This window comes from Kordia sp. (genome assembly GCF_050633145.1).
In the GTDB taxonomy this organism is placed as follows: Bacteria; Bacteroidota; Bacteroidia; order Flavobacteriales; family Flavobacteriaceae; genus Kordia.
This window is the reverse complement of record NZ_JBOEFY010000024.1, coordinates 115,343-167,828: the sequence shown is the minus strand read 5'-3', so window position 1 is coordinate 167,828 and position 52,486 is coordinate 115,343. Positions and strand designations below refer to the sequence as shown.

Sequence of the window (52,486 nt, the reverse complement as noted above, 5' to 3'; positions counted from 1 at the left end):
ATTTCACGGAAAAAAATTAGGTGCAGCACTCTTTAATTACACCATTGCATTTTCTAAAGAACAACAGCAACAAGGAATCTGGTTGTATGTATTGATTCAAAATGAACGCGCTTTGCATTTTTACACAAAAAACAACTTTCAAATTATTGGCGAATACGATTTTAAAATTTCTGAAACGCGCTATAATCCAAATTATGTGATGTATTTAGCTTTTTAAAAAAGAATTTCACTCATTGAAAAATTAGGTAATGAAATCATTTGAACAGAATAAAATACGTGTTCATATTCTTTTAGCTACCTTTAGAATACATAACAAAACTAAAAAGAAAAACGTTGAAACAATTCCTAACTTGTATTATTGTACTGTATAGTATCTATGGAAATAGTCAAACAGTTACTAATAAAACTATACAAATTGATCCATATTTAACAGTTGAACACTATGAACATTTTAAAAGGTTGATATTGAATTCACCTGATGCGCCTGTTGTATCTATAGAAAATTTCAATTTTGAATGGGGATTTCAATACAAACTACGCGTTAAGGAAACAAAACTAGAAGATGAATTATCTGATGGAACTCAATATGAATATGCGTTAGTACATATTATTTCAAAAAAGGAAGTATCTAAAACGACAGAGTTCAAATTATTTTTAGATTCAAAGCGAACGTATCATTCAGAAAAAGGAGCGGTGAATCATTCCTTAAAAAAACTAAATGATGCTACGTATCTGTATTTTGACAAAGTAGAAATTGAAGTACCAGAAAATTTGCGTGAACAATTTAAGTTAATCTTTACGGGGAAATTAACTGTGTTTGGAACATTTCGTTACATCCATAAAAAACGGATCAAGCTTATTCAATTGTAATTTTGAGTAGTTATTAGGAGCTTACTTTCATCTCTAGCATTCCAAAAAAAATTGTTCTGTTTGTAATCTTTGTCTTATTTTTATCTGCACAATCACATGTTGTGGAAACTACCAACCAAAAAATTAAAAGATGAACCAATTCTCAAAACTACTTCTAGTTTTTATAGTACACCTATCATTTTATACCGTACATAGTCAGGAAGTCAACAATTCCTATGTTGTGCAAAATGGTGATTGGCTGAGTAAAATTTCTCAAAAAGCATATGGAAATCCACATTTGTATTATCGAATTATTGAAAGCACCAACGAGAAGCATTTGGTAGATAATAGTTTTCAAAGAATTTCAGATGTACGAAAGATTCGTGTCGGACAGAAATTATGGATTCCTAAGAAAACAACATCCGACAAAAAGAAAGATGCTGTACTTGTTGCAATTCCTGTAACGGATTGTGAAATACGAATTTGGTATAATTATCAAATAGTGGCTATTTCTGAGTTAAATAAAAATTGGATACAGCAAAAAATCGATCTTAAAACCAGAGCAATAAAAGCATATACATTACGACACAATGCGCGTATAAATGCACGATTTATGATGCAAAACAAGGATTCTGTTAGAAGTATACAAAATAGGGATCGTAAAAAATATGGAAATCCCGATGGCCCTACTTTTGAGTATCTTATAAAAAAATGTACCGACAAAGGAAGTACAACGAACGATTGTTACAAAGACATTATCGTTTCTTCAAGTAGAGTAAGTACTGTTTATAATAATCGATGTAAAGATTAAATCAGTTTTCACTTTTAAAGAAATTCCTCTTTGGTGTAATTTTTGTAGCTCTATTTACTAGAACTAATCACTAGAATTCATCAATATGAAATATTCTGTATTCGCAATCGTTTTGGCTTTGTTGGTAAGTGCTTGTCATACGAACCAAGAAAAGAAAGCCACTGTAAAGCCACAAACTCTAGAAGCTTCAAACGAAACAAAGAAAAGTGAGTATCCGTATGCAAATGTAAATTTGTACGATCGTTTTAAGAATGAATTAGTTCTTGACACGCTAAAATACGATCGTGAAGGACAATATTCTCCTATGTATATTGGCAAAATAAAAGACTCTATCAAACTTATCTATAAAACTTCTAAACTTGAGTATGGAACTGATTATGAACATAGTTCTGTATTTCCAAATGTCTCAGATATAAGCATTTTTATTGATACTACAAGAACTATTGGTTTTCCAAAACTCATGTCCGAATCTTATAAAAAATTTGAGCATCGTACGAATAAGAAATCTTATCCTGTATTTATTAAAAATAGGTCTACTAAGAACTTACAAATCGGAATTGGGGATATTCTATACATGAATACAGAAGCTAAGGATTCTACAGGTAATTGGCGCGAAATTGAAAGCAATTACATGTATTTTTGTGGCACAGGATTGCGACGGTTACAACTTAAACCAAATGAAATTGCAGTGACTGCATTACGCCAAAACTACGGACGTTATAAAACCAAATTTCGTATACGATTTGGTGGAACTCAACACAAAATATATTCCAACGAAATTGATGGTTATTTGGATTTTGAGTTGTGAAAAATATTATAATTCTATTACAATATCATTTATACTTTTAAATTACTTTTCAGCAAAAAAACAACAGTTCAAACACAAAAAACATGCTTCATCAATTAAAACTCAATTCTTTTAAAGAACTAGAAAATCATTTAAGAACTTGTATTCATTGGAATTCTACAGAAAATGTTGGACAATATGATACTGTCGGAATTACGACTCTACTTGTTGCATTATTAGATAATCTAGAGATGAATACTCATGAATCTCAATACGAAGATTTAAAAGAGATGCTTTCCAAACAAAACATTGAGTTTTTAAAACAACTTATACAATAGTGAGTCGTTTTTAAAGAGACTAGAATACAAATTGAGATGCTAAAAATATTTCTAGCATCTCAAAATACTTTACATCAAACAAAGCGAAACCTACAACGTATCCAACTGATTGCTCTTGTTATCATCACTAATCGTCCAAAAGAACCCGACAAAGAAAAACTGATCTGCAGCAGGACGACGCACCATTCGTTGAAATGTTCCGTTTACATCTGCCTGATTTGCATATTCATAGCCAAATACATTTCTCACGCCAAGTGCATTTGAAACTGAGAAGTATAAAATTTTCTGTGGCGAAAGTAAATATGCCCAATTCACACTTAAACTGTGATAATCTTTGGTTCTTTCACTTAAGAAAGATGTTGTGTTTGGGTTTGTATATGGTCTTCCTGTAGAAAAATTGTAACTAAATCCAATCTGACTTTTTAAACTTTCAATCCAATGTTTTGTTACGAGTGAAAAATTGTGTTTTGTTGCAAAATTTGGCATTGCTTCTACAGGAAAGTTTTCAAATTTTCGCGAGGTATCTAAGTATGAATACGAAACCCAATAATCTACATTTTTGATACTTTTATTATCTCTCCAAAAAATATCCAATCCTGTTGCGTGTCCAAATCCATCATTGGCAAAATTGGCATTCGGATCTATAAAATCGCCTGAGAACGTAACTAAATTGTTGTATTCTTTGTGGTACGCTTCTGCGCGAAATGTTCTTCCATCATGCACATATTGATAATTTAAAATATAATGAGTCGCATTTTCTGGTTTGAATGCTGTATTGAATTTTAAATAGTTATTATTTGGATTCTGATAAAACTGCCCAAACGCAAATGATACTTGGTCTTTTTCTGAAGTTTTATACGCTACAGACAATCGTGGAGAAATTGTAGTTTCATCCAATAGAGAACTGTGATCTAAGCGAATTCCGGCTTTAGCGGCAAAGTTTTTAGAGAAAAATATGTCCGTTTCCGCGAAAGCACCAATTAGCTTACTCTTGAAACCATACTCGATCTTTGGTACAAAAGGGTTTTCAAATTCTTCGTCGAAATCGGTTGTGAAATATTCAGCTCCAAAACTCAATTTGATACGGTTACTAAAGTTCTTTTTCAGCTTTGTTTTAAAGTGAAATGAATTTTCTAAGCTGTTAATTTTATCGTCAATGATTTTAATTTTCGAATTGTCACGCGTGTAACTCAATCCAGAAGTAATAGACCAACTTTCACCAAAAACACCTTTGTATGAACCGTTCATATATAGATTATTATTATTCAACTTGAAACGAACCAATTCGTCAAAATTGATACTTTCCTGATCCAGTTCAAAATCTGTAATATCAAACGCTGTATAAAATTTTAAGGTTCCGTTTTCAAAATGATGACGAAATACACTTTCTCCTTGTCCGCCTTGAAACGGTTTGATCCAATCATTACGATCTGGAAACAACTCTAAATACGGTGCTAAATTGATGTACGACGTACTAAAACTAACTGAACCTTTCTCCCATTTTTCTGTATGTCCGAGCGCTCCACCTACAGTCATTACAGAAATATCTGTTTTTTCTTGATCGGGTTCGTTAATGGTATTCAATTCCAGTACTCCTGACAATGCTTGTCCAAATTCAGCCGAATAACCACCTGTAGAAAAGGTAACTCCTTTAAATAAAAATGGTGAATAACGTCCACGTGCAGGAATATTATTGGTCGTATTACTATAAGGTGTAAACACACGAATTCCATCAATAAAAATTTGTGTTTCTTCAGCACGTCCACCGCGTACAAATAAACGTCCATCTTCCGCTACCGTACTTGTTCCTGGCAAGGTCTGTAAAGCACCTACAACATCGCCCAATGCACTTGCAGTTGTTACAATATCAAGTGGTTTTAAAGCGGTTACTTTTGCATTTTCGCCTGCTTCAAAAGATCCTGCGCTTAAAATTACTGCATTTAACGCATCTACATTTTCACGAAGTTGGATGGTTATGTTTTCCATTTTAGAAACATCTAAAGAGATTTCTTTCGTTTCAAATGATAAAAAAGAAATGACTAATACCTGTGTTCCTGTTTCTTCCGTAGTAAAGTTAAATGCACCTTTTTCATTGGTAGAAGCGCCATCATAAGTTCCTTTTAAATACACATTTGCACCAAAAATAGGTTCATTTGATTGATCGGTAATAATTCCTGAAACCGTCGTTTGTGCAGCTACAATATTGTAAAAACAAAAACAGATGAGTAGTAGTATTCTTTTCATGAGATTAATTAATTATTGATTTAGTATTGATTGATGATGGGACAAATCTCCGTCAAATTGAAAAAATCAGAAAAAAGGAAATGCTCAATTGTCGTAATTTAAGGATGAATTGTATTTCAACAGAAATATTGTAAATTTGAATTCTAAAATTGCTACAAGTACGATACACTTATGAGTTTAATGCCTTACATTTCTGTTGCTGTTATTGTAATTTTCATTTACATTGTTTTTTTTAAACCTAAAAAAGGAGACTCAATTTTCCCTAAGAATTCGAAGCAAAAATATCAAACGATTGATGATGAGTTTAATGCAAAACGCAAAGAGAAACAACAGAATATTGATCGCATTTTAGAGAAAATCAACGAAAAAGGTGTAGCTAGCTTAACTCCGCAAGAAAAAGCTTTGTTAGACGAATATTCTAACACACAATAATGGCTTCAATTTTCGGGCATGCGTTGGCTGCTTACACTATAAGAAAAGTGGCGAATGTTAAGTTGAATCCTGTAAAACTATCATTGTTAGCTATTTTCTGTGCCGTCATTCCAGATGCAGATGTGATTATGTTTAATTTTGGATATCCATACATGCATCCGTTAGGACATCGTGGATTTACACATAGCATTTTGTTTGCTTTTATTTTGGCGTTTTTGATACGTGCTATCTTTTACAGAAAGGTGACGTATTTTTCTAAACTTGGAATTATCCTTTTTGTGATTTTTTTAGTATCAACTTTATCACACAGTTTGTTAGATGCTTGTACCAATGGCGGAAAAGGTGTTGGCTTTTTTATTCCTTTTGAAAATTCTCGTTATTTTTTTCCTTGGCGACCGATTATGGTTTCACCACTTGGTGCTAGTAAGTTTTTCAGTGAATGGGGATTACGAGTGCTACAAAATGAATTTATGTATATTGGAATTCCAGCTATAAGCATATTAATTTTAAATTATTTTTTTAGAAAGAAATCCTTATGAAAACGAAACTCTTTATCGTATTTTTTGCCATTATTGTAATACTTGAACTTATTTTTGGAAGCCTCGAGAACTATACTTTCTTACATTATTTTACAAAGCCTGCAATCGTAACCTCTTTACTTCTTTTCTTTATTACAAATGCTAAACATTTGAAGGCTTCCGTAAAGCTTACAACGATACTTGCTTTACTTTTTTCTTTATTGGGCGATGTTTTACTAATGTTCGTTTCTAACTCAGAACACTTTTTCATTGCTGGTTTGGTTTCTTTCTTATTAGCGCATGTCATGTATATTTTAGTTTTTCTACGTGATAGAAATAGTAAAAAGAAAAGTACCATCTTATTTATAGGATTGCTTTTGGTATATGCTACAGGTCTATTTTGGTTAATAAAAGACGGATTAGGCGATTTATTGCTCCCAGTATTAGTGTACATGACTATTATTTTAGGAATGGCAACAACAGCATTTATGAGAAAAGGAATGGTTTTACATCATGGCTATGTATATGTGTTTATAGGAGCAATATTCTTTATGATATCTGATAGTTTACTGGCTATCAATAAATTTCATGACGCACTACCTCTTTCTAATATAAGCATCATGTCAACGTATGCATTAGCTCAGTTTTTAATTGTTCTAGGAATTATCAAAAGTTATCCTGAATAAAAAGTACTATTTTTTTTACTAAATTGCACTGCTTTTATAGAAAGCCTTGGACTATATGAAATTTTTTAAAGTATTTATTATAATATTCATATTGAATCTCTCTTTAGACATTTATTTAAATAATGTTAAGGAGTTCTCTCAATTTAGGCTTTTTTCTAAACCTTTAATTACCATCTTATTAGCTGTTTTTTTCTATATAAATAGTTATACAATGCAATCTCGTCATCGACTATTGATTCTAGGTGCATTGCTATCATTGTGTATTGGTGACACTATTTTATTAGAAGGTATGCCTTTTTATTCTTTTATTTTAGGGCTTGCGTTGTTTTTGGTTGCCATGTTATGTTACTCTTTATATTTTTATAAACAAGTTAGGTATGATATTGATCGATTGATTCCGTTTTTAGCGGCTTCTTTGTTAATTTCACTTTCAATGATTTACCTAATATTTGATAGTTTGAATAACTTACTAATCCCTGTCATTCTTTATATGGCGACTGTATTAAACTTTTTAAAACTAGCTTATTTACGCTATAAAAATGTAAATTCATTAAGTTATCGATTGGTCTTTATAGGCGTTATCCTTTTTACAGCAGCACAAATTTTGATTGCATTGAATAGATTTCATCAAACGTTACCATACAAAGACACTGCTATTATGTCTTTATATGGGATATCTCAATTATTGATTATTCTTGGAATTTTATCATTCAAAGCTCAAAAAGAAAGTAATCCGCAAGAAGATTCTTTTTTAATGCAATGACGATTGTTTTCTTTTTTTATACGGTCGGATGATTAAACGTGCTTCACGATCAAATCGAATATAATTATACACCCAATTGATAAAAACTACCATTCGATTTCGGAAACCTATCAAAAAGAATAGGTGTACAAACATCCATACAAACCACGCAAATACTCCTTGAAATTTGAATTTTGGCATATCGACCACAGCTTTGTTTCTTCCAACTGTTGCCATTGAACCTTTATCGTAGTAACTAAACGGTTTCATTTCTTTCCCTTTTAGTTGACGCGCTAAGTTTTTCCCTAAATGTTTTCCTTGTTGAATAGCAGGTTGTGCCATCATTGGATGTCCATACGGATAGTCTTCGCTTTGCATAGCTGCAATATCACCTAATGCATATATATTGTCAAATCCTTTTACTTGACTGAATTCATTAACTAAAACACGATTGCCTCTAGTAATGAGTTTTTCACCATCTAAGCCAGGAATGGTTGCTCCTTTTACGCCTGCCGACCATACTACAGTAGCCGATTTAAAGTTTACGGTGTCGTTGGTTTGTACCCAATCGCCATCATAATTAGTTACGCGTAAATTTTTCCAAACATCTACACCAAGTCCTTGCAAATAATCTTCTGCTTTTTCGGATGCTTTCTCGCTCATTGCGGGTAAGATACGATCAGAACCTTGCACCAAGTTGATTTTCATCTGACGAATGTCTAAATCAGGATAATCTTTAGGAAGAATTCCTTTTTTTATTTCTGCTAAAGCACCAGCCAATTCCACACCAGTTGGTCCTGCGCCAACAATCACAAAATTCATGAGTGCATTGCGTTCTTCCAAATCGGACGTCAAAATAGCTTGTTCAAAATTTTCAAGAATTAAACTACGTAGATTTAACGATTGCGGAATCGTTTTCATGACCATACTGTGCTTTTCAATCTCACTATTGCCAAAAAAATTGGTTGTAGAACCTGTGGCAATTACCAAATGGTCGTAATTAAGTTCTCCAATATCAGTACATACACAGCTATTTTCAGTATCTATAGCTTCTACATTTGCCAAACGAAAGTAAAAATTTGAATAATCTTTGACAATTTTCCGAATTGGATATGCAATCGAATCTGGTTCTAATCCACCTGTAGAAACCTGATATAGTAAAGGTTGAAACGTATGATAATTATGTTTATCAATTAATACAGCTTGTACTTCTTGTTTTCCCAATTGTTTTGCCAGCGAAATTCCTGCAAATCCGCCACCAATAATGACTACTCTTGGGTAGCTTGTTCTTGGTATATTCATAAAAAAAGTTCCTTTACAGCACAAAAATACGGCTTTCTAAAAGTTTTTTAAAAAATATGTAACATATTTGTGAAAAGAAACACTGATAAGCAAATAACCATCAAGAATTGAACAAAAAACTCGAACATAGTTTTGTTACCGAATTAGAACGCCATCAGAATATCGTTCATAAAGTATGTCGTATATATACCTCAAATAAAGATCAGCACAACGATCTTTTTCAGGAGATTACGATACAATTATGGAAGGCATACCCAAAATTCAGAGGTGATTCTAAGTTTAGTACTTGGATGTATAGAGTAGCACTGAATACTGCTATTACATTGTACAGAAAATCTAAACGTAAGGTAAAAACACAAGATTATGAAAGTGTTGTTTTTAAAATAACATCTGAGGATTATGATAATACTGAAGAAGAACAGTTAAAAATCATGTATAAAGCGATCAAGCAATTATCAGATATTGAAAAAGCATTGATTTTCTTATACCTAGAAGATAAAAATTATAAAGAAATAGCCGAAACAATTGGGATTACTGAAGTGAATGCACGTGTGAAGATGAACAGAATTAAGACCAAATTGAAGAAGATTTTAAATCCATAACTTATGGAAGAATTAGATTTATTAAAGAAAGATTGGAAAAAGCAAGAGGCAAATCAGCCTAAGCTATCCTACGACGATATTGATAATATGATGTTGAAGAAATCCTCTTCACTTGTAAAGTGGGTTTTTTATGTCAGTTTGTTAGAACTTGGTTTTGGAATTGTCATTGTACTCCTAGCCTTATTAATTCAACCTGATTTACTGAACGACTCCAGTATGCCTTCTTGGCTCAATTGGTTCTTTTATGCTACCTCAGCTGTTGTATTTTATTTTATTTACAAGTTTTTCATCAATTATAAAAAGATCTCTACAACAAGTTCTATTAAAGATTTAATGAAAAATATTATGACTACACGTAAAACTGTAAAGCATTATATAATGTATAGTTTGAGTGTAATTGCTTTTACTGTTTGTATTGCTGTCCCTACAGGATATATTGAAGGTGCTGGCGGTATGGAGAAATTCTCTGCAGAAGCAAATCTTTCTCAGTATTTATTCCTTGCTATAGGAACAATTATTGCTGCGTGTTTAGTCGTTGCCGTATTTTATGGTGTATATTATTTATTATACGGACTCTTAACAAAGAAGCTTAAAAAGAATTATTCGGAGTTACAACAATTAAAATCATAAACATTATACCAATTAAATAAATACCAATATCATCATGAAAAAAATCATTTTTTTAGTTCTCGCTGCAATGTTTTGTATTTCAGTAAGTGCACATGAGCAAACTAAGAGTTTTCAACAACAGTTTGGAACCTCGTTAGTTCAAAACACAACCTCACATACATCAATGTATACTGCAAATAATGGTGGTTTGATGCAGTTTATTTTTAAAGTATTTCGTAAAGTTGGACAAGTTTTACACTCAACTGTAAACGATACTCCGAGCGAAGAAGAGAACACTGAAAATTAATAGTTCAGTCAATTTATCATATAAAAAAAGGACTCAAATTGAATTTGAGTCCTTTTTCTGCTATACTTTTATTTCGAAATAAATTAATATTTACGTTTTTCATTAAGCTTTTCCATAGCTTCCAATTCTGATTGCGGAATTACTTTAAGGAATGATGGATGTTGTTCAATTGCATATTCTATTTTTTCTATGATTTCAGCTACACTTTCGTTTTCATAATCAATTTCCAGTGGTTCTTTGATTTCCATAGATTGTAAAATCCCTTTCTTTTTGATACGAAGTCCTTTTCGATCAAATGAACGTCTAAAACCATCAATAACAATAGGTACTACAATAGGTTTGTAACGTTTTATAATAAACGCTGTTCCTTTTCTAATAGGTTTCCAAGGTCTAGTTGTTCCTTGCGGAAACGTAATTACCCAACCATCATCAAGTGCAATTCCGATATTAGAAATATCACTCATTTTCACTTGCCTGTTTACATCTTCTCCATTAGCACGCCATGTACGTTCAATACTTACAGAACCTGCATAGGCTAATACTTTTGGTAAGAATCCTGATTTCATAGTCTCCTTTGCTGCAACATAGTATAAGTTTAGCTTCGGATTCCACAGATACCCCACATTTTTAATAGAATCTCCTCTACCCTTTAAACTAGCATTAAACACGTGAAACATTGCTACCACATCGGCAAAGTAAGTTTGGTGATTGGACACAAATAATACATTCTTATCTGGTAATGATCGTAATATTTCAGAACCTTCAATTTGCAATTGATTGAATCCGCGATAACGTCTATGCGTCATTGTACCCGCAATTCTAATCAACCATTTTTTTAAAAAAAGTATATGTCCGAAAGGATTTCTTTTGAATAATCCCATGTATTTTTAAATTTTGAACGAATTACAAATCTACGAAAACTAATTTGAAATGGCTTTAGAAATGATGTCTTTAACTTCACTTAACATCATTGCTGTTGCGCCCCAAACGACATATTCGTTTAAATAAAATGCAGGGACTTGTATTTTTTTCATGTACGAATTTGTCAATTCTTTTTCTATAACCGATTTTTCAGAAAGAAAATCTACAAGTGAAACTTCAATAACAGCTTCTACTTCTGATGGTTGCGCTACAAAGCTTGGTGTTTCTTCTACAATTCCAATAAATGGCTGTACCAGAAAATTACTGGGTGGAATGTATGTCGCTGTAATTTCGCGAATAACTTTAATTGTGTTTAAATCTACACCAACTTCTTCCTCCGTTTCACGCAGTGCAGTAGTTTCATAATTTATATCTTCTGGTTCTGCCTTTCCGCCTGGAAACCCAACTTGATTGGAATGCACACCACTATAAGTTTTACGTAAAATTAAAACGAAATTTGTTTCTCCTTTCGTATTCGGATAAAATAACGCCATTACTGCTGACTTTCGCGCATTTTTCATACGGTCTTCCATAGCATTTAACTCTTGTTCTCGCATAAAAGGCGCCATTTTCAGTTGAGAAGAAATGCCTGGAAGCGGGATTTTTGCTATTTTTGGAAGGATTTTTTTAAAATTATCAAAATTCATCTATGAAAAAGATTTGCTTTGTATTGATTGCTACATGCGTTTTATTCGGTTGCGAAGATACTAAAAGTTCTACACCCGATTTGAAAGAATCTCAAAAAACTGAAACGTCAAAAGCTCCTAAAGAGGTTGTAAAAAAAGCTAAAAAGAAGGAGAAAAAAGAAGTCACAATTACCAGCAAAAATGTGTTGGATTATATGATTGCGTATGGAGAAAAAAACAAAGAACGTAAAGTACGTATTGTAACCGATTTCGGAAATATAGATCTTGAACTATATAATGAAACTCCATACCACAGAGCTAATTTTATCATGCTTGCCAAGCGCAAATATTTTGACGGTACTCAGTTTCATCGTGTGGTGAAAGACTTTGTGATTCAAGGTGGAAATTCCGACGGTTGGAATATTGCAAAAAGACGTCGTAAGATTGGCAAATATTTACTTCCGCCAGATACTCGAAAAGGTTTCAAACATGATAGAGGTGTTATTTCAATGCCTAGTGGCGATATTGATCGTGCGTATAAATATGCTTCACCTTATGAGTTTTTTATCGTACAAAAAAAGGGCGGCACGCATCACTTAAATGGTGAATACACTGCATTTGGAAAAGTAATTTCGGGTATGGATGTTGTAGATGAAATTGCCAACCAGCCAACAGATAAGGGTGAATGGCCACAGCAAAATATTATGATTCGTAGTGTAGAAGTTCTGGACTAATTAAAACTCATTCTTTATTATAAAAACGCTTATGTATTTTTTGGCTAATTTTTACAGTAATTGATTAGTTTCGCATGGAATTAACAATTTAACTTATGAAAAAAATTACAGGTGCATTACTCATTTTCTTGATGGCTACTTCAGGAATTATTGCGCAAATTAACTTTGAAAAAGGATCTTTCACGCTTGAAAATGGGCAGAAAACAGAGTGTTTTATTAAAAATGGAGATTGGGTTAACAATCCGTCTAAGTTTGAATATAAACTTTCTCTAAATGGTGAGACCAAAATATTACGAATGACCAATTTGAAAACTGTGGTTATCAACAATAAATTCAAGTTTGAAAAACATACCGTTCCTTATGATGATGCCGATCGTTCTATAAAACAATTAACCTATGAGAGAAGTCCAGATCTTAAAGAGACTCCATTGATGCTTAACGTAATTTTGGAAGGGAAAGCAAGTTTATATTCATATAGAGATCAAGATAAAAGAGCATACTATTTTAAGAAGGATAATGGAACAATTGAACCATTAATTTACAAAGTATACACTAACAAAAATCGTGATATATTATACAATAAACGTTACCAACAACAGTTGTTGACTGAATTTCCATGTACAGGAATTACCGAAAAAAGAGTGATCCGAGTGGATTATAAAACCAGTGATTTAAAATCTATCTTTAAAGATTATAATGAATGCAAAGGAGAAAAGAGTGTAGAATTTAGCAAAGCTAAGAAAGGAGTTTTCCATATAAAAGGATTTGTAGGTGTATACAATGGTAATGCTATAAGTGATTTAGGAGTCTCCGCTTTTTTTGCCAAAGGTGTTGAAACTGGTGCGGCTTGGTCTCCTACTTTTGGAGTAGAACTAGAATATATTTTTCCTTTTAATAAAAATAAATGGTCAGCATTCATAGCACCAAACTATAGTTCATATGAAGGTGAAAGCGAGTTTTTGGATTTATCGATAAGAAGAAAATACAAGCTTGAATACAGTGCAATTCAAATTCCTATTGGGGCCCGCCATTATATGTTTATAAACGATATGTCAAAAATATTTATAAGTGGTGCTGTAGTTGTTGATTTTTTCCTTGATGGAAAAGGAAGTGGAAATATTACGATCGACAAAGAAAGATTTAAAACTTCGGTTGGATTTTCAATGGGACTTGGTTATAGTTATGATAAATATTCTTTAGAAGCCAGGTTTATCCCTAATAGGGACCTTTTAGAAAATAGTTCATTATCAATAATTGATTTGCAACAATTTTCAATTACAATTGGCTACACTATTTTTTAAGAAACTTTTAGAATAAAATGTACAAAAGGAACTAACTCTTGTTGGTTCCTTTTTATTTATGATAGATGGTGGGCAATTGAATTCTGAATTTCACCACAATCAAACGAATTGCAATGACCACAAGCACCGTGAACACATAAATTAAGTTTTCTGCAAGACCAAGATATTTCAATGCAAAAAAGATAAATCCTCCAATAATACAGGCTGTAGCATAAATTTCTTTTCGAAAAATTACTGGTATTTCATTACACAGAATATCTCTAATGACACCACCAAAACTAGCGCTCATTGTACCAAGAGCTATACAAATAATAGGATGTAAATTGGCAGAAATTCCTTTCTCCACACCAATAATGGTAAAAACTCCTAATCCGATAGTATCAAACAAAAATAAAGACGTTCTAAGTCGGTTCAGCTTTTTTCGTAATATTATTGAAAAGATTACGGCTGCACCAATAACGTACACATAATTTAAATCGTTCATCCAGCCAACTGGCGTTCTTCCAATAAGTACATCACGCAAAGTTCCGCCTCCAACAGCAGTAACAAAAGCAATGATGAAAATTCCAAACGGATCCATACGTTTTTGCATCGCAATTAATACGCCCGAAATTGCAAAAGCAAACGTTCCAATAATATCAAGAGTATAAAATAGCATTACATGTTTTGTGTATAGAAGTTGTAATCTTTAATAACAAGATCAATAAAAGGAATTGTAGCTTCTTCAGATTTTGTTTCCATTACTGCCTCAATTTTTGTTCGTAATTTATTGAGTGTATCAAAATCTTTTCCTTTTTTAGCTATGACAAAGGTTTCTTTTACAATACGCATATCGTTATCAGAAAGTTTAATAACTGAAGGAAATTTTGGTTTATAATCTTCTCCAATATCTTCCATAATGGTATGTGAGATGCGAACTTTATTTTTCTGAGAAATTACAGCAGTCCCAGCAGTCATATCGCCTAATCGTTGCCCTTTATCGCTCATAATAATACTAATTAAAGCAACAAAACCACTTAGCATATTCAAATCTACAATTCTAAAAAACCAGCGAATCAAATAATCGACAAATGAAGCTTGGTAGCCATCGATTTTCACGACTTTTATCTTCATTACTTTTTTCCCTAAGGTTTGTCCTTCCCACAAAGACTCTAATACCAACGTATAAATAATGGCGGGAAATACTGCAATGATATAAATTGCTATTCTCGACCAACCATCTAAAGTATAAAACCATACACTATCTTGAAAAAGTGAATCCAGAAATAAGAGCATCGGAATAATAAAGGCAAGCTTTATGATCCAATCAACTATATGTGCAACGACGCGTTCTCCAATAGCGGCTTGTGTGAATTTGATATTCACATTTTGCGTAGTATTAATTTGTATCTCTGACATATTATGTTTTATTTTAGCGTATCTATGAGAGAAGTTGCATTTATCAAGCAAAATAAGGAAAAATGGTTAAACTTTGAAAAAACCATTTATAATAATCATTTTAAAAATCCAGATGAACTTTCGTCCTTATACATTCAGTTAATGAATGACTTGTCGTATGCGCAAACTTATTATCCTAAGAGTAAAACCATTAGCTATTTAAATCAGCTCGCTTCTGCCGCTTTTCAACGAATTTATAGAACAAAACGCACCAAAACCAATCGCTTTGTTTCTTTTTGGAAAACGGAAGTTCCGCTAATTATGTTCGATTATCGTCGGTATGTATTGTATGCATTTGTCGTATTTGGTCTTTTTGTAGCCATTGGAGCGCTTTCTGCTGCGTATGACGATTCGTTTGTACGTTTAATTTTAGGCGATCATTATGTGAATACTACTTTAGAAAACATAGAAAAAGGAGATCCTGTAGCCATTTATAAAAGTGGAAGTAATTGGGGAAGTTTTATAGGAATTACAATTAACAACTTATACGTTGGTATAAAATCATTTTTATTTGGTGTTTTTGGCGGAATCGGAACAGGGTATGTACTTATGGTTAACGGTATTATGCTAGGTTCTTTTCAGTATTTCTTTTATGAACAAGGTGTGCTGTGGGAAAGCGTTCGTGGAATTTGGATTCACGGAGCTATGGAAATATTTGCTATTGTTATTGAAGGTGCGGCAGGTTTATTATTAGGTGCTAGTATTTTGTTTCCTAAAACCTATTCGCGCATGACTTCTTTTAAAATAGGACTCAAAACCGGAATTAAAATATTAATAAGTACGTTTCCTTTTACCTTTTTAGCAGGCTTTTTGGAAGGATTCGTTACACGATACTCGAATATTATGCCAAATTGGCTTTCAGTTGGTATCATTATCCTTACCTTAGGAATGATATCATTTTACTATTTAATTTACCCTCATATCGTTTATAAAAAACTAAGAACTCATGTTGCAGCTGTATAAATCGCGAGATTTTGGATTATTTTTTAAAGACACCTTTGCTTTTTTAAAAACGCATGGTGCACATTTTTTCAAAAATTACCTGTTGGTGAATGGACTCTTTTTAGCCCTTTTAATTGCTATGAGTTATCTATTCTATATAGAAGTTGCTGAGATGCAAGCACTAGGACTCTTGGAAGAAGAAAATTATAGAGAACTCTTTAAATACCTTGAAAGATATTCTGGTACGTTTTCTACCTATGGAATATTCTATATTTTATTAGGTGCTTTTGTAGGAATATTAAATTACTCGTATGTCGCTTTCTATTTTAAATTGTATGAAAGACATCAAGGAGCTAATTTTTCATATAAAGAAATATCAAATGAATTATTTGCCAACTTCGGAAAACTAGTCAAGTTTATTCTAGCTACAATTCTAATTTCAATTCCAGTAATGATTGCTACATTGATCGTTATGGCAATTATGGCAATTACTATTATCGGAATTCCATTTATTCTATTTGTAATTGCATTGCTTTCACTGTTTTATCATTCAGCTTTACTAGAATATATAAAGTCAGATGATAAGAGTGTTTTTGATTGTTACGGATATAGCTTACAGCTTTGCCTTCAAAGCTTTTTTCCAGCCATTGGAGCCGTTGGTGTGTTTATGCTAATTGCAGGAATATTTCAAGGTGTTTTTGGCTTGATTCAGGCTGGAATTCTATACTTTTTAGGAATTTCTATATATACAGATCCTACGTATTTGAATGATTTAGAAAAAGGTTCTAGTATTTTTATCATCGCATTTACACTACAAATTGCAATATATCTCATCAATTTTATCGTTTCGGCTATTGTACAAATACACCAAGCAATTGTGTATTATGGCTTAAAAGAAGATCGAGAAAATATTCACGCACAACAAACTATTGAAACTATCGGAAGAGATTAACATTCATGCCTAAATTTTTAAAACACATATTTTTCACTTTTCTCATTGCTGGATTTTTTTCTACAGCACTTTGGGCTGGAAATAGTATGGACGATGATGAAACTTTCATTGTACAACAAATTCCTGTAAAAGAAGATGCTTCGTACGTAAAACCCAAAAAATACGATGAAGGCTTTAAAGAAAAATATAAAGGCAACGAATACATTTATGACAAAGAGCAAGCGAACGACACTTGGCTTTCAAGGCTAATTGATTGGATTGAAGAAACTGCTCAGGAATGGTTTAATTTAGGTTCGCGTGAAGAAGCATCTGATTTTGTAAAAGACACGCTCAATATCGTCTATGTAATTGTCATCCTTTTAGTCGTTTTCTTTATTGTTAGATCGCTTATGAATGGTGAAGGACGCTGGATTTTTGGAAAACAATCAAAGAACCGCGTAATCAATTATGAAGATGTAAATACCAATATTCACATCACAGATTTTAATACATTAATAAACGAAGCTACAACTAAAGCAGATTACCGACTAGCCATAAGATATCAATACCTGAATATGCTGAAAAAATTGGACGCTTCAGCAATCATTGCATTCGATCCAGAAAAAACAAATCTTGATTATACCTATGAAATCACTGATGAAGGATTGCGTGAGCAATTTCAGTATACTTCATATCTCTATAACTATGTTTGGTATGGCGAATTTGATATTAATGAAACTCAATACCAGAAAGCCCAAGAATCATTTAATGTCTTACTTAAAAATGTTGCCGCATGAGTAAAAGACTAAAAATATATCTTGGAATTTTAATCGCAATTATTGTTGCAGTTGCTTTCGTTGAAGTATCTAGGCCTACTCCAATTGACTGGCAAGAAACCTATAATGAACGACAAACCAAACCCTACGATTTACAAATATTTCACAAGGAAATAGATGCCATTATGTATAGTGGTAAAATTAAAAACGTATATAGAACTCCTTTTGAATTTTTTAAGGATCAATATGATTGGAAACGTTACGAATATAAAGTTCAAGGAACGTACATGTGTATTACACCCGATTTATTAATAGATCCAAGTTCTATTCATGAAATGCTCGATTTTGCCGCAGAAGGAAATACAATTTTTCTTTCTGCAAATGAAATGCCTCGTTATCTAAGAGATTCCTTAGGGTTTTCAATTGAGTACGATTATCGATTTGCAAGTAAAGCAACATTAAAATTTACGAACAATCGATTGAAAAACAATCAAATGACATACGACAGAGGAATTAAAAACAACTATTTCTCATATATAGATACTTTAAACACTACAGTTTTAGGATACCAACAATTTGAAAATGATTCTACCCAAACGAATTATACCAATTTCATTAAAATTCCTATTGGCAAAGGTTCATTCTTATTGCATACGCAACCTGTAACGTTTACAAATTATCACTTACTAAAAGATGATTATCACAAATATTCGGAAGGAGTTTTAGCATACATTCCAAATGAAGATGTCTTTTTTGATTCGCCAAATAAAATAACTAGCGCCGATGGCACAAATAATGATTCTGACTTACGATTTATTCTTGCACAACCTGCATTGCGTTGGGCTTGGTATTTAGGATTGCTTTTTTTGTTGATATTTATACTATTTAATATAAAACGAAAACAACGCATTGTAAAAGTTATAAAACCACTAGAAAACACAACAGTAGATTTCACCAGAACTATTGGAAATTTATTCTATGAAACAAAAGATCATCAAAATGTAGCACATAAAAAGATTACATATTTCTTAGAATATATACGTACCGAATACTTTATGGATACACAAGTACTCGATGAGAAGTTTTGCAAACGTTTGCACCAAAAATCAGGAAATTCATTAGAAGAAACTGAACAACTCGTGAAGCTGATCAAAATTTTAAAGAAAAAATTATTCTTTGATGAAAATGATGTATTAAAAATTACGGAAGCTATTGAAAAATTCCGCAGAAAAGACAATTAAATTATTAATTTACAATACTAAACGCATACTATGGATTTTACAGGAGAACATAACGAACATGAGGAAAAGCCAATGCAAAATGATTCGTTATCATTCACGAATAGAATTGATTTGACCGAATTGCAAGATGGAATTCAGAAAATAAAACAAGAGCTTTCAAAAGTAATCGTTGGGCAAAAAAGTATGATCGACATGCTAATTACTGCCTTGCTTGCTAAAGGACATGTACTTATTGAAGGTGTTCCTGGAGTTGCCAAAACCATTACTGCAAAACTACTTGCCAAATCCTTAACTGTCGATTTTGGTCGTATCCAATTCACACCAGATTTAATGCCTAGTGATATTTTAGGAACGTCCATTTTTGACATGAAAAAGTCTGAATTTGAGTTTAAAAAAGGACCAGTATTCACCAACATGTTATTAATTGATGAGATAAATCGTGCTCCAGCAAAAACACAAGCAGCATTGTTTGAAGTAATGGAAGAACGCCAAATTACAATGGACGGTACAAAGTATTCTTTAGCTGCTCCATTCATGGTATTGGCAACACAAAACCCAATTGAACAAGAAGGAACCTATCGTTTGCCAGAAGCACAATTAGACCGTTTTCTATTTAAAATCAATGTAGAATATCCAAACCTTGAAGAAGAAATAGAAATCATTGCACGTGAGCATGATTTGAAAGAAACTAAAAAAGTAGATAAAATCACTTCGTTTTTAAGTCGCGAACAAATCACCAAATATCAAGCCTTAGTAAACGATATTGTAGTAGAGCCGCATTTACTAAAATACATTGCAGAAATCATTATCAATACACGAAGCAATCAATTTTTATACATGGGCGCATCTCCAAGAGCTTCCATTGCAATCTTAAAAGCTTCTAAAGCGTATGCAGCTATGAACGGACGTGATTTTGTTACACCAGAAGACATTAAGCAAGTGGCTGTTTCAGTATTACAACATCGTATCATTGTAACGCCAGAGCGCGAAATGGAAGGAATGACTTCAAAACAAATTATCAATCAAATTATACAAACTATTGAGATTCCTCGATAATTAAATCGTTTTAAAAACAGCTAACTAGTGCAAGTCATAAAAGATTTTTTTAAGTCCTTATATATCCAAGATCGCTTCTTTTACGTGTGTTTGGGAATCGTTTCGTGTTTTATTTTGAGCTTTATATTTCCGAAACTCTTTTATATTTCTAAATTATTATTATTGATTTTTTCCGCCTTTGCCCTACTCGATATTTTTATCTTGTACAGAACGAAAACAGGCTTTTTAGGAACACGACAAGTACCCGATAAATTCTCTAACGGTGATGATAACGAAGTTTTTTTACGATTAGAAAACCATTACACGTTTCCTGTATTCACGAAAATCATTGACGAAATTCCAGAACAATTTCAAGTGCGCGATTTTTCTATTGAAAAGAAAGTAAAAGCTTCGAGTGTTATCGAATTAAAATATAAATTAAGACCAACCGCGCGTGGCGAATACACTTTTGGGAAACTCAATGTATTTGTATCTACCTTATTAGGATTGGTTTCGCGTCGTTTTCACTTCGATAATAAAACAATGGTTCCAACGTATCCTGCCTTTTTACAGTTGAAAAAATATGACTTATTGGCGATAGGAAACAACTTGACCATGTACGGAATTAAAAAAATTCGTCGCATCGGACATACGATGGAGTTTGAACAAATTAAAGAATATGTCATCGGAGACGATTTGCGCACCATTAACTGGAAAGCAACGGCAAAACAGCGTCAATTAATGGTAAATCAGTACCAAGATGAGAAATCGCAACCTGTGTATTCTGTGATTGATAAAGGACGCATGATGAAAATGCCTTTTGATGAATTGAGTCTGCTCGATTATGCCATCAATGCCACCTTGGTCATGAGTAATGTAGTCTTAAAAAAGCAAGACAAAGCAGGAATGTTTAGTTTTTCTAAAAAGGTTGAAAACATTGTGATTGCGGAAAAGCGCAGTTCACAAATGAACTTAATTTTAGAAGCGTTATACAATGTAAAAACGGATTTCTACGAATCTGATTATGGAAGATTATACGCAAACATTAAACAAAACATAAAGCATCGTAGTTTGCTATTGTTGTACACAAACTTTGAAACAGTAGAAGCGCTTAACAGGCAACTTCCCTATTTAAAAGGAATTGCAAAAAGTCATTTATTAGTTGTTATCTTCTTCAAAAACACAGAATTAGACCAACTAATTAACAATGATGCAAAAAACATTCAAGAAGCATACGATAAGGTAATTGCTGAAAAGTTCTCATTTGAAAAACGCTTGATTGTCAACCAACTAAAAAAATACGGAATTCACTCTATCTTAACGACTCCAGAAAATTTAACCATTGATGCTATTAATAAGTATTTGGAGATGAAGTCTCGTGGGTTGGTGTAATAAATTGTAATTTAATTTTCTTTAAATTCTACAATTGTTTTAAAAAGAAAAAGTTCGTTTTTGATAATCCGATTTTATTAATGAAAACATTGTTATATCATGAAAATTATCATTCCAATACATCCATTCTTTTAAAATTCCTTCTTTTTGAAATTGTAGTTTGGCAAGTAATTTTTCTGAGCCAACATTCCCTTGCATAACTTCAGCTTCAATTCTGTTTAGTTCGAGTTTGTCAAATCCATAATCTATTATTACTTCCAAAGCTTCCGTCATAATTCCTTTTCCCCAGTATTTAGATTGTAAATCATAACCAATTCTACCTTTGTGACTCTTAATTATTTTATTATACCCTAATGTCCCTATTATTTCTGTTTGGTTTTTTAGTGCAATTCCCCAACGGATTCCAATATTATCTTTGAATCGTTTTCTATAAAAGTCAATTTCTTTTTTTGCTTCCTCTCTGCTTTTCAAAGGAATTAAATCAAAAAATTCTGTAACCTTTGGATCTCTATATAATTCAAAAATATTTTCTAGGTGAGATTCATTAATTTCAACTAAATCAAATCTATTTGTCTTTAAGCTAGGAAAATAATCAACATTTATCATTTCTATTTATATCATTTTTAATGAAAACTAACGAGTAATTTATTATAGTCAGTAATTATTCATTTTCTTATTCTATTTCACGCAGTTTATTCCGTTTAATAAAAAAGAATAACATATCTGTCGATGGCGCTTTTGAAAATCCTAACTGATGTCCCATTGTAATTATTTGTCCGCGATGAAAAGTACTGTGATTCATACAATGCTGAATCAATTCAAACTGAGTAAAAGTGCCTTCCAAGGTTTTTGTTTTCAAAAATCGGAAGTCATTCAATGATTTCTGATGCTTCACATAGTCTACAAAAGCTTCTGATTGCTCAATAAATCCTTTGAGAATTTCTTCAATAGAATTTCCCCATAATCGTTCAGTCGGTTGTTCTTTTAACACACTATAATAAAAGATTTCACCATCCAATATATGACTTACTGTTTGTATAATATCAGGAAAACTTGATCTACATTCTTTAGTCAGCAATTCTTTGTCATTAGCGGTAAGCCAATGCAACAATCGTTTGTTAGCCCATAAATTATAAGCAACTAACTCTTTTATTTTATCTGCTTCTTCCATAACTATTGAGCTTCGTGAGTTATTATATGTAATCTAACTTTTCAAAAACTCCCCAACTTTTCCTTGAAACAACGCTTCATCTGCTAAAAATGCAACTTGAATCGGTAAATAAAATAAGTGTTCCAAACTGCCTTGTAAACGCATAAAATCTTTTTCAGTTGTCAAAATACGTTTGTTTCCTGCTTTTTGTTTGATGGTATTGATATCGCTTTCGCTGAAATGATAATGATCCGCATACTTTAAGTGTGTATACTGCAATTGTTGATCGTTTAAATGCTGCAACAATGGTTTCGGATTGGCAATTCCTGTGATCAATACAAATTCGGAATCTTTCAAAGAAGACAACAATACTTCTTCTGTTGAGTTATGAATTGTTTCTGAATAAGCAATCGTTGTAAAAAATACTTCTTGATGCGTTTTTGGACGCAATTTCTTTGTAATTTTTGCTTGCTGTTCAGCAGAAACTTCTTGTGGACATTTGGTAACAATAATTACATCTGCGCGTTTTGCTCCCGAAACTGGTTCACGCAAATTTCCTGCGGGCAACATAAAATCATTCGCATATAAATCGTAAAAAGGCGTTAACAACACATGAAATCCAGCCGTCACTTTTCGATGCTGAAATGCATCATCCAACAAAATAACTTCGGGCGAATGTTCTAAATTTCGTAAAGTTTCAATTCCGACAGTGCGTTCTGCTTCTACTGCAACTTGAATATCATTTTTGAATTTACTGTAAAATTGCAACGGTTCGTCTCCAATATCTGCAGCAGTTGTTTGTTCATTCGCAAGCAAAAAACCTTTGGTCTTTCGTTTATAACCTCTACTCAGTGTAGCAACTTTATAATCATCTTTCAACAAGCGAATCAAATATTCTATCATTGGAGATTTCCCTGTGCCGCCAACACTTAGATTTCCAACACAAATTACAGGGAAGTTATACGAAGTAGATTTTAAATAGCCTTTATCAAACATCCAATTGCGTACAAACACAATGGTGCCGTACACGAAAGAAAATGGTAATAATAACAGTCGAAGTCTTCGCATAAAAGCGAAAATATAATTTTTTAGGATAGTAAGGATACTGAAATGGTAAATATTCTCTTCAATTCAAGGTAAAGATGTATTAGATACTATATAAAATAACCTCTACAAACTAAAACCCACGACTTGATTTTGACTTTGGTTAAGAATATCGTAGCTTGTAAAAAGCTAGCAACGCATGCTAATAATTGCTTGTTCTCACATATTTTAAAAACTGAAACCTGATATGATTAAAGGACTCTACGAAACACATTTATATGTTGAAGATCTTGAACGTTCCATGGAATTCTATTCAAAAACACTCGGATTAAAACAATGTCGTTTTGGAGCAGAACGTAGAACTGCCTTTTTTTGGATTGGAGAAGAAAAGCAGTCTATGCTAGGCTTATGGGAAAAACCAAAAGAAGAAATTGATCTTCGTCATTTTGCTTTTCAATGTGAGCCTGAATGGATTTTAAATGAATCCGTTGATTTTCTAAAATCTCGGAATTTAACGTTTTGGAATTTTTTAAACGACGAAAAAGAACAACCTATGGTGTTTTGTTGGATGCCAGCCATATCAATATATTTTTGCGATCCAGACGGACACTATCTTGAGTTTATTGGAATCTTGCCAGGAGAAACAAAATCTGATGACGAAAAACGAGTTGTTACGTATGCGGAATGGCTTTTAATAAAGGATGAATAAAAATTTTCACTCCTTTTTCACATACAATTTTTCATTAGAAGCAAACAATACCAATTGATTTTCCTGTTGTTTTCCATGTGTGATTAAGATTTTAAAAAACTTATAACTGTCTGGAAAGACGGAAATTTGTGGTGAAATCATATTCGCTGTTTTATAAAGTTTTCCGTGTGGCGATTCTTCATAATCCGCAATAACGATATAATAAAAACTTTTAAATGCTTGAATTTCTTCGTCATCCGTTGCGCGTTCTTCACTCACAACTTTAATGGCTTGCATTCTAAAATGTTCGTTACTTCTAGATAAGACATTGTTTTCATTAATCTCTAGCACTACTTTAAACAAACGATCATCTTCAATAGGTATAATTTCATTCCGCAACTGCGAAAACAGGAAAAAAGGTGTTAAAAGAAGTAGCATTGTGCTTAAAAATTTATTCATGATATCTGTACTTATTTTAGTTTGAATTCCTAAGATACAGGATATGAGCGTTTAAGCAGGAAATTAATGTGTAAGCGTCGTGTTGAATTCGTAAGCGTTATAAATTGAGGTGTTTTTCATTTAATTTACGGTTTTTTTACTGCTAATTTCTATATTTGAAAAAAAGCACAAAAGATGAAAGTTCAAGATATTATTTCACATATAGAAGAATTGTGTCCGCTCGCCTACGCGGAAGATTTTGACAATGTGGGTTTGTTGGTTGGAAATAGCCAACAAGAAGTTTCTGGCGTATTAATTTCGTTAGATACACTTGAAAATGTAGTTGATGAAGCCATTGAAAAAAAGTGCAATATGATTGTTAGCTTTCATCCTATTATTTTTTCAGGCTTAAAAAAGATTACAGGAAAAACCTATGTAGAACGTGTGGTTTTAAAAGCTATTAAACATGATATCGCCATTTACGCAATGCATACGGCGTTAGATAATTCATGGAACGGTGTAAGCGATCGTATGTGTGATGAATTAGGGTTGACAAACAAATCGATTTTAATTCCGCAGAAAGGAACCATTAAGAAATTAGTAACTTTTGTTCCTAAGAAAGATGCAGAAACACTTCGCAATGCATTGTTTGCTGTTGGCGCAGGAAACATTGGAAATTACGAGAATTGTAGTTTTAATATTGAAGGTTTGGGAAGTTTTCAAGGAAATGAAGATTCCAATCCTACTATTGGCAAAAAAGGAGAAACACATTTTGAAGAAGAAGTTCAACTTGGAATTACCTTCGCTAAACATTTAGAAGGCAAAATTATTAGAATTTTGCATAAAACGCATCCGTATGAAGAAGTGGCGTATGAGATTACAACACTCGAAAATACAAATCAACATATAGGAATGGGCATGGTTGGTGAGTTTAAAAAACCAATGACCGAAATGCATTTTATGACTTTATTAAAGACAAAAATGAACGTTCCTATGGTGCGACATTCCGCTTTATCAGGAAAAATGGTACAAAAAGTCGCTGTTTTGGGTGGAAGTGGAAGTTTTGCCATCAGTGCTGCCAAACGTGCAGGCGCAGATGCGTATGTCACGGCAGACTTGAAATACCACGATTTTTACCAGGCTGAAGGACAAATAATTTTAGCCGATATTGGGCATTATGAGAGTGAACAGTATACAAAAAATCTTTTATTTGAGTATCTTACAAAAAAAATTCCTAATTTTGCGATCATTTTATCAGCAGAAAATACAAATCCAATCAAGTATTCATAAATATGGCAAAGAAGAAAGAAGTTACGGTCGAAGAAAAATTACGCGCACTTTTTGATTTACAATTAATTGACTCTCGTGTAGACGAGATTAAGAATGTTCGCGGAGAACTTCCTTTAGAGGTAGAAGATTTAGAAGACGAAGTAACTGGATTAAACACGAGACTTGAAAAGTTTCACGGTGATCTTGATCAAGTTGATGAAGACATCAAGAGCAAGAAGAATATTATTGAGGAAGCAAAAAGCTTAATCAAGAAATATACAGAGCAACAAAAGAATGTTCGTAATAACAGAGAATACAACGCTTTATCTAAAGAGGTTGAATTTCAAGAGTTAGAAATGCAATTGGCTGAAAAGCACATCAAAGAATTTAAAGTTTCTATCGATCAAAAGAAATCTGTCATTTCACAAACAAAAGAACGTTTAAACGAAAGAGAATCACATTTAAAGCACAAGAAAGCTGAATTGAATGATATTCTTGAAGAAACTAAAAGAGAAGAAGAATTCCTTTTAGGAAAGTCTGAAGAGTTCGAAAAGTTAATCGAAGACAGATTGTTAGCAGCTTACAAACGAATCCGTAATAACGTTCGTAACGGTTTAGCTGTTGTAAAAATTGAAAGAGGTGCTTCTGGAGGTTCGTATTTTACAATTCCACCACAAGTCCAAGTAGAGATTGCTTCTAGAAAGAAAATCATTACTGATGAGCACAGTGGTCGTATTTTAGTAGATCCAGCATTAGCTGAAGAAGAAAAAGAAAAAATGGAAAAACTTTTCGCTAAGTTTTAAAATTGAATAAACACTTATAAAAAAAACCTCGCTATTAGCGAGGTTTTTTTGTGGCTTTTAATTCGTATATCAACGGATAAAGCTTGTCTTTTGTTTCATACAAACCTTCCTCATTTTTAGTCAAATTAGGCAATACATCATACGGTGAAGCATCATGTTCAGTAAGGAACTCAATAGTTAGTCCTACATTGATTAATGCATTAATAACATCGCCCAAACCATGATTCCAAGCATATTCTTTGCTAATCATCTTTGTTTCGCCATCTTCAGCATAGGTTCCTTCATACTCTTCATAGATTACTTCTTCTTGGTTGTATGCGTATCGTAATGTTGGCGGCGTTTGCAAATAGTCGAACATCCATACAATTGGATGAAATTCTACCATATAAAAAGTTCCACCATCTTTTAGGCGTGAGGCAATAATTTCTGCCCATTTTGTTAAATCTGGCAACCAGCCAATAACTCCATAGCTTGTAAATACAGTATCAAAAGTATCGGTTACATGTTCGTTTACATCAAACACGTTGCAACAATGAAATGTCGTATCTAAATTCAGTTCTTCGTTGAGTGTCTTTGCCAATTTAATGGCTTCACTAGATAAATCAATTCCTGTACATTTTGCGCCCATTCGAGCAAAACTTAAAGTATCTTGTCCAAAATGACATTGCAAATGCAATAATGACTTTCCTGAAATGTTTGGCAAGCTTTGTAGCTCATATTTCATTAACGATGTTTTCCCTTTTTTAAAAGATTCCATATCGTACATTTCACTTTTTGCATGAATAGCTACCTTTTTATCCCAGGTTTCTTTGTTGGTTTTGAAATAATTATTGTTCATTTTATCGGTTTTTTCTACCTTTTATCGTATAATTGTTTTTAGATTTAATCCTTAACTACAATTGTAAGGAAAATAAATTAATTCGTGCCTGAATAAATCTTACTTAATAAATAAATACCCTTATGAAGAAAACTACTTTTCCTATTTTTAAAAGTATTTTTATGCTATGCATATTGATGAGCGCTACAAGTTTTGCTCAAAATGTCGATGTCATCCTTACGGTAGATTGGCCTCAATGGTCTACTGAAAATAGAGTTGAATTCTACGATCCTAATGACATGTTATTGGTAACAATAGATAATGGTTTTGATGGAAGTGGAAGTGCTGCCAATCCTTATAACGAAACAACAACAGCTGTAAGTTATCCTGTAAATAGTAGCACAACTGCTGGGTATTACGTAATTGTATATGATACGTATGGAGATGGCTGGAATGGCGGCGGAAGTTTAACTATTACTGCAGACGGCGATACAGCTTTAGCATTTAATGGTACCTTTGACACATCTGCTACAAATTCTCAAATTTCACAAACAATTTATTTTGCTATAGAAGAGGCTGCGCCACCACCACCACCTTTCCCTGGAGTATCGCAATTTGACACAAGCGGAAACGAATATATTGAATACATTCCTGGAAATATGCCAGTTATTATTTCTGCGCCGCATGGTGGTGTAAAACAATCTGGGCAAACAATTGGTGGTACTTTTTATCCAGATAATGATAGTGCGTTACCAGATAGAGGTTGCGGAACAAACGAAAGAGATGATAATACCGATATTTTGATTCGTGAAATACAACAATCTGTATTTGACCAAACAGGATGTTATCCATATATTATAATTAACAACTTACACCGTAGTAAATTAGATCCAAATAGAGAACAGAACGAAGCTACGTGTGGAGACTCTGATGCCTTATTTTATTGGAATGCTTTTCATGGTTTTATCGATCAAGCAAGTACTGATGTGATGAGCAAGTGGGGAAAAGGTTTATATATTGATTTACACGGTCAAAGTCACAGTATTCCTAGAATTGAAGCTGGATATAATATTTCTGCTTCGGATTTAAATAATACAACCGCAAATCATTTAAATTCTGTTTCAAATTCTACAATTACAAACTTGGTAAGTAATAACTTAGGAAACCTAACGCAAGAAGAATTGGTTCGTGGACCAAATAGTTTAGGTGGAATTTTTAAAGATACTGGCGGCGCTTTTTACAATGCACAAGGATATTCTGGTTGTGGTGTAACAAGTGGTTACCGAACAGTTCCTAGTGATTTTGATAGTGGCGCTTCAGATAGTTGCGATGATACACGACCTTTTGGAAATGCCTATTTTGATGGAGATTTTTATAATAACAGACGTCATGGTTCTGGACCAACTGCAAGTGATGGACTTGGCGGTGGTGGAACTATCGATGGAATTATGACCGAAGTAAACAGACGTGTACGTGACTTAGGAACCTATAACGGAAATGTATACGATACACGACCACAAACGCTTGTTCCTTTTGCAGATGATTATGCTACCGTAATTAAAAACTACATTGATATACATTACAATGATTTTGCAACGTTTATGTATGCTGCAAATACGTATGCAACTGATGATCCTGATCCAACACCAACACGAACAACTGGAGTAACTGGAGTATTTACAGCAACGCCAGCTGGATTATCAATCAATGCTACTACTGGAGCAATTGACTTATCAATGTCTACAGATGGTGTGTACACAATTACACATACAGTTGGTGATTGTGATTTGTATACAGCGAGCTCAATGATGACTATTACAAATACATTAAGCACAACCGACATTGAAGAAGCTTCATTTGCAATGTATCCAAACCCGACAACTGGAAAGTTACAGATTCAATCTACAGAAACAATTACACAAGTAAAAGTGTATAATGTGGTTGGACAACAAGTAAAAGCATTTACAATGCAAGCGGATCAAAAATCAATTGATATTTCAAACTTACAAACAGGAAGTTATTTTGTAAACTTACAAAGCACTTCTGGAAACACATATACAAAACTGATTGTGAAGAAGTAATTCGGATCATAAGTAATAGTTCTAAATCTAAGAAAGCCTTGCTAGTACATAGCAAGGCTTTCACTTTTTGATTAATGAACGCCGCTCATCAACTTTTTAATAAAAGGTGATATCATCATAACAAGTATTCCAATTACCGCCGTTAATACGCCAAAAACTGCATATACAGACACATATTGATATAATTGTTCGAAGGCTACTTGATTTTCTCCCGAAAAAGTAGACGTTAATCCTGTAACCATTTCTGTAATTTTGCCAAAAATGCCACTAGCAAACATATTTTCTTCCGAAGCTGATACTGTGGTGAGTTTTGCTATTTTTCCAGCAAAGAAATGCCCGTAAAAAGAAGCAGAAAAGAAAACTCCCATGATAAATGCTAAATATTTTTTTGGAGAAAGCTCCGTCATTTTCGATAAACCAATTGGAGAAATGCACAACTCTCCTATCGTTAAAATAAAGTATCCAACAAATAAATACCACATCGATGTTTTAGCAAAAGTATCTGCCGAATTCGCAGACATTGCAAAAACGATGAATCCAAGTCCTAAGAGGAATAATCCTAAACCTGCTTTGATTGCTGAATTCGGGTTTTTCTTTTTTCGAATTAATACAGTCCACAACCATGAAAACGGAATTGCGAGCAGAATGATAAATCCGGAATTGATACTGTTGGTTTGTGCTGCGTTGATTCCGACAAGGTTAATATTTCTATCTGCAAAAAGTGTGAGCGAACTTCCAGCTTGCTCAAAAATTGCCCAAAACAGAGACATTAAAATGGTGAAATATGCAGTTACTAATAATCGCTTTCGCGCGATGGTTCCGACAGAACGGTAAATGTAAATAAGCATTGCTGTAATGGCAATTGTAGCTATCCAAACAATATAATGTTCGTATTGATTGAATCGTACGATTAACGCAAATACAGGAACCGATAAAAACGCGCCAATCGTTACCAATTGCCCTTTGTTTAATCCTAGAAATTTCTCGTTATATACTTTTGCATCAGGAATTTTTCCTTTGTCTTGAAATACATTTTTATTGGTTCCTCTATAGAAATAAAACAATCCTGCCAACATTCCTAAACCTGCCAACATAAAGCCATAATGCCATCCGTAGACTTCTGCAAACCAAGCGCATAATAATGGAGCAACTGCGCCACCAATGTTGATTCCCATGTAAAATATGGTAAACCCTGAGTCGCGTCGTTTATCCTTTTCTTCATACAATGCACCAACAAATGTGGAAATGTTTGGTTTAAAAAATCCGTTTCCAACAATTATCAAAGCTAATGATCCGTAGAAAAACACAGGTAGTTCTATAGTTAAGAGAAAGTGTCCTAACGCCATTAAAATCCCGCCAAGGAAAATAGCTTTTCTGTATCCAATATAATGATCGGCAATAATTCCACCCAAAACAGGAGTTACATACACTAATGACATATACGCGGCAAAAATTCCGATAGACATGTCATCGCTAAACAATAATTGTTTAGTCATATATAAGATTAATAATGCTTTCATTCCGTAGAACGAAAAACGTTCCCAGAGTTCTGCAAAGAATAAATAAAAGAGTCCTTTAGGATGTCCGAATCGAGTATCGGAAACAGTAGATGATTCCATTTGTATGTGCTTTAAAAATTAGTAACATACAAATGTGTTTTATCGGTTCTCTATATGAAAGTTGTGTTGTAAACTATAGTAAAAAATAACAAGTTGTGCGGAATTGTGAGTGAAACACAATTAATTACAAATAGATGAATAGTCACTGTTTTCGGCACTTTCCACGAATTCATGAAGCAAACCTTCATCAATAGTTATATTTTCAGGAATCATACGCAATCGGTATTTCCCTTCGCCCAAAAACGTAAATAAGTCTCTACGTTCTAGTTGTTCTTCGCTATCTAATTGTAATATTTCGTTGATATTTTCTATGATACGCGTAAGATAGGTTTGGTTTTTTATTTCGCCACCCGAACTCACCAAAATACTTTGCATTTCTCCTGCTCCATTGGCACGACGAATGGCAAATTTTAAAAGGTTTTTGTATTGCGTTGTTTTAGATCGAAAATCGACTTCTGCATTATTAATATTTTTTGACGGAATGCTTAATTGAATCAAAGACCAATCTAAAAATTTAATGCGCATTTCGTTTGGTCGCGGCGTATTTGCCAATTGAATTACCCAACTTGTTGCCAACACTAAAAATAAAGAGATGAGCGATGTTTTTGCAATAATTTTTATGAGTAAGGTTGGAAATTCATCATTCATGCTTAAAACTACTTCGGGCAATTGTGAGACAAAGATCAAAATCATAATTACCACTGAAATCATGGCTACTAATTTTAATCCGCGATGTAAAAATGTTTTGTAGAACGAAATCAGTAATAAAAAACATAAGAAACCAGATAGTACCAAATCGGGAACGGCATTCCATTTGATTCCGAAACGCACGTTATCATTCCCAAAAAGCCAAGACATTGCCAAGGTTACAGAAGCCACCGCAATGATGGTTACTATGATAATCTTGACATTTTTTATGTTGTTGTAAATGAATTTTGGTGCATAATAAAAGTAAAAAAGTGCCATCAATAGAAACAAATTGTTGACTATAGACAAAAGGTTTACGCCAATTTGATAACCTATTCCATCCGAGAAATTGAAATGATTTGAAGTATATGCCCAAATTCCTGAACCTACCCAAACAAACATTGCCAAGCTGAGATATAATAATCCGCTATCTACACGTTTTTGCGATTCGTCTTCTTCTAAAATCTGACGAAAACGCTTCCGAATGTTTGAGTAAATTGCCAATAGTAGTATAGCTCCAATAAAGGAAATAAAAATATGCGCTAAGTTATGAAACTGGTCAACTTCTGTCATTTGCTATGCTCCTAATATCTTGCGAACTAAGTCTTTCTTTGCTGCTTCATCGTTACCAAATAACCAACGAAGTACATTGTCTTCCCATATATCATCGTATTGGTTTTGGTTGATAATGTCACGTTCCATTGCTAAATCTAGTAGTTTTCCAGGGTACGAAGATTGCGCATCACTTTCCATTTCACCTAGCGGATACGGATCATCTAATCCCATAATAATTTGGTTGTTTCCTTGACGTTCTACCATCAACTTAAATGAATCGGTATCGTGTACCAAGGTATCAAAGTAAATATTAGGATGTCCTACAGCTTTTCGTGGATGTACTTTCCCTTCAAACAAATCTGGTCGTCCATCAAATCCTTGAATTCTTCTCCCTAAGTTCATTTGTGCCAACTGTCCGCCATGCGCAAAACAAGTTCGTATGTTTGGGAAACGTTCTTGCATTCCATTCAAGGTATAAAAATGATATGCATCACCACATTGTGCTAGCATCCAAATTAGGTGAAAACGCCAGTTCACATTTTGTAGTTTAATCATTTTATCACCATCATACGGATGAATTTCAATTGCGAGTTTATATTTATTTGCCAGTTCAAAAATTGGATCATTTTCTTCATCAAATACCGAACGCCATTGTCCTATCGAGTCCATAAAATGTGTTGGCAAACACAATACACGCAATCCTAATTCTTCCACACAACGTTCAATTTCCCACAAAGCGCCATGTATAAAACCTGGATGCACTACAAAACCACAGGTAAATTTTGATGGATGATCGCGTTGTACTTCTGCATTAAAATCATTTTGAAAACGCAAAGCATGTTTCATGGCTTCCAAGCGCAAACCATTTCCGTATAGTTGCGAAAGATTTAAAATAACTGCATGATCAATTTTATTATGTTCCATCCAATCTAACTTTTCATTTAAGAAAAAACTAGAATCCGTTACAGGTCGTTTCCAATCGTCTTGCAACATATATTTACGTTCATCATCTACCCAAAAAATCTTTTTATCTTTCATGAATTGGGGAATTTGCTCTGGGTAAGGTAACAAATGTGAATGGCCGTTTATACGCAGTTTTCTTTTCAAGGTTGAGTTGTTTTTTGGGCGTGTCAAAAAGTGCATTTTGGCTTTGCCAATGTACTTTTGGTCAGGCTTTCGGCTATATCTTTTGATTTCTCAAAAGGATGCCGCCTCTATCCTTCACGCAGAATTAATTTTATAAAAATAGTATTTATTAAAGAAATTGTATCGTATTTAACGTTTTAAAATGTTTAATACTGAGTAAAATTAAAAAAAGTCTTTACAACTCTTCGAATTATCGAAAAGCATAAAGACTTTTAAATATGGTTTTGGTCGGTTATTTATTTAACTTACAACTACAGCGGTTAGCTTTCGAGCACTTTTAAGTGTAATTGTATTATTAAATTTATTTTGATAGGCAAATGTAGTTTCTCTTCCTTGTTTTTGTGCCACAACCTTTGTTGGAAACACAAATGAAGCTGCATCTAAATCTAATTCGTGACTTGCAGCATTTTCACTATAATTTTCTATAAGTCCAGCAAACTCTGTAGCTAGTTTTTCATTTAAAATATAGAATTTGCTTCCACCATCTTGCTTTACAATGAGTGCCAATTCTTTACTATTAAATCCTAACATTGGTTTTTTCTGTAACGGAATTGCAAAACAATTACTGTTTAGCTTTACCACTTGTGTTGCGTTGTACACATATCCTTCTTTATCTAACGCTTTTACCAAACGTCCGTGCGTATTAACGACACTACTTGATAAATTAGAAATAGAAATGTGTTCAACAGAACTAAGCAAACGGTTAAATCCTTTTCCAATACTTGTTAATGAAATACCTTTGTTACTTGCTAGTGTAGTACTAGGGAACATCGAGAGCGCACCTGCGCCAATTACACTAGATACAATAAAGTTTCTTCTGTTCATATATGGTTATTTTATTAGTTTGCAGTGTTTTAATACCACAAAAAGTCGTTTTATAGATTTTCAATTTAAGGATTTTTTAACACTTTTAACAAATAACGAGCAAAAAATGTTAAAGTCAGGTAGTTTTACTTTTTTGATTGTAGGAATTTATATATTCAGATACAGGAAAAGTATTTACTTGTAAGATGTCGTATTGAATACTATCGAGATGCTTTTTATTTCAAAGTGTTCTCGATAACTATATTAGATATTTTGTTTTAAATCTTACAACGACTTCGTTCGTCCACCATCTACAGGAACATTGATTCCGTTGATATAAGAAGCGGCTTCACTTGATAAGAAAGCGATAGCATTTGCAATTTCTTGTGGTTTTGCAAAACGTTTGGCTGGCACGGCATTTTTCATCGCTGCGCTTACCTCATCTATTGATTTCCCCGTTTTGGCAGCTTTGTTTTTTATGATTTCTGTTAAACGCTCTGTTGCAGTTGCACCTGGCAATACATTGTTTACTGTAATTCCGAACTGACCTAATTCATTTGACAAAGTTTTTGACCAATTGGCAACAGCTCCACGAATCGTATTGGAAACACCTAAACCGTCTAAAGGCTGCTTTACTGATGTAGAAATTACATTGATTATACGTCCATAACCTGCTTCTTTCATTCCTCCAACTACACTTTGTGCTAATACATGATTGCATTTTAAGTGTTGTGTAAATGCGCGTTCAAACTCATCAATTTTAGCATTAAAAACAGGACCTCCAGCTGGTCCGCCTGTGTTGTTTATTAAAATGTGAAATGAATGATTCTCGGCAATATAGGCTTCAATTTTTTCACGCAAACCATCAGGGTTTTGGAAGTCAGCCACAATATAATTGTGTTTTTGTCCTTTAGATGTATCTAATTCGCTCAATACACTTTTAAGTTTTTCCTCGTTTCTCGCTGTTAATATTACGTTTGCACCAAGATTTGCTAATTCTTGTGCTGCAGCTTTCCCGATTCCTTGTGTACTTCCGCAAACGAGTGCGTTTTTATCTTGTAAGTTTAGATTCATTGATTTAGTATTGAGTTGTTAGTTGTGAGTATTGAGTTTCGTCGCTTTGCTCCTTTGGTATTGTGTGAATGATTAACCTAAAAATGGAAAAGATACTCCATCAAGTTACTCCAGATTTTAAGAGCTTATGATTCGATTTAGATCTTTTCCATTTATAGATAAAACTCAAATTAGAGATTCTGGGTTGCAGCCCAATATCAAGAAGTTAAGTTTATCTTTTATGTATTCAAATCAAAGGTATGAAAAACAAATTTAAATTGTATAGACAAGATATATCTACAATCCATAAAAAAAGCGAACCGAAGTTCGCTTTAATAATACTATTCTTTTGGACAAAGCTGTCCGCCCCACCATGATGGACAAACGAAACTTTCACATACTGATGATGGACAATAATCACAAGAATTGAAAATTGTCTGTGCTGGACATGGTCCACCAATCATAGTTTGACCACCTTTTAAGCTTGATCTTTCTTCTAAATTAGAAATAGACTTTTTGTTAAGCGTTAAGCTTTTAAGACTCTTTTTTTTCATAATCGTATGGTTTTAAATTAAATACATTTTAAATTACATAGAAAATAGCAGTATTTAAAAGAATGTATCTCGTGATTTATGAATTGTAAACTTTAATAATCAGTCATAACTTTAGTGCTTTAATAGCTTTAGAAAAGGCCTATTTATAATATATATATGTAAAAAGCCAAGCGAACCGAAATTCGCTTAGCTTTTACATACAAACTCCATTTTTCAACGGAATACGTAAACCTAAATCAATAACTAACGAAAGTTTATAAACGCTACTGTATTAAATTGAAATATATAATGTGAGTGGCTTACATAAATGTTTCAACCTTAATAAAATAGTAAACTTCATTCTATTTATATAGACGTATTCTTTTTTGAAAAGGTTCCCAAAAAACTATTTTTCTTCACTTTTTTACAATTCATCCATCAAAAATTACAGTTAGGTATCATTTTTTGTGAGCAGCTTGGATTTATTTGGACATTTGAATCATCAAACAACACTTCGGCTCCGCTCAATGTTAACTTAATATCGGTTCCGCTTAGTGTACTAAAAAATAATTCATTAATTAATCAATAAACAATCAGATATGAAAAATTTACTTTTAATCGCAGTTTTCTTTGCAGGTCTTTTTACAACAACAGCACAAACTGCTTCCAAAGAAGGTGTTACTATTACTGTAACTGTTGACAAAATTAAAAACAACAACGGAAAAGTTTTGTTCGCATTATACACAGAAAGTACGTTTCTGAAAACTAAACCTATACAGGCTACAGGAAGCAAAATTGAAGGCAATAAGGTAACTGTTACTTTTACAAACGTTCCAAAAGGTGCGTATGCAATTACGTGTGTACATGACGAAAATGATAATGGACAAATGGATTTTGAAGAAAGCGGAATGCCGAAAGAAGATTATGGATTGTCTAATAATCCTATGAGCTATGGTCCACCAGAATTTGAACCGTGTAAGTTTATGGTAAAAGACAGTGACATAAGTTTAAATATTGTTCTTTAGTTTGGTATTTGGTATTTGGTATTAGAATATAGAAAAGAAAAAGCGACATCTTACGATATCGCTTTTTCTTTTTACTAGAGTTATAAATTCGATTGAGCTTACGGAATTTCTTCATAAACTCATAACTCATAACCTAAAATACTATTTATCTAACCACGCATTCATCATCCAAATTGTTTTTTCTTGCTCAGAAATCAAATCGCTCATCATAGCATTTGTTCCTTCATCATGTGCATCGCCCGCTTTTTCTAATAGTGTTCTTTCTAACTTTAACAGTTCTGAAATTGAAGAAATAATTAATTCTACCGCTTTTTCATCTTGCGAAATGTGTTTTCCGACTGGAACTTTAGCATTCGAAATATAATCTTCAAACGTGTGTAATGGCTCACCACCAAGCGTTAATACACGTTCTGCAATTTCATCTACCTTTATTTGTGTGTCGTTATATAACTCTTCGAACTTTGTGTGTAATTCAAAAAATCCTTTTCCTTTAATATTCCAGTGAATTCCACGTAAGTTTTGATAATACACTTGAAAATTTGCTAGTAAAACGTTTAAATCTTCTACTAAACTTTCTGTTTTTTTGATGTCTAATCCTAATATATTTAATGTCATTATTTCCTGTTTTTTAGTATTCCTTTTTTGTTTTTACAAATTTATTTAAGATTTAACTTGATTTAATATAAGTTTTATTGATAGTTTTTATATTTTTATCACTTAAATTGATAACGATAATGACGATTACACAATTACAATATGTTTTAGCAGTAGCCGAACACCAAAATTTCACCCTTGCCGCACAAAAATCATTTGTAACGCAACCGACCTTGAGCATGCAAATACAAAAATTAGAAGATGAACTTGAGATTCAGATTTTTGATAGAAGCAAAAAACCAATTCAACTTACTGAAATTGGTAAAAAGATAGTAGATCAAGCACGTAATATTGTCAATGAATCTGGGAGAATGCAAGATATTGTAGATCAGCAGAAAGGATTTATTGGAGGCGAATTTAGATTAGGGATCATTCCGACAATTATGCCAACTTTATTGCCTATGTTTTTGAAAACATTTATTAAGAAATATCCGAAAGTAAATTTAAAGATTGAAGAGTTAACTACAGAAACTATTATTAAAAGACTGAATGAAGGGCATTTAGACGCCGCAATTGCTGCAACGCCACTTGGTTACGATCAAATTAAAGAACGTGTGTTGTATTATGAGCCTTTTGTTGGTTATACTACAGAAAATCACCGTTTATTCCATAAAAAAGAAATTGAAACTGCCGATTTAGACATTGATGATATTTTATTATTAGAAGATGGACATTGTTTTAGAGACGGTGTTATTAATTTATGCAAAGTACCAAGAAGTGCTGCGGAAGATCATTTTCAATTGGAAAGTGGAAGTTTTGAAACTTTAATCAAACTATCTAACGAAGATTTGGGCATGACACTTCTTCCCTATTTACATACAATGGATATTAAAGATTCGGAACGTAAATATTTGCGCCATTTTGCAGAGCCAAGACCTGCAAGAGAAGTAAGTTTATTATTCCATAAAAGTGAATTAAAAATGCAAATTATAGAAGCCTTACGAAATGTAATTATGGGAATTGTACGCGGTGCAATTGCTTTTCACAATGTGCAAATTATTAGTCCTGTACAGCAATAGAGAAAATAAATATACTAAAAAAGCCGCGACGTATCGCGGCTTTTTTTATGGTTTTAAATAAATTAAACATTGATCTAATTGTGGATTTGCTGTGACGAGAGAATTGATCCATATTTTCAATTCTTCAATCTCGTGAGGCAGCAATCTTTGTAAAGCTTTTTCTAATTCTTTACAGAATAATGATGGATCAAAGCTAACTTTTTTAAGTATAGTCTTTGTGTAATCAAACATTGCTCTTGCCATATTTAACTGAGGGTTTAGGTTAAAATTTTAAAGAGTAATTTTTATCTATAGGCTTTTATTTTGTCTTATAAAAGTAGTAAAAAAAATTTATGTTTATACTTCTACAACAAAACTTTAACAATAAAAGCAATTAGTATTTTATAATTTTCTTTGTTGTCTTACCATTTGTTGTAGTAATATTCATAAGATATATTCCTGCCGCAATTTTTGATAGATTGAATTCATAATGATTGTTGCTAGTTTGTGTAAGATCGTACTGTACAAGTCTTCCGTCAAGTGTCCTTATTTCAATAGCAGTTATTGATTCTTTAGTTTTTATGTATAGGGTTTCATTTGTAGGATTTGGATAAATTGATATATTTTCTGCTTCCAGATTTTCTTCTGCAACACTCAACGGATTTGCAATTGTTGTGATTGCTGTATTGGTTGTAATTGGCGGATTAAAGTCAAAATAGATATCAGCCGTATTATCAAAAGTATGTCCTTCCTGTAACCAGTATCTAGTTTTTATTTTAAATACTATATATCCATCATTAGTAGCATCATCAAAAGGAAGGTTTATATTTTCAAAGATGAATTCGACTTCATTTCCATTCTTAATATTGGTCACCATTTCATGACTGCTCGAAACTGGCCGTAGTGTTGAAATATCAAATTTGTTTACATCAATTTCGTTCGCTACAACTACATTTACTGCGGAAGCTGTTCCTGTATTTTCAAATCGAATCATATAATGTACGTATTCACCAACTTCATCAGTGGTAATCGTTTCTCCTTCTAAACATCTAATATCATTTGGATCAAACGAATTTACCACAGTCTGCTGTAAAAGCATCGTATTATCCTCTGGAGTTTCATCTGCAACTGTTGGACTTATAATAGCTTCAAAATTTAAAATAGCACCGCCATTTACCGCAGGAACTTCCGTTGGTGTATTGATGTTCATGGTAAATAAAATACTTCTTGTTTCAAAAGGTTCCAAATTTGTATAATCCCACGAAAGTGTGTGTACCGCTTGTGTATCTGCCATCGGATTTGCAGTTACTACATCCATCAAATCATCATCAAAAGTTAACTGAACAGTTCCAGAAAGCGCAGTAGTTCCATTGTTTTTGTATTTAATCTCATAAGGCGCGTCAAAACCTGGTCGTGCAGGTTCTAATGGAATGATAGAAATCGCAACATCGTTGTACGTTCCATTTGGTGTTACACAAAAGTCTTGTGCTGTAAAATTGTCTGTTGCCGTTGCAATATTAAATGTTCTCGAACTTGGCGTAACTGTAAAATATGTAGGGTTTTCTAATTCTGGTGTAATTGTATAAATTACTTCTTCAGTTAAAAAGAACTCGTAATTTCCTAAAGGATCCGCAATCATTCTTTCGGAAGTTGTACCATCCTGAATTCGATATTTCATATTCGGAACAATGATATCGGTAGCATCGCATCCGTTTGCGTCGGTATCTATTCTTGCGGTTCCAGTAACACTAATATAAGGATCTGTAGGAACGGAAGAACAGTTACTATTTATTTCTGCTTGCACACTTATGTAACTATCGTCAAAAATCTGTGCTTCACCTGGATCTACACAGATATATTGTACGGGTTGACCTCCATATCCAATTTGTGTATATGGTGCAATACTCCCATTTTTAAGAAAAATAACTTCTAAGTTTTGATTTCCATTGATTTCTATAGTTTCTAATAATGGATTATTTCGTAAATCGACAGACGTTACAAATGTATATTGAACTGAAAAGTTTTCTAAATTTACATTTTGTGATACATCAATTTCTGTAATAAATGTTCCAGATGGAGAGAACGATTTTAAATTCACATTATTCGTAACATCAATACTTGTTATAGGTTCATTAAAACTACAGTTTAATCGTTCTAAATTTATATTTTGTGATACATCAAGGGTAGACAACCAATTACCGGAAACATCTAATTTGATCAAATTTGGATGGTAAGAAAGATCAATTGATTCAATTCCACTTTCTCTCAAATCAATTGTTTCGAGTTGGGTATTTTGACTTAAGTCAATATTTATGATTTGTTGTTGTGTTAATTCCAGACTTTTTAAGTTTGTAAAAGCTTCAATTCCAATAACATTTTCAATATTCCATCCGCCCAAAATTTCAATACCAGTAACGTTTAAAGCTTCACTCAATTGAATTTCTCCATCATCATTGGTATCAGCATCGCCATCTAGAATACCATCATCATTAAAATCAACACAATTCGTATTAACTAAGGCATTTTTAAAATTAGCATCCGGAATATTTACAATTTGTGCTTGACTCCATTGCGCTATAAAGAATAATGAAAGTAGTAGGTAACTTTTTTTCATGAATGTAGGTTTGGTTTGATGTTTGGTTATTGCAATTTAAGACAATGATTATTATTTATGAATTAAAAGTACCACAAAAAAAGCGTTCATCATCAAGTTACAAATCGTAATTCGATGATGAACACTTCCAATATTTTAATTATTTAGACTGTTTATTAGTGATTGTCTCCGTCTAATAAATTACCAATGCTTCCTAAAATACTTCCTTCTCCTTTACTGCCTCCGCCACTTGGTAACGATGAGATAATTCGCCCAGCCAAACGACTAAACGGTAAGGATTGAATGTATACAATTCCTGGACCTTTTAAGGTTGCAAAAAACATTCCTTCGCCACCAAATAAGGTATTTTTAATTCCACCTACAAATTCTATATCATAATCTACATCTTGTGTAAAACCTACAATACAACCTGTATCTACACGTAGTGTTTCTCCTGGAGCGAGTTCTTTTCGTGCCATCGTTCCACCTGCATGTACAAACGCCATTCCGTCACCTTCTAGTTTTTGCATGATGAAGCCTTCGCCGCCAAAAAATCCACGGCCTAATTTTTTAGAAAATTCAATTCCGACAGTCACACCTTTTGCAGCGCATAAAAATGCATCTTTTTGACATACAAATTTTCCGTGATAATTTGTTAAATCTATAGGAATGATTTTCCCTGGATATGGGGAAGCAAAGCTTACTTTTCGAACGCCAAATGCGCTCTCATTTAAAAAAGAAGTCATAAATAAGCTTTCGCCTGTTAAGATTCGTTTTCCTGCAGAGAATAACTTCCCTAAAATGCTTTTTTCTTGATTGGAACCATCGCCAAAGATCGTATTCATACTGATACCATCATCCATCATCATAAAGCTTCCTGCTTCTGCGACTACGGCTTCTTGTGGATCAAGCTCTATTTCTACATATTGCATTTCTTCGCCAAAAATTTCGTAATCTATTTCGTGTGCTGTCATTGTTTGTTGTTTTAGTTTTTTGATTGTGATGAACTCATTTAGACTTTTTTTATTTGCTGAAAGTTTAAACGAGTACAATGCATTAGATGTGAAAAGATACGATTTGTTACAATACTATTATTTTTTCTTTCTGAGTTTAATTCCCCATTCGTATTCAAAATTTGAAACGCTTTCACCTGCTTCATCAAAACCTTCTGCATATAGCGTTAAGCTTTGCCCTTCTCCTGTTTTAATAGCAGTTTCAATAGCTGCCTTTACTTTAAGACCTTCTTTACATACAAAACGAATGCGTCCTGTTGCTTTTTTGGTAAATGTCCCTTTTTGCGATCGGACTAACATAGAAATTTTTTCGCCAGAAGCTTCAATTTCTTGAATTACCAACACTCCTGTTGCCAATTCGGAAGCCATTCCTTGTGTTGCCCAATAGAGTGATTTAAACGGATTTTGATTAATCCAACGGTGTTTTACGGTTACAGTAGCTTCTGTACTTGTGATTTCTTTTAATCGTACACCCGAAAGATACGCTGATGGAAGTTTGAATACTAAAAATTTGTTGATTTTTGATGGTGTAAGTTTCATGAATTATATTTTATGCACGCATAGCAAATTACAAAAAAATACATTCACTTGTAAGTAGAAGTATTATTTATGTTAAAAAAGAAAGAAATTGACCTGTAGAAATTAAAATATCTACAATACAGCCAATCTCTTTCTAATCATTTTTCACATGTAGTAATGTTTAACAACACTACATATTACTTTTTAGCCATTTTCTCTAGCTTTTTCTTTATCATTATGAATTCCTCTTATATTATGTAAGTATATAATTCTCTAGACTTATAAATAAAGTAAGTTCGACTAATTGTTTCATCAATTTACTAGACTTACACTTGCTGTTTTTTCTTCATTTATTGATCATAATTCTATTTTTCATTTTAATTAAAAACCCTATGCTTTTCAACATAGGGTACTAATTAACTTTTCAAATTAAGCTATTGTACAATAATAATCACATGATCCAAATAAAGTTGGACAATCAATCTCCCAAGTACAATAATAAATAATAGAATCTGAACATTTTTCAGCTCTTCCTCCTGCTTGTGAAGTAGCTCCGCCTTTTAATTTTGCAATAGCTTCTTTTTTAAGGCCTAACTTGTTTTCTAATTTCTTTTTTTTCATTTTAAAAAGTTTTAAATATTAATAATATTATATAGTTCTTACTTTTTTTATTTGTTACCTAAGCCGTATTTTCAGTAATTCTAATTTTTATATTGTTTTATTAAAAAAAGTATTCTTACTGATAATTAAAAAGAAAAAAACATTTTAACTAGCTAACAATAAACAAGTTAAACCCATAAATAGTAATTCAAATCACTTCTTTTAAATGTTAATATTTTGTTAATTTTTAGTACTATGTTTTGCATAATACCTTTTTTTAACCATATATTTGCATAAGAAAATAATATGCAATGGAATCAACTCTAACAAATCACGATAAAAACGTAGCGACAGTTTTACATGTAATGTCGTTTAGTAAATACTTTTTTCCCTTTGGAAATTTTATACTTCCTATCATTTTTTGGTCGATGTATAAAAAAGATTCAGATTATATAGATCATCATGGAAAAGAAGTAATTAACTTTCAATTGAGTCTGCTTTGTTATAAAATTATGGCTACCGTATTTTGTATTCCATTTTTTATTGTATTTGGAGTTAAAAACATAGATACTTGGGATCTTTTTTGTTTCAATTCGATTTCCATTAATGTAGATCACGGATTTAATTTGTACGGTATTTCATTTGTAGAAATCATTTTTGGATTGGGCGCATTATTATTTTTTGCAGTAAACATTACGTATACCATTGTAGCAGCAATGAAAGCGAATGAAGGTGAACGTTATCGTTATCCGTTAACATATCGATTTATCAAATAAAACCATCATCATCAATCATCAATCATCATCATCAATCAATTATCATCATCAATCAATTATCATCATCAATCAAAAAACGAACAGAATCATTAAAAGACACATGAAAACATGAAGATAGAGAACACAAAAGCACAAATGCGTAAAGGCGTGTTAGAGTATTGTATTTTATCCATCTTAAAAGATCAAGATGCATATGTAGCAGAAATACTCGGAACGCTAAAAGACGCAAAGATGCTTGTCGTAGAAGGAACTATTTATCCACTATTGACAAGACTAAAAAATGCAGGTTTATTAAGTTACCGCTGGGAAGAATCTACTTCTGGACCACCAAGAAAATATTATGGTCTTACCGAAACAGGAAGGTTATTTCTTAAAGAACTGAATACTACTTGGGACAATTTACAAAAAGCTGTATCACTCGTAACACGACAAAAAAATACTAACAATGAATAAGACAATCAATATAAATTTAGCAAATATGTTTTTTCATATTGATGAAGACGCATATAAGAACTTGCAACGTTATTTAAACGCCATAAAACGCTCTTTTACAGACTCGCAAGGAAGAGACGAAATTCTTGCCGACATTGAGGCTAGAGTTGCTGAACTTTTTGCAGAACGTTTAAAAACTGACCGACAAGTAGTTGGAATGAAAGAAGTACAAGAAGTAATTGACATCATGGGACAACCAGAAGATTATCTTGTAGATGACGAAATCTTTGAAGATGAACCAAAAGCTACTTCAACATCTAATAACCAAACTACTGGAACAGTATCGACTAGAAAGTTATATAGAGACTACGATAATAAGTTTATTGCAGGTGTTTGTGCTGGTTTAGCGCAGTACTTTGGAGTAGATTCATTATGGGTACGATTGTTAGCAATTATTATTGTATTTGCAGGAGTTGGATCACCGATACTAGTTTATTTTATTTTATGGGTAATTATTCCAAAAGCAACTACAACTAGTGAAAAGCTTGCTATGGCGGGAAAGCCTGCGAACATCAGCAATATTGAGAAAAAAATCAAAGAAGGATTGGATGATGTTCAAGAAAGCTTACAAGATGTAAATTTTGAACAAGTGGGACAAAAAGCCAAAAGTGGCGCATCTTCCTTTTTTGATTCGATAGGACATATTATTGAAACATTCTTAAAGATATTTGGAAAGTTTTTTGGAGTTATTTTTATTATTACAGCCGCTTCAATTTTAATTAGTATTATCATGTCTGCGCTAGGTTTTAGTTTCTTTAATCTTGAGTTTTTAGAAGGTAGAGATTTCTTTAACTATCAGGATTTGGGTATTTTAAATCACACATCTCCATGGGTATTGGCATTACTCGCTTTATTTGCTGTTGGAATTCCTGCATTGGTATTATTTATTTTGGGAATGAAGATTGTTGTGAAAAATTCTAGATCTATTGGAACACCGGCTAAAACAATATTGATCGTATTATGGATTGCTGCCTGTTTGGGTATAGCGTACATTGCTTCTAGTGCAGCTTGGCATCAAAATAAAGAAATTTCAATATCGTCTACTAAAGAAATAGCGATTAGTAAAAATGATACCATTAAAGTAAGAATGGTAAAGAATGAAGATTTTAGCGGATCGTTACGTAGATATCATCATGATTATAGAGTGGAACATGATGAAAATGGAAACGAGATACTTTTTTCTCGCTCGGTACGACTTATAGTGAAATCTACGCAAAGAGAAAATGCTAGAGTTCGCATTAGCCGAAGTGCTAACGGGCTTACTGATGAAGACGCACGCCAACGTGCTCAGGGAATTAACTATAATTATACATTTGAAAATAACACACTGAAGCTTGATGGTTACTTTTTGTTTGACAAAGACGATAAATACAATAATCAAGAAGTACAAATTGAATTGTTTTTACCAGAAGGAGCCATTATTTATCCACATAAAAACACAAGATCATTTCATAGAAACTATGGAGATGTAGGTGATATTTTACCAAGTGATTATAACTCTGAAGAACATTATCATCAAGTTATCGATGAAGAGTTGCAATGTTTAGATTGCCCGTCATCTAAATCAAAAAATCGTAAAAGTCGAAAAAAGAATCAAAGAGATATTACCATCAATTCTGAAAAAGTAGATATTAATATAAAAAATAAAGACAAAGACGTAAACCTAAATGTACTGCGTGATAGCGTACCTACGGATACTAATAACTAAATCAACGCTTCGACTCCGCTCAGCGTAAAGAATTGAGCGTTGTTGAAAACCAATCATCAATCAATCATCAATCAACACTTCGACTCCGCTCAGTGTGAAAAAACAACATACTGAGTGTCGTTGAAAAATCATCAATCAAAAAATGAGCAATTCACAATCCATATTTATTACTACTGAAACTACTCATCATAGTTTTAGTAGTTGGATTGTTTGTAAGTACAAAAACATCAGCAATCAAAAAACATTTTTAAAACACTAACTATTATGATCACCATAGCACGAATTATCGCCATTGCAATTTTAAGTCTACTAATGACTTCCTGCGACTTTAATTTTAGTTCAGGAATTGCAGGTAACCGACATGTGGTTACCGAAGAAAGAGACATTGACGAAGACTTTACAGTTATTAGAGCTTCCGAAGGATTAGACGTATATATTACACAGTCTGAAACTACTTCTATTGAGGTAGAAGCCGATGAAAATGTAATTGACTTAATTGCCACAGATATCAGCAATGGTACATTACGAATTCACGCCAAAAAAAGTATTGGACGTTGCAAGTCTAAAAAAATACGTGTTAGCTTACCTAATATTGACAAAATTGTGAGTAGTAGCGCAGCTGACGTATATGGAACCTCAACAATTTTTGCTGAATCTATTGAAATAGAAAGTTCTAGCAGTTCTGATGTAGAACTAGAAATTGAAGCAGATAATGTAATGTGTACAACTTCTAGTGCAGCAAAGATAAAAATTTCAGGAATTGCAGAATCATTAGAAGCAGACGCAAGCAGTGCAAGCGATATTTATGCAAGAGAATTGACCGTGAAAAATTGTAATGCTACTGCAAGTAGTGCCGCAGATATTACCGTAAATGTAACTGAAAGACTAGTAGCAAATAGTTCTAGTAGCGGTGATGTAAGTTATTATGGAAATCCAGAATCGGTTTCAAAAAACAAATCCTCTGCTGGTGGTATTTATAAAAAATAGTTTAATATTAATTGGATACGCATACAACATCACATCAACCAAACCTACCTAACCCAAAAAAGTCTCGAAGTAATTTCGAGGCTTTTTATTTTTAATATGGTCGTAGAATCTTATTTTGCACTATAAAACTCAACGAATGCCTTTAAAATTACATCATTTCTTAGTATTTATATTCTTTTCATGCTCATACACATCTGCACAAGGTTTACGTGTTGATATTGGCAATAGAAAGCATCCAATAAAGGATATTCATGTCGCTAAAAACCCAGAAACGGACACTCCGAAAACAAAGAAATCATTTAATTTTTACCGCAGACATTTCACAGATTTAATGCACCATCAAGTATTTTATGATGATTATTACTTATTTCATCTTGGTACATCACGCGAATCAGAATGGCATGAATCTAACGACATCGTACTGATGCCAAAACATAATATCGTTTTAACGAAACCAGCTGGCGAACTCAAAATTACTCCTTATGAAATCTTCTTTAGAAATGGCGGATTTACAAAAACGGGCGCAACAAAAATTATTCACGGGCAAAAAGTAGATAGATATAGCATTACACCTTCATTTTTAAACATGGAAATTTGGGTGGGTAAAAGTGATCGAAATAATCGAATTACTGACTTGTTACGCAGTTTTGGACTTATGAATACTATTCCAAAAGATGAAAAAGTAATTGCAATCGTACACAATGGAGCTGAAGTTGATGTAGCATTTGTACGCTATCAAGAACAAAGCAAGCGATGGTTAAAAGCCGAGTTTGAAAGATTTATGAATACTTCGGGTGTAGTACAAATACAAAAAGACAACTGCGAAGCAGAAAGAAAACTTAACGATATTGAAATTAGTGAGTTGCCAAAAATCCCTTCAACTGCAACCTTTTTATACAAAACAAAGTATATTTCGACTTTTGAAGAACTTAGCTTTGACAAGCAAGTAAGAAAAGATACAACTACTGGATATTGGAATGCTAAAGAGAATATATTTTTACAGATGTACGATCCTACAGATAAAATAGGTGACAAATTTCTTTTTTTTCGAGATTTGAAAATAGCGGTACTTGGACCAATAATTAACGATTCATTCCAAGTGACAAAAGCTAAAAAACAATATGTAAATGATAATTGCGATGATTATAGCACGCCAATGTTACTGCATAAAAAAATGCAAAATGGTCGTGAGTTGAGTACATATATGTTTATTAACAAATCAGAAAATGGGCTTTATACAATTGTCATGGATGAAAAATTAGCAATTGACACAAGCTACTTATTTTACAAATTCAATTTACCGAAAGGTGAAGTTTTAAAATCGGAGGCGTTTACACAGCATTATCGATATACTACTGAACTAAGTACCGTTAAAACCTCTAAAAAAATTACACTTGATGTCAAAAATTAAACATATAACACTACTTAGTATATTGTTGAGTTTCACGATGTCAATGGCTCAGAATGATATTCTTATTCCCAACAGAGTTGGCTCAAAATGGGGATTTAAAACCATGGACGGAAAGGTAAAAGTAAAAGCGGTATACGATAGCGTTTCACACTTTACTCATTATATTGAAAAGAAAAAATCTGTACAACTCGCTAAAGTCAAACGAAACGGATTTTGGGGATTGGTAAATACAGATGGTAAGTTGATGGTTCCAACAAAATACAAGCAATTAGATGAAGTAAAAATACATCACAATCCTAATTATTACATCGCACAAGATAAAAAGGGGAAGTTTGCCATTTTGCATCAAGAAAAATTTCTGACAAAGTTTATCTACGACACGCTCGATTATCGTTACGATTATGTTGCAGCGCAGAAAAAGGGTAAAATTGGAATTCTAGAACTTTCTGGCAACGTAAAAATCCCGGTGAAATATGATCAAATTATTTTTGTAGCCGAATTTCGATCTACTGCAAATTTGGAAGATGGTTGGAAAATGCTCAATGATGAAATTGTACATGAGAACGCAAATATTCATATTAAATTTCCTAAAACACTCAACCGTAACGAAGCTTTTTGTATCTGGAGTGTGAGTGACTCAAAAGAAACCAAGTATATTATTACAGAGGAATTTTACGGATTATTCACCTCAAAATTATCCAAACTAAAGAGCGAACAGTATGAAGAAACTGTGATGGAGTCTGCTAGAAGAGATATGGATTCTATATATGAAAAACGGTATAACACACTATCCAATGAAGGATACTCTTTTCAAGAAAATTATTATGTGTATGATCGATTCTATACATTTACAAAAGGGAATAACTCTTTGTTAGGTGTGTACGATTTAGAAGGGAATCGCGAAATTGTCCCACCAGAATACGAGTATATTAAAACATCTGACTATCTATACAAAGATTATTTTGTAGTCGAAAATGATAAAAAATACGGATTGTTTGATGCAAATGGTACGCAAATATTTCCTACTTATTATGACAAATTCGAAAATGAGGAAAATGTCTTTATCTTTAAAAAAGACAATCTTGCTACATTTTATGCCACAAAAACTAAGAAAAAATCTTTGGGCGATTATGAATTTTTAGAAGCTGTTCCCTATTTTGAATATCAAAAAAATCAACAAACGCTTATTAAAGTAAAAAAATATGGAGTTGTCTTTTATTTAGACACTAACATGCATGAATATTATTCGAAATAAGAACAGCTAAGTTTTCATCAAGACAAAAATTAGTCAATAAAAAAACCGCGTAAATATGAATCTTACGCGGTTTTATATATTTTAATTTAGTTTGATAGTAAATCTACAATCGTAAATCGTAAATCGTACATCTAAAATCATTTTACGCTTCTACTACATCTTCTACAGAAGCTAAATAACGCTCTGCATCTAATGCTGCCATACAACCTGTTCCTGCCGCTGTAACTGCCTGACGATATTCTTTATCTTGCACGTCTCCTGCTGCAAATACTCCTGGTAGATTTGTTTTAGTAGATTTTGCTCCTGTGATTAAATATCCTGTCTCATCCATATCTAAAATTCCTTTAAACATGTCTGTATTTGGTTTATGTCCAATAGCAATAAAAACTCCTGTAACAGGAATTTCGTGCTTTTCTTTCGTTTGATTGTTTACTACACGAACACCTTCAACAACCATATTTCCTAATACCTCATCTAATTCAGTATTGTACAATACATCTAAGTTTTCAGTAGCATTTACACGGTGTTGCATTGCTTTACTAGCACGCATTTCGTCTTTACGAACAAGCATCGTTACTTTTTTACAAAGTTTTGCTAAGTATGTAGCTTCTTCTGCAGCAGTATCTCCACCACCAACAACAATTACATCTTGTCCTTTATAAAAGAATCCGTCACAAGTAGCACATGCAGAAACACCACCACCTTTTAAACGTTCTTCACTTTCCAATCCTAAATATTTAGCAGAAGCTCCTGTAGAAATAATAACTGATTTTGCTAAGAACTCTTGTTCTCCGTTTCCATCATCTACATAAACTTTATGAATTCCTCCTACTTCTTTTGAAAAATCTACACGAGTTGCATATCCAAAACGTACATCTGTTCCAAAACGAGTTGCTTGATTTTTTAAATCTTCCATCATAGCAGTTCCGTCAGTTCCTTGCGGATATCCTGGAAAGTTATCAACTTCTGTTGTTGTTGTTAATTGGCCACCTGGTTCCATTCCTGTGTACATTACAGGGTTCATATCAGCTCTGGCTGCATAAATTGCGGCTGTATAACCTGCTGGTCCACTTCCTATTATTAAACAATCTAATGCTGTATTTGTATCTGACATAATTCTTTTTTCTAATTATTAAACGCTTTTTAACAAAAGTAGGTTTTTCTGTGAATTCCTTACATAAAATTTATCAACAAAATTTTCTAAGTGTTTGATATCTTTTTCACTAAAAAAAGCAACAACATATAAAATATGTTATTGCTTTGCGAATATATTTCCTTTTTATGTCTTAAACAATCCTGTTTGCCAAACTTACTAAAAAGCTAACTCCATTGTCAATATTGGCAATTGCGTCTGCTTTTGCTGAGTTTGAAGCTGCTGCATCATTGATTTCTTTTAGAACTTTGATTGCATTAGCATTTGAAATTTTACTTTCAGCTATGAACTGATCTATTTCTGCAATACTCATACGTGTCAAACTTGCAATTGTTGTATTGAATTCTGCATCCGTTTGATCTGCGGCTTCATTTGCTAAGTTGTCCCAATTTATATTATCACTCATACGTTATCGATTTTAGTTGTTTCCGTTAATTGCTGATTTTACCTTTAATAATTTATCAAAACCATTTCCTGTTTTAATAAGCAAACTATCTAAATGACCTGCTATTTGTCCAACATTAATGTTGGTCTTTGTGAGGCTTTGTATTTGTGCCAACGTATTTGCTTCAGATTGTTTTAATTTTACCGCAGAACTGATTAAGTTTTGCAATGTACTACTTGCTTGTTGATAGTTTGCATAACTTTCATTGAGTGATGTAATAACTTGAGTTCGTTGCGTATCAAGTAATCCTTGAAGTGAATCGCGTTTTCTATTGATAACTGGCATCACACTTTTTAAAATATTTGGCAATTCTGCACTTATATCTGTTCCAGGTGGAATTTTTGATTCGAAATTTGTGACGAATTTTGGAATGTATTGATTGTTGATAAAATCATTCACTTTATCTTTTCGTTCATCAAATAGTTGATTTACCAACGCTATATTCAATTGATGCATTGAGCCAGCTTCCGCTATTACTTCTTGTGATAAAGTTGCTGTAGATGCTGGAATGGAAGCACATGAAACAACTCCAATAAAGATAGCTACGGTTAGCAAAGTTTTTATAATTAATTTCATTTATATATTATTTAATTAAAAAATTAGTCGT

59 protein-coding genes (1 of these 59 only partly in view) are annotated in these 52,486 nt (G+C 32.8%); 32 read left to right on the top strand and 27 right to left on the bottom strand.

All coding sequences use genetic code 11. The annotated features are described in order from the left end of the window. The 5 genes from ACRBBL_RS12970 to ACRBBL_RS12950 form a co-directional block, all read left to right on the top strand. On the top strand, positions 1–217 hold a 217-nt coding region (locus ACRBBL_RS12970), incomplete at its 5' end, for a GNAT family N-acetyltransferase (protein ID WP_431369484.1). A gap of 116 nt (positions 218–333) precedes the next feature. Next, entirely contained in the window at positions 334–870 is a 537-nt protein-coding gene (locus ACRBBL_RS12965) for a DUF4377 domain-containing protein (RefSeq protein WP_431369483.1), read from the top strand. A 130-nt stretch (positions 871–1,000) separates the two neighbouring features. After that, positions 1,001–1,660 carry a LysM peptidoglycan-binding domain-containing protein gene (locus tag ACRBBL_RS12960; RefSeq protein ID WP_431369482.1) on the top strand — a complete coding sequence of 220 codons (660 nt, stop codon included), beginning with the start codon at positions 1,001–1,003 and terminating at the stop codon, positions 1,658–1,660. An 85-nt stretch (positions 1,661–1,745) separates the two neighbouring features. After that, complete coding sequence (locus ACRBBL_RS12955; protein ID WP_431369481.1) at positions 1,746–2,468, top strand: hypothetical protein; 723 nt, start codon at positions 1,746–1,748, stop codon at positions 2,466–2,468. 83 nt (positions 2,469–2,551) lie between these two features. Then, the gene (locus ACRBBL_RS12950) at positions 2,552–2,785 is read left to right on the top strand and encodes a hypothetical protein (protein ID WP_431369480.1); all 234 of its coding nucleotides are present in this window, start codon (positions 2,552–2,554) and stop codon (positions 2,783–2,785) included. 90 nt (positions 2,786–2,875) lie between these two features. Here ACRBBL_RS12950 and ACRBBL_RS12945 read toward each other — a convergent pair whose 3' ends face one another. After that, positions 2,876–5,029 (bottom strand): TonB-dependent receptor, encoded by a 2,154-nt coding sequence (locus tag ACRBBL_RS12945; RefSeq protein WP_431369479.1) that lies wholly within the window; start codon positions 5,027–5,029, stop codon positions 2,876–2,878. 180 nt (positions 5,030–5,209) lie between these two features. Between ACRBBL_RS12945 and ACRBBL_RS12940 the strand changes: the two genes are divergently transcribed. Genes ACRBBL_RS12940 through ACRBBL_RS12925 form a run of 4 tightly spaced genes read left to right on the top strand, consistent with a single transcriptional unit; the run spans position 5,210 to position 7,428 of the window. After that, the gene (locus ACRBBL_RS12940) at positions 5,210–5,461 is read left to right on the top strand and encodes a DUF6576 domain-containing protein (protein ID WP_431369478.1); all 252 of its coding nucleotides are present in this window, start codon (positions 5,210–5,212) and stop codon (positions 5,459–5,461) included. After that, entirely contained in the window at positions 5,461–6,000 is a 540-nt protein-coding gene (locus ACRBBL_RS12935) for a metal-dependent hydrolase (RefSeq protein ID WP_431369477.1), read from the top strand. The genes ACRBBL_RS12940 and ACRBBL_RS12935 overlap by 1 nt, the downstream gene beginning before the upstream one ends. Next, complete coding sequence (locus ACRBBL_RS12930; RefSeq protein WP_431369476.1) at positions 5,997–6,665, top strand: lysoplasmalogenase; 669 nt, start codon at positions 5,997–5,999, stop codon at positions 6,663–6,665. Before ACRBBL_RS12935 ends, ACRBBL_RS12930 begins: the two co-directional genes overlap by 4 nt. Positions 6,666–6,720: 55 nt before the next feature. Continuing rightward, positions 6,721–7,428 (top strand): lysoplasmalogenase, encoded by a 708-nt coding sequence (locus ACRBBL_RS12925; RefSeq protein ID WP_431369475.1) that lies wholly within the window; start codon positions 6,721–6,723, stop codon positions 7,426–7,428. Here the strand turns inward: ACRBBL_RS12925 and ACRBBL_RS12920 are convergent. Further along, the gene (locus ACRBBL_RS12920; RefSeq protein ID WP_431369474.1) at positions 7,417–8,709 is read right to left on the bottom strand and encodes an NAD(P)/FAD-dependent oxidoreductase; all 1,293 of its coding nucleotides are present in this window, start codon (positions 8,707–8,709) and stop codon (positions 7,417–7,419) included. The genes ACRBBL_RS12925 and ACRBBL_RS12920 overlap by 12 nt on opposite strands. A 107-nt stretch (positions 8,710–8,816) precedes the next feature. Between ACRBBL_RS12920 and ACRBBL_RS12915 the strand changes: the two genes are divergently transcribed. Genes ACRBBL_RS12915 through ACRBBL_RS12905 form a run of 3 tightly spaced genes read left to right on the top strand, consistent with a single transcriptional unit; the run spans position 8,817 to position 10,227 of the window. Continuing rightward, complete coding sequence (locus ACRBBL_RS12915; protein WP_431369473.1) at positions 8,817–9,311, top strand: RNA polymerase sigma factor; 495 nt, start codon at positions 8,817–8,819, stop codon at positions 9,309–9,311. A gap of 3 nt (positions 9,312–9,314) precedes the next feature. After that, on the top strand, positions 9,315–9,941 hold the full coding sequence (locus tag ACRBBL_RS12910) for a hypothetical protein (protein WP_431369472.1): 627 nt from the start codon (positions 9,315–9,317) through the stop codon (positions 9,939–9,941). Between the two features lie 34 nt (positions 9,942–9,975). Beyond that, a complete protein-coding gene (locus ACRBBL_RS12905; RefSeq protein WP_431369471.1) occupies positions 9,976–10,227 on the top strand; it encodes a hypothetical protein in 252 nt (83 codons plus the stop codon). 83 nt (positions 10,228–10,310) lie between these two features. Here ACRBBL_RS12905 and ACRBBL_RS12900 read toward each other — a convergent pair whose 3' ends face one another. After that, the gene (locus ACRBBL_RS12900; protein ID WP_431369470.1) at positions 10,311–11,108 is read right to left on the bottom strand and encodes a lysophospholipid acyltransferase family protein; all 798 of its coding nucleotides are present in this window, start codon (positions 11,106–11,108) and stop codon (positions 10,311–10,313) included. A 39-nt stretch (positions 11,109–11,147) separates the two neighbouring features. After that, positions 11,148–11,795, bottom strand: coding sequence for an NUDIX hydrolase (locus ACRBBL_RS12895; RefSeq protein WP_431369469.1), 648 nt, complete (start codon positions 11,793–11,795; stop codon positions 11,148–11,150). Positions 11,796–11,797: 2 nt separating this feature from the next. Here ACRBBL_RS12895 and ACRBBL_RS12890 point away from each other — a divergent pair, with 2 nt between their 5' ends. Both ACRBBL_RS12890 and ACRBBL_RS12885 read left to right on the top strand, forming a co-directional pair. Next, a complete protein-coding gene (locus ACRBBL_RS12890; protein WP_431369468.1) occupies positions 11,798–12,508 on the top strand; it encodes a peptidylprolyl isomerase in 711 nt (236 codons plus the stop codon). Between the two features lie 95 nt (positions 12,509–12,603). Next, entirely contained in the window at positions 12,604–13,809 is a 1,206-nt protein-coding gene (locus ACRBBL_RS12885) for a hypothetical protein (protein WP_431369467.1), read from the top strand. Between the two features lie 52 nt (positions 13,810–13,861). Here ACRBBL_RS12885 and ACRBBL_RS12880 read toward each other — a convergent pair whose 3' ends face one another. Together ACRBBL_RS12880 and ACRBBL_RS12875 are read right to left on the bottom strand one after the other, a co-directional pair. Further along, the gene (locus ACRBBL_RS12880) at positions 13,862–14,467 is read right to left on the bottom strand and encodes a trimeric intracellular cation channel family protein (RefSeq protein ID WP_431369466.1); all 606 of its coding nucleotides are present in this window, start codon (positions 14,465–14,467) and stop codon (positions 13,862–13,864) included. Continuing rightward, complete coding sequence (locus ACRBBL_RS12875; protein ID WP_431369465.1) at positions 14,467–15,207, bottom strand: RDD family protein; 741 nt, start codon at positions 15,205–15,207, stop codon at positions 14,467–14,469. The genes ACRBBL_RS12880 and ACRBBL_RS12875 overlap by 1 nt, the downstream gene beginning before the upstream one ends. 24 nt (positions 15,208–15,231) lie before the next feature. Here ACRBBL_RS12875 and ACRBBL_RS12870 point away from each other — a divergent pair, with 24 nt between their 5' ends. From ACRBBL_RS12870 to ACRBBL_RS12845, 6 genes are all read left to right on the top strand, one after another. Beyond that, positions 15,232–16,209: a stage II sporulation protein M gene (locus ACRBBL_RS12870; RefSeq protein WP_431369464.1), complete on the top strand. Its 978-nt coding sequence runs from the start codon at positions 15,232–15,234 to the stop codon at positions 16,207–16,209. Next, a complete protein-coding gene (locus ACRBBL_RS12865) occupies positions 16,193–17,140 on the top strand; it encodes a hypothetical protein (RefSeq protein ID WP_431369463.1) in 948 nt (315 codons plus the stop codon). The genes ACRBBL_RS12870 and ACRBBL_RS12865 overlap by 17 nt, the downstream gene beginning before the upstream one ends. 5 nt (positions 17,141–17,145) lie before the next feature. Beyond that, the gene (locus tag ACRBBL_RS12860; protein ID WP_431369462.1) at positions 17,146–17,916 is read left to right on the top strand and encodes a DUF4129 domain-containing protein; all 771 of its coding nucleotides are present in this window, start codon (positions 17,146–17,148) and stop codon (positions 17,914–17,916) included. Further along, entirely contained in the window at positions 17,913–19,136 is a 1,224-nt protein-coding gene (locus ACRBBL_RS12855; protein WP_431369461.1) for a DUF4350 domain-containing protein, read from the top strand. The genes ACRBBL_RS12860 and ACRBBL_RS12855 overlap by 4 nt, the downstream gene beginning before the upstream one ends. A gap of 30 nt (positions 19,137–19,166) precedes the next feature. Beyond that, the gene (locus tag ACRBBL_RS12850) at positions 19,167–20,192 is read left to right on the top strand and encodes an AAA family ATPase (RefSeq protein ID WP_431369460.1); all 1,026 of its coding nucleotides are present in this window, start codon (positions 19,167–19,169) and stop codon (positions 20,190–20,192) included. Positions 20,193–20,282: 90 nt separating this feature from the next. Further along, entirely contained in the window at positions 20,283–21,563 is a 1,281-nt protein-coding gene (locus ACRBBL_RS12845; RefSeq protein ID WP_431369488.1) for a DUF58 domain-containing protein, read from the top strand. A 39-nt stretch (positions 21,564–21,602) separates the two neighbouring features. Here ACRBBL_RS12845 and ACRBBL_RS12840 read toward each other — a convergent pair whose 3' ends face one another. From ACRBBL_RS12840 to lpxK, 3 genes are all read right to left on the bottom strand, one after another. Further along, on the bottom strand, positions 21,603–22,169 hold the full coding sequence (locus ACRBBL_RS12840; protein WP_431369459.1) for a GNAT family N-acetyltransferase: 567 nt from the start codon (positions 22,167–22,169) through the stop codon (positions 21,603–21,605). 67 nt (positions 22,170–22,236) lie between these two features. Beyond that, positions 22,237–22,734 (bottom strand): DinB family protein, encoded by a 498-nt coding sequence (locus ACRBBL_RS12835; RefSeq protein WP_431369458.1) that lies wholly within the window; start codon positions 22,732–22,734, stop codon positions 22,237–22,239. Between the two features lie 33 nt (positions 22,735–22,767). Beyond that, positions 22,768–23,781, bottom strand: a complete 1,014-nt coding sequence (lpxK, locus tag ACRBBL_RS12830) for a tetraacyldisaccharide 4'-kinase (RefSeq protein WP_431369457.1) — start codon at positions 23,779–23,781, stop codon at positions 22,768–22,770. Positions 23,782–24,004: 223 nt separating this feature from the next. On the opposite strand from lpxK, the gene ACRBBL_RS12825 reads away from it, so the two are divergent. Beyond that, entirely contained in the window at positions 24,005–24,466 is a 462-nt protein-coding gene (locus tag ACRBBL_RS12825; protein ID WP_431369456.1) for a VOC family protein, read from the top strand. Between the two features lie 6 nt (positions 24,467–24,472). Here ACRBBL_RS12825 and ACRBBL_RS12820 read toward each other — a convergent pair whose 3' ends face one another. After that, positions 24,473–24,904, bottom strand: a complete 432-nt coding sequence (locus ACRBBL_RS12820) for a hypothetical protein (protein ID WP_431369455.1) — start codon at positions 24,902–24,904, stop codon at positions 24,473–24,475. Between the two features lie 174 nt (positions 24,905–25,078). On the opposite strand from ACRBBL_RS12820, the gene ACRBBL_RS12815 reads away from it, so the two are divergent. Both ACRBBL_RS12815 and ACRBBL_RS12810 read left to right on the top strand, forming a co-directional pair. Then, the gene (locus ACRBBL_RS12815; RefSeq protein WP_431369454.1) at positions 25,079–26,173 is read left to right on the top strand and encodes a Nif3-like dinuclear metal center hexameric protein; all 1,095 of its coding nucleotides are present in this window, start codon (positions 25,079–25,081) and stop codon (positions 26,171–26,173) included. Positions 26,174–26,175: 2 nt separating this feature from the next. Then, the gene (locus tag ACRBBL_RS12810) at positions 26,176–26,955 is read left to right on the top strand and encodes a zinc ribbon domain-containing protein (protein WP_431369453.1); all 780 of its coding nucleotides are present in this window, start codon (positions 26,176–26,178) and stop codon (positions 26,953–26,955) included. A 34-nt stretch (positions 26,956–26,989) separates the two neighbouring features. Here the strand turns inward: ACRBBL_RS12810 and ACRBBL_RS12805 are convergent, their stop codons facing one another. After that, entirely contained in the window at positions 26,990–27,793 is an 804-nt protein-coding gene (locus ACRBBL_RS12805) for a class I SAM-dependent methyltransferase (RefSeq protein ID WP_431369452.1), read from the bottom strand. A gap of 122 nt (positions 27,794–27,915) precedes the next feature. Here ACRBBL_RS12805 and ACRBBL_RS12800 point away from each other — a divergent pair, with 122 nt between their 5' ends. Beyond that, a complete protein-coding gene (locus ACRBBL_RS12800; RefSeq protein ID WP_431369451.1) occupies positions 27,916–29,853 on the top strand; it encodes a T9SS type A sorting domain-containing protein in 1,938 nt (645 codons plus the stop codon). 71 nt (positions 29,854–29,924) lie between these two features. On the opposite strand, the gene ACRBBL_RS12795 is transcribed toward ACRBBL_RS12800, so the two are convergent. The 6 genes from ACRBBL_RS12795 to ACRBBL_RS12770 all read right to left on the bottom strand — a co-directional run bounded on the left by ACRBBL_RS12795 (position 29,925) and on the right by ACRBBL_RS12770 (position 36,271). Further along, a complete protein-coding gene (locus ACRBBL_RS12795; RefSeq protein ID WP_431369450.1) occupies positions 29,925–31,472 on the bottom strand; it encodes a peptide MFS transporter in 1,548 nt (515 codons plus the stop codon). Positions 31,473–31,592: 120 nt separating this feature from the next. Then, positions 31,593–32,732: a hypothetical protein gene (locus tag ACRBBL_RS12790; protein WP_431369449.1), complete on the bottom strand. Its 1,140-nt coding sequence runs from the start codon at positions 32,730–32,732 to the stop codon at positions 31,593–31,595. Positions 32,733–32,735: 3 nt separating this feature from the next. After that, on the bottom strand, positions 32,736–33,857 hold the full coding sequence (locus ACRBBL_RS12785) for an amidohydrolase family protein (RefSeq protein WP_431369448.1): 1,122 nt from the start codon (positions 33,855–33,857) through the stop codon (positions 32,736–32,738). A gap of 243 nt (positions 33,858–34,100) precedes the next feature. Further along, a complete protein-coding gene (locus ACRBBL_RS12780; protein WP_431369447.1) occupies positions 34,101–34,685 on the bottom strand; it encodes a hypothetical protein in 585 nt (194 codons plus the stop codon). 264 nt (positions 34,686–34,949) lie between these two features. After that, a complete protein-coding gene (locus tag ACRBBL_RS12775) occupies positions 34,950–35,738 on the bottom strand; it encodes an SDR family oxidoreductase (protein WP_431369446.1) in 789 nt (262 codons plus the stop codon). 320 nt (positions 35,739–36,058) lie between these two features. Next, on the bottom strand, positions 36,059–36,271 hold the full coding sequence (locus ACRBBL_RS12770) for a hypothetical protein (RefSeq protein WP_431369445.1): 213 nt from the start codon (positions 36,269–36,271) through the stop codon (positions 36,059–36,061). A 578-nt stretch (positions 36,272–36,849) separates the two neighbouring features. Between ACRBBL_RS12770 and ACRBBL_RS12765 the strand changes: the two genes are divergently transcribed. After that, a complete protein-coding gene (locus tag ACRBBL_RS12765; protein ID WP_431369444.1) occupies positions 36,850–37,275 on the top strand; it encodes a DUF2141 domain-containing protein in 426 nt (141 codons plus the stop codon). 141 nt (positions 37,276–37,416) lie between these two features. Here the strand turns inward: ACRBBL_RS12765 and ACRBBL_RS12760 are convergent, their stop codons facing one another. Next, complete coding sequence (locus tag ACRBBL_RS12760) at positions 37,417–37,890, bottom strand: Dps family protein (protein ID WP_431369443.1); 474 nt, start codon at positions 37,888–37,890, stop codon at positions 37,417–37,419. 119 nt (positions 37,891–38,009) lie between these two features. Here ACRBBL_RS12760 and ACRBBL_RS12755 point away from each other — a divergent pair, with 119 nt between their 5' ends. Then, complete coding sequence (locus tag ACRBBL_RS12755; RefSeq protein WP_431369442.1) at positions 38,010–38,948, top strand: LysR substrate-binding domain-containing protein; 939 nt, start codon at positions 38,010–38,012, stop codon at positions 38,946–38,948. Positions 38,949–38,993: 45 nt separating this feature from the next. Here ACRBBL_RS12755 and ACRBBL_RS12750 read toward each other — a convergent pair whose 3' ends face one another. The 5 genes from ACRBBL_RS12750 to ACRBBL_RS12730 form a co-directional block, all read right to left on the bottom strand. Then, positions 38,994–39,191, bottom strand: coding sequence for a hypothetical protein (locus tag ACRBBL_RS12750; RefSeq protein ID WP_405299942.1), 198 nt, complete (start codon positions 39,189–39,191; stop codon positions 38,994–38,996). Positions 39,192–39,321: 130 nt separating this feature from the next. Continuing rightward, a complete protein-coding gene (locus ACRBBL_RS12745) occupies positions 39,322–41,541 on the bottom strand; it encodes a DUF7619 domain-containing protein (RefSeq protein ID WP_431369441.1) in 2,220 nt (739 codons plus the stop codon). A gap of 155 nt (positions 41,542–41,696) precedes the next feature. After that, entirely contained in the window at positions 41,697–42,494 is a 798-nt protein-coding gene (locus ACRBBL_RS12740) for a TIGR00266 family protein (RefSeq protein WP_431369440.1), read from the bottom strand. A gap of 117 nt (positions 42,495–42,611) precedes the next feature. Next, entirely contained in the window at positions 42,612–43,073 is a 462-nt protein-coding gene (locus ACRBBL_RS12735) for a DUF4442 domain-containing protein (protein ID WP_431369439.1), read from the bottom strand. A gap of 408 nt (positions 43,074–43,481) precedes the next feature. Further along, entirely contained in the window at positions 43,482–43,673 is a 192-nt protein-coding gene (locus ACRBBL_RS12730) for a class I lanthipeptide (RefSeq protein WP_431369438.1), read from the bottom strand. 290 nt (positions 43,674–43,963) lie between these two features. Between ACRBBL_RS12730 and ACRBBL_RS12725 the strand changes: the two genes are divergently transcribed. From ACRBBL_RS12725 to ACRBBL_RS12700, 6 genes are all read left to right on the top strand, one after another. Beyond that, the gene (locus tag ACRBBL_RS12725) at positions 43,964–44,428 is read left to right on the top strand and encodes a DUF4870 domain-containing protein (RefSeq protein WP_431369437.1); all 465 of its coding nucleotides are present in this window, start codon (positions 43,964–43,966) and stop codon (positions 44,426–44,428) included. A gap of 108 nt (positions 44,429–44,536) precedes the next feature. Further along, a complete protein-coding gene (locus tag ACRBBL_RS12720) occupies positions 44,537–44,881 on the top strand; it encodes a PadR family transcriptional regulator (RefSeq protein ID WP_405299937.1) in 345 nt (114 codons plus the stop codon). After that, complete coding sequence (locus tag ACRBBL_RS12715) at positions 44,874–46,628, top strand: PspC domain-containing protein (RefSeq protein WP_431369436.1); 1,755 nt, start codon at positions 44,874–44,876, stop codon at positions 46,626–46,628. The genes ACRBBL_RS12720 and ACRBBL_RS12715 overlap by 8 nt, the downstream gene beginning before the upstream one ends. A gap of 264 nt (positions 46,629–46,892) precedes the next feature. Then, positions 46,893–47,615 (top strand): head GIN domain-containing protein, encoded by a 723-nt coding sequence (locus ACRBBL_RS12710; protein WP_431369435.1) that lies wholly within the window; start codon positions 46,893–46,895, stop codon positions 47,613–47,615. 136 nt (positions 47,616–47,751) lie between these two features. After that, positions 47,752–49,026 (top strand): hypothetical protein, encoded by a 1,275-nt coding sequence (locus tag ACRBBL_RS12705; RefSeq protein WP_431369434.1) that lies wholly within the window; start codon positions 47,752–47,754, stop codon positions 49,024–49,026. Continuing rightward, positions 49,013–50,281 (top strand): WG repeat-containing protein, encoded by a 1,269-nt coding sequence (locus ACRBBL_RS12700; protein ID WP_431369433.1) that lies wholly within the window; start codon positions 49,013–49,015, stop codon positions 50,279–50,281. Before ACRBBL_RS12705 ends, ACRBBL_RS12700 begins: the two co-directional genes overlap by 14 nt. A gap of 142 nt (positions 50,282–50,423) precedes the next feature. On the opposite strand, the gene trxB is transcribed toward ACRBBL_RS12700, so the two are convergent. The 4 genes from trxB to ACRBBL_RS12680 form a co-directional block, all read right to left on the bottom strand. After that, positions 50,424–51,395, bottom strand: a complete 972-nt coding sequence (gene trxB / locus ACRBBL_RS12695; RefSeq protein ID WP_431369432.1) for a thioredoxin-disulfide reductase — start codon at positions 51,393–51,395, stop codon at positions 50,424–50,426. Between the two features lie 172 nt (positions 51,396–51,567). Further along, positions 51,568–51,840: a hypothetical protein gene (locus ACRBBL_RS12690; protein ID WP_431369431.1), complete on the bottom strand. Its 273-nt coding sequence runs from the start codon at positions 51,838–51,840 to the stop codon at positions 51,568–51,570. 12 nt (positions 51,841–51,852) lie between these two features. After that, complete coding sequence (locus tag ACRBBL_RS12685) at positions 51,853–52,455, bottom strand: hypothetical protein (RefSeq protein WP_431369430.1); 603 nt, start codon at positions 52,453–52,455, stop codon at positions 51,853–51,855. 23 nt (positions 52,456–52,478) lie between these two features. Beyond that, positions 52,479–52,486, bottom strand: partial view of a hypothetical protein gene (locus ACRBBL_RS12680; protein WP_431369429.1) — the 3' end only. The gene runs 799 nt beyond the window's last position; 8 of the gene's 807 nt are visible here — the last part of the coding sequence; its start codon lies beyond the right edge, outside the window; its stop codon occupies positions 52,479–52,481.

Excerpts from the sequence above, each read along its gene's own strand:
- ACRBBL_RS12960 (WP_431369482.1), top strand. The coding sequence starts at position 1,001 with ATGAACCAATTCTCAAAACTACTTCTAGTTTTTATAGTACACCTATCA.
- ACRBBL_RS12955 (WP_431369481.1), top strand. The coding sequence starts at position 1,746 with ATGAAATATTCTGTATTCGCAATCGTTTTGGCTTTGTTGGTAAGTGCT.
- ACRBBL_RS12950 (WP_431369480.1), top strand. The coding sequence starts at position 2,552 with ATGCTTCATCAATTAAAACTCAATTCTTTTAAAGAACTAGAAAATCAT.
- ACRBBL_RS12945 (WP_431369479.1), bottom strand. The coding sequence starts at position 5,029 with ATGAAAAGAATACTACTACTCATCTGTTTTTGTTTTTACAATATTGTA.
- ACRBBL_RS12940 (WP_431369478.1), top strand. The coding sequence starts at position 5,210 with ATGCCTTACATTTCTGTTGCTGTTATTGTAATTTTCATTTACATTGTT.
- ACRBBL_RS12935 (WP_431369477.1), top strand. The coding sequence starts at position 5,461 with ATGGCTTCAATTTTCGGGCATGCGTTGGCTGCTTACACTATAAGAAAA.
- ACRBBL_RS12930 (WP_431369476.1), top strand. The coding sequence starts at position 5,997 with ATGAAAACGAAACTCTTTATCGTATTTTTTGCCATTATTGTAATACTT.
- ACRBBL_RS12925 (WP_431369475.1), top strand. The coding sequence starts at position 6,721 with ATGAAATTTTTTAAAGTATTTATTATAATATTCATATTGAATCTCTCT.
- ACRBBL_RS12920 (WP_431369474.1), bottom strand. The coding sequence starts at position 8,709 with ATGAATATACCAAGAACAAGCTACCCAAGAGTAGTCATTATTGGTGGC.
- ACRBBL_RS12910 (WP_431369472.1), top strand. The coding sequence starts at position 9,315 with ATGGAAGAATTAGATTTATTAAAGAAAGATTGGAAAAAGCAAGAGGCA.
- ACRBBL_RS12905 (WP_431369471.1), top strand. The coding sequence starts at position 9,976 with ATGAAAAAAATCATTTTTTTAGTTCTCGCTGCAATGTTTTGTATTTCA.
- ACRBBL_RS12900 (WP_431369470.1), bottom strand. The coding sequence starts at position 11,108 with ATGGGATTATTCAAAAGAAATCCTTTCGGACATATACTTTTTTTAAAA.
- ACRBBL_RS12895 (WP_431369469.1), bottom strand. The coding sequence starts at position 11,795 with ATGAATTTTGATAATTTTAAAAAAATCCTTCCAAAAATAGCAAAAATC.
- ACRBBL_RS12890 (WP_431369468.1), top strand. The coding sequence starts at position 11,798 with ATGAAAAAGATTTGCTTTGTATTGATTGCTACATGCGTTTTATTCGGT.
- ACRBBL_RS12885 (WP_431369467.1), top strand. The coding sequence starts at position 12,604 with ATGAAAAAAATTACAGGTGCATTACTCATTTTCTTGATGGCTACTTCA.
- ACRBBL_RS12880 (WP_431369466.1), bottom strand. The coding sequence starts at position 14,467 with ATGCTATTTTATACTCTTGATATTATTGGAACGTTTGCTTTTGCAATT.
- ACRBBL_RS12875 (WP_431369465.1), bottom strand. The coding sequence starts at position 15,207 with ATGTCAGAGATACAAATTAATACTACGCAAAATGTGAATATCAAATTC.
- ACRBBL_RS12870 (WP_431369464.1), top strand. The coding sequence starts at position 15,232 with ATGAGAGAAGTTGCATTTATCAAGCAAAATAAGGAAAAATGGTTAAAC.
- ACRBBL_RS12865 (WP_431369463.1), top strand. The coding sequence starts at position 16,193 with ATGTTGCAGCTGTATAAATCGCGAGATTTTGGATTATTTTTTAAAGAC.
- ACRBBL_RS12860 (WP_431369462.1), top strand. The coding sequence starts at position 17,146 with ATGCCTAAATTTTTAAAACACATATTTTTCACTTTTCTCATTGCTGGA.
- ACRBBL_RS12855 (WP_431369461.1), top strand. The coding sequence starts at position 17,913 with ATGAGTAAAAGACTAAAAATATATCTTGGAATTTTAATCGCAATTATT.
- ACRBBL_RS12850 (WP_431369460.1), top strand. The coding sequence starts at position 19,167 with ATGGATTTTACAGGAGAACATAACGAACATGAGGAAAAGCCAATGCAA.
- ACRBBL_RS12840 (WP_431369459.1), bottom strand. The coding sequence starts at position 22,169 with ATGATAAATGTTGATTATTTTCCTAGCTTAAAGACAAATAGATTTGAT.
- ACRBBL_RS12835 (WP_431369458.1), bottom strand. The coding sequence starts at position 22,734 with ATGGAAGAAGCAGATAAAATAAAAGAGTTAGTTGCTTATAATTTATGG.
- lpxK (WP_431369457.1), bottom strand. The coding sequence starts at position 23,781 with ATGCGAAGACTTCGACTGTTATTATTACCATTTTCTTTCGTGTACGGC.
- ACRBBL_RS12825 (WP_431369456.1), top strand. The coding sequence starts at position 24,005 with ATGATTAAAGGACTCTACGAAACACATTTATATGTTGAAGATCTTGAA.
- ACRBBL_RS12820 (WP_431369455.1), bottom strand. The coding sequence starts at position 24,904 with ATGAATAAATTTTTAAGCACAATGCTACTTCTTTTAACACCTTTTTTC.
- ACRBBL_RS12815 (WP_431369454.1), top strand. The coding sequence starts at position 25,079 with ATGAAAGTTCAAGATATTATTTCACATATAGAAGAATTGTGTCCGCTC.
- ACRBBL_RS12810 (WP_431369453.1), top strand. The coding sequence starts at position 26,176 with ATGGCAAAGAAGAAAGAAGTTACGGTCGAAGAAAAATTACGCGCACTT.
- ACRBBL_RS12805 (WP_431369452.1), bottom strand. The coding sequence starts at position 27,793 with ATGAACAATAATTATTTCAAAACCAACAAAGAAACCTGGGATAAAAAG.
- ACRBBL_RS12800 (WP_431369451.1), top strand. The coding sequence starts at position 27,916 with ATGAAGAAAACTACTTTTCCTATTTTTAAAAGTATTTTTATGCTATGC.
- ACRBBL_RS12795 (WP_431369450.1), bottom strand. The coding sequence starts at position 31,472 with ATGGAATCATCTACTGTTTCCGATACTCGATTCGGACATCCTAAAGGA.
- ACRBBL_RS12790 (WP_431369449.1), bottom strand. The coding sequence starts at position 32,732 with ATGACAGAAGTTGACCAGTTTCATAACTTAGCGCATATTTTTATTTCC.
- ACRBBL_RS12785 (WP_431369448.1), bottom strand. The coding sequence starts at position 33,857 with ATGCACTTTTTGACACGCCCAAAAAACAACTCAACCTTGAAAAGAAAA.
- ACRBBL_RS12780 (WP_431369447.1), bottom strand. The coding sequence starts at position 34,685 with ATGAACAGAAGAAACTTTATTGTATCTAGTGTAATTGGCGCAGGTGCG.
- ACRBBL_RS12775 (WP_431369446.1), bottom strand. The coding sequence starts at position 35,738 with ATGAATCTAAACTTACAAGATAAAAACGCACTCGTTTGCGGAAGTACA.
- ACRBBL_RS12770 (WP_431369445.1), bottom strand. The coding sequence starts at position 36,271 with ATGAAAAAAAAGAGTCTTAAAAGCTTAACGCTTAACAAAAAGTCTATT.
- ACRBBL_RS12765 (WP_431369444.1), top strand. The coding sequence starts at position 36,850 with ATGAAAAATTTACTTTTAATCGCAGTTTTCTTTGCAGGTCTTTTTACA.
- ACRBBL_RS12760 (WP_431369443.1), bottom strand. The coding sequence starts at position 37,890 with ATGACATTAAATATATTAGGATTAGACATCAAAAAAACAGAAAGTTTA.
- ACRBBL_RS12755 (WP_431369442.1), top strand. The coding sequence starts at position 38,010 with ATGACGATTACACAATTACAATATGTTTTAGCAGTAGCCGAACACCAA.
- ACRBBL_RS12750 (WP_405299942.1), bottom strand. The coding sequence starts at position 39,191 with ATGGCAAGAGCAATGTTTGATTACACAAAGACTATACTTAAAAAAGTT.
- ACRBBL_RS12745 (WP_431369441.1), bottom strand. The coding sequence starts at position 41,541 with ATGAAAAAAAGTTACCTACTACTTTCATTATTCTTTATAGCGCAATGG.
- ACRBBL_RS12740 (WP_431369440.1), bottom strand. The coding sequence starts at position 42,494 with ATGACAGCACACGAAATAGATTACGAAATTTTTGGCGAAGAAATGCAA.
- ACRBBL_RS12735 (WP_431369439.1), bottom strand. The coding sequence starts at position 43,073 with ATGAAACTTACACCATCAAAAATCAACAAATTTTTAGTATTCAAACTT.
- ACRBBL_RS12730 (WP_431369438.1), bottom strand. The coding sequence starts at position 43,673 with ATGAAAAAAAAGAAATTAGAAAACAAGTTAGGCCTTAAAAAAGAAGCT.
- ACRBBL_RS12725 (WP_431369437.1), top strand. The coding sequence starts at position 43,964 with ATGGAATCAACTCTAACAAATCACGATAAAAACGTAGCGACAGTTTTA.
- ACRBBL_RS12720 (WP_405299937.1), top strand. The coding sequence starts at position 44,537 with ATGAAGATAGAGAACACAAAAGCACAAATGCGTAAAGGCGTGTTAGAG.
- ACRBBL_RS12715 (WP_431369436.1), top strand. The coding sequence starts at position 44,874 with ATGAATAAGACAATCAATATAAATTTAGCAAATATGTTTTTTCATATT.
- ACRBBL_RS12710 (WP_431369435.1), top strand. The coding sequence starts at position 46,893 with ATGATCACCATAGCACGAATTATCGCCATTGCAATTTTAAGTCTACTA.
- ACRBBL_RS12705 (WP_431369434.1), top strand. The coding sequence starts at position 47,752 with ATGCCTTTAAAATTACATCATTTCTTAGTATTTATATTCTTTTCATGC.
- ACRBBL_RS12700 (WP_431369433.1), top strand. The coding sequence starts at position 49,013 with ATGTCAAAAATTAAACATATAACACTACTTAGTATATTGTTGAGTTTC.
- trxB (WP_431369432.1), bottom strand. The coding sequence starts at position 51,395 with ATGTCAGATACAAATACAGCATTAGATTGTTTAATAATAGGAAGTGGA.
- ACRBBL_RS12690 (WP_431369431.1), bottom strand. The coding sequence starts at position 51,840 with ATGAGTGATAATATAAATTGGGACAACTTAGCAAATGAAGCCGCAGAT.
- ACRBBL_RS12685 (WP_431369430.1), bottom strand. The coding sequence starts at position 52,455 with ATGAAATTAATTATAAAAACTTTGCTAACCGTAGCTATCTTTATTGGA.